This is a genomic window from Streptomyces sp. NPDC031426, assembly GCF_055581585.1.
In genome coordinates this window covers 1-55465 of the sequence record NZ_JBVIJE010000028.1, presented here as the reverse complement: position 1 = coordinate 55465, position 55465 = coordinate 1, and the positions used below count along the sequence as shown (strand labels likewise).

Annotated in this window: 53 protein-coding genes and 2 pseudogenes (1 of these 55 cut by a window edge); 27 read left to right on the top strand and 28 right to left on the bottom strand. The window is 71.1% G+C overall.

The window, feature by feature from the left end; all coding sequences use genetic code 11:
* Positions 1-834, bottom strand: partial view of a 5-(carboxyamino)imidazole ribonucleotide synthase gene (locus ACZ5NH_RS36890; RefSeq protein ID WP_468781592.1) — the 5' portion only. Its footprint begins 306 nt before the window's first position; 834 of the gene's 1140 nt are visible here — the first part of the coding sequence; its start codon is at positions 832-834; its stop codon lies beyond the left edge, outside the window.
* A 182-nt stretch (positions 835-1016) separates the two neighbouring features.
* Between ACZ5NH_RS36890 and ACZ5NH_RS36885 the strand changes: the two genes are divergently transcribed.
* Positions 1017-1523: a GtrA family protein gene (locus ACZ5NH_RS36885; RefSeq protein ID WP_450984008.1), complete on the top strand. Its 507-nt coding sequence runs from the start codon at positions 1017-1019 to the stop codon at positions 1521-1523.
* Between the two features lie 6 nt (positions 1524-1529).
* Here the strand turns inward: ACZ5NH_RS36885 and ACZ5NH_RS36880 are convergent, their stop codons facing one another.
* Both ACZ5NH_RS36880 and ACZ5NH_RS36875 read right to left on the bottom strand, forming a co-directional pair.
* Positions 1530-2801: an ATP-binding protein gene (locus tag ACZ5NH_RS36880; RefSeq protein WP_388631855.1), complete on the bottom strand. Its 1272-nt coding sequence runs from the start codon at positions 2799-2801 to the stop codon at positions 1530-1532.
* 53 nt (positions 2802-2854) lie between these two features.
* Positions 2855-3532, bottom strand: coding sequence for a response regulator transcription factor (locus tag ACZ5NH_RS36875; protein WP_020940464.1), 678 nt, complete (start codon positions 3530-3532; stop codon positions 2855-2857).
* A 503-nt stretch (positions 3533-4035) separates the two neighbouring features.
* Here ACZ5NH_RS36875 and ACZ5NH_RS36870 point away from each other — a divergent pair.
* A complete protein-coding gene (locus ACZ5NH_RS36870; protein ID WP_468781590.1) occupies positions 4036-5541 on the top strand; it encodes an oligopeptide:H+ symporter in 1506 nt (501 codons plus the stop codon).
* A gap of 90 nt (positions 5542-5631) precedes the next feature.
* On the opposite strand, the gene ACZ5NH_RS36865 is transcribed toward ACZ5NH_RS36870, so the two are convergent.
* The 6 genes from ACZ5NH_RS36865 to ACZ5NH_RS36840 all read right to left on the bottom strand — a co-directional run bounded on the left by ACZ5NH_RS36865 (position 5632) and on the right by ACZ5NH_RS36840 (position 11745).
* Positions 5632-6909: a hypothetical protein gene (locus ACZ5NH_RS36865; protein ID WP_388631861.1), complete on the bottom strand. Its 1278-nt coding sequence runs from the start codon at positions 6907-6909 to the stop codon at positions 5632-5634.
* On the bottom strand, positions 6906-7991 hold the full coding sequence (locus ACZ5NH_RS36860) for a hypothetical protein (protein ID WP_468781588.1): 1086 nt from the start codon (positions 7989-7991) through the stop codon (positions 6906-6908). Before ACZ5NH_RS36860 ends, ACZ5NH_RS36865 begins: the two co-directional genes overlap by 4 nt.
* Positions 7988-9241: a COG1470 family protein gene (locus ACZ5NH_RS36855; protein WP_468781586.1), complete on the bottom strand. Its 1254-nt coding sequence runs from the start codon at positions 9239-9241 to the stop codon at positions 7988-7990. The genes ACZ5NH_RS36860 and ACZ5NH_RS36855 overlap by 4 nt, the downstream gene beginning before the upstream one ends.
* 193 nt (positions 9242-9434) lie before the next feature.
* Positions 9435-10115, bottom strand: a complete 681-nt coding sequence (locus ACZ5NH_RS36850) for an LPXTG cell wall anchor domain-containing protein (protein WP_468781584.1) — start codon at positions 10113-10115, stop codon at positions 9435-9437.
* Positions 10116-10471: 356 nt separating this feature from the next.
* Positions 10472-11041: an ATP-binding protein gene (locus tag ACZ5NH_RS36845; protein WP_468781582.1), complete on the bottom strand. Its 570-nt coding sequence runs from the start codon at positions 11039-11041 to the stop codon at positions 10472-10474.
* Between the two features lie 326 nt (positions 11042-11367).
* Complete coding sequence (locus ACZ5NH_RS36840) at positions 11368-11745, bottom strand: STAS domain-containing protein (protein WP_388631871.1); 378 nt, start codon at positions 11743-11745, stop codon at positions 11368-11370.
* A gap of 242 nt (positions 11746-11987) precedes the next feature.
* On the opposite strand from ACZ5NH_RS36840, the gene ACZ5NH_RS36835 reads away from it, so the two are divergent.
* Both ACZ5NH_RS36835 and ACZ5NH_RS36830 read left to right on the top strand, forming a co-directional pair.
* Positions 11988-12884, top strand: coding sequence for an RNA polymerase sigma factor SigF (locus tag ACZ5NH_RS36835; RefSeq protein WP_468781580.1), 897 nt, complete (start codon positions 11988-11990; stop codon positions 12882-12884).
* Between the two features lie 305 nt (positions 12885-13189).
* The gene (locus ACZ5NH_RS36830; RefSeq protein WP_468781578.1) at positions 13190-14764 is read left to right on the top strand and encodes a ricin-type beta-trefoil lectin domain protein; all 1575 of its coding nucleotides are present in this window, start codon (positions 13190-13192) and stop codon (positions 14762-14764) included.
* Positions 14765-14794: 30 nt separating this feature from the next.
* On the opposite strand, the gene hutI is transcribed toward ACZ5NH_RS36830, so the two are convergent.
* The 4 genes from hutI to hutU are packed head-to-tail and all read right to left on the bottom strand — an operon-like array spanning position 14795 to position 20218.
* Positions 14795-15970, bottom strand: coding sequence for an imidazolonepropionase (gene hutI / locus ACZ5NH_RS36825; RefSeq protein WP_388631880.1), 1176 nt, complete (start codon positions 15968-15970; stop codon positions 14795-14797).
* Between the two features lie 20 nt (positions 15971-15990).
* Positions 15991-17343 carry a formimidoylglutamate deiminase gene (locus tag ACZ5NH_RS36820; protein WP_468781575.1) on the bottom strand — a complete coding sequence of 451 codons (1353 nt, stop codon included), beginning with the start codon at positions 17341-17343 and terminating at the stop codon, positions 15991-15993.
* The gene (locus tag ACZ5NH_RS36815; protein ID WP_468781573.1) at positions 17340-18557 is read right to left on the bottom strand and encodes an allantoate amidohydrolase; all 1218 of its coding nucleotides are present in this window, start codon (positions 18555-18557) and stop codon (positions 17340-17342) included. The genes ACZ5NH_RS36820 and ACZ5NH_RS36815 overlap by 4 nt, the downstream gene beginning before the upstream one ends.
* Positions 18554-20218: a urocanate hydratase gene (gene hutU, locus ACZ5NH_RS36810; protein ID WP_388631888.1), complete on the bottom strand. Its 1665-nt coding sequence runs from the start codon at positions 20216-20218 to the stop codon at positions 18554-18556. The genes ACZ5NH_RS36815 and hutU overlap by 4 nt, the downstream gene beginning before the upstream one ends.
* Positions 20219-20361: 143 nt before the next feature.
* On the opposite strand from hutU, the gene ACZ5NH_RS36805 reads away from it, so the two are divergent.
* The 5 genes from ACZ5NH_RS36805 to ACZ5NH_RS36785 all read left to right on the top strand — a co-directional run bounded on the left by ACZ5NH_RS36805 (position 20362) and on the right by ACZ5NH_RS36785 (position 24049).
* Complete coding sequence (locus ACZ5NH_RS36805) at positions 20362-21735, top strand: type III PLP-dependent enzyme domain-containing protein (RefSeq protein WP_468781555.1); 1374 nt, start codon at positions 20362-20364, stop codon at positions 21733-21735.
* Positions 21736-21914: 179 nt separating this feature from the next.
* Complete coding sequence (locus ACZ5NH_RS36800) at positions 21915-22301, top strand: hypothetical protein (RefSeq protein ID WP_468781553.1); 387 nt, start codon at positions 21915-21917, stop codon at positions 22299-22301.
* Positions 22298-23110 carry a transcriptional regulator gene (locus ACZ5NH_RS36795; protein WP_468781551.1) on the top strand — a complete coding sequence of 271 codons (813 nt, stop codon included), beginning with the start codon at positions 22298-22300 and terminating at the stop codon, positions 23108-23110. Before ACZ5NH_RS36800 ends, ACZ5NH_RS36795 begins: the two co-directional genes overlap by 4 nt.
* A 31-nt stretch (positions 23111-23141) precedes the next feature.
* Entirely contained in the window at positions 23142-23654 is a 513-nt protein-coding gene (locus ACZ5NH_RS36790) for a roadblock/LC7 domain-containing protein (RefSeq protein WP_468781549.1), read from the top strand.
* A gap of 20 nt (positions 23655-23674) precedes the next feature.
* Positions 23675-24049 (top strand): roadblock/LC7 domain-containing protein, encoded by a 375-nt coding sequence (locus ACZ5NH_RS36785; RefSeq protein ID WP_388631900.1) that lies wholly within the window; start codon positions 23675-23677, stop codon positions 24047-24049.
* 13 nt (positions 24050-24062) lie between these two features.
* Here ACZ5NH_RS36785 and ACZ5NH_RS36780 read toward each other — a convergent pair whose 3' ends face one another.
* The 3 genes from ACZ5NH_RS36780 to ACZ5NH_RS36770 all read right to left on the bottom strand — a co-directional run bounded on the left by ACZ5NH_RS36780 (position 24063) and on the right by ACZ5NH_RS36770 (position 27135).
* Positions 24063-24647, bottom strand: coding sequence for a hypothetical protein (locus ACZ5NH_RS36780; RefSeq protein ID WP_468781547.1), 585 nt, complete (start codon positions 24645-24647; stop codon positions 24063-24065).
* Between the two features lie 92 nt (positions 24648-24739).
* Positions 24740-25621, bottom strand: coding sequence for a MurR/RpiR family transcriptional regulator (locus tag ACZ5NH_RS36775; RefSeq protein WP_468781545.1), 882 nt, complete (start codon positions 25619-25621; stop codon positions 24740-24742).
* Positions 25618-27135, bottom strand: coding sequence for an aromatic amino acid ammonia-lyase (locus ACZ5NH_RS36770; protein WP_468781543.1), 1518 nt, complete (start codon positions 27133-27135; stop codon positions 25618-25620). Before ACZ5NH_RS36770 ends, ACZ5NH_RS36775 begins: the two co-directional genes overlap by 4 nt.
* A gap of 141 nt (positions 27136-27276) precedes the next feature.
* Between ACZ5NH_RS36770 and ACZ5NH_RS36765 the strand changes: the two genes are divergently transcribed.
* From ACZ5NH_RS36765 to ACZ5NH_RS36745, 5 genes are all read left to right on the top strand, one after another.
* Positions 27277-28311: an ABC transporter ATP-binding protein gene (locus tag ACZ5NH_RS36765; RefSeq protein WP_468781541.1), complete on the top strand. Its 1035-nt coding sequence runs from the start codon at positions 27277-27279 to the stop codon at positions 28309-28311.
* Complete coding sequence (locus ACZ5NH_RS36760; RefSeq protein ID WP_468781539.1) at positions 28308-28949, top strand: ABC transporter permease; 642 nt, start codon at positions 28308-28310, stop codon at positions 28947-28949. The genes ACZ5NH_RS36765 and ACZ5NH_RS36760 overlap by 4 nt, the downstream gene beginning before the upstream one ends.
* A complete protein-coding gene (locus ACZ5NH_RS36755; protein ID WP_468781537.1) occupies positions 28949-29647 on the top strand; it encodes an ABC transporter permease in 699 nt (232 codons plus the stop codon). Before ACZ5NH_RS36760 ends, ACZ5NH_RS36755 begins: the two co-directional genes overlap by 1 nt.
* Before the next feature lie 12 nt (positions 29648-29659).
* Positions 29660-30592: an ABC transporter substrate-binding protein gene (locus ACZ5NH_RS36750; RefSeq protein WP_468781535.1), complete on the top strand. Its 933-nt coding sequence runs from the start codon at positions 29660-29662 to the stop codon at positions 30590-30592.
* Between the two features lie 66 nt (positions 30593-30658).
* Positions 30659-31081: a hypothetical protein gene (locus ACZ5NH_RS36745; protein ID WP_468781533.1), complete on the top strand. Its 423-nt coding sequence runs from the start codon at positions 30659-30661 to the stop codon at positions 31079-31081.
* 401 nt (positions 31082-31482) lie between these two features.
* Here ACZ5NH_RS36745 and ACZ5NH_RS36740 read toward each other — a convergent pair whose 3' ends face one another.
* A complete protein-coding gene (locus tag ACZ5NH_RS36740; RefSeq protein ID WP_450984031.1) occupies positions 31483-32874 on the bottom strand; it encodes a cystathionine beta-synthase in 1392 nt (463 codons plus the stop codon).
* 159 nt (positions 32875-33033) lie between these two features.
* On the opposite strand from ACZ5NH_RS36740, the gene ACZ5NH_RS36735 reads away from it, so the two are divergent.
* The 3 genes from ACZ5NH_RS36735 to ACZ5NH_RS36725 all read left to right on the top strand — a co-directional run bounded on the left by ACZ5NH_RS36735 (position 33034) and on the right by ACZ5NH_RS36725 (position 36510).
* Entirely contained in the window at positions 33034-34053 is a 1020-nt protein-coding gene (locus ACZ5NH_RS36735) for an SGNH/GDSL hydrolase family protein (protein WP_468781531.1), read from the top strand.
* A 161-nt stretch (positions 34054-34214) separates the two neighbouring features.
* Entirely contained in the window at positions 34215-35435 is a 1221-nt protein-coding gene (locus ACZ5NH_RS36730; RefSeq protein ID WP_388631927.1) for an acetyl-CoA C-acetyltransferase, read from the top strand.
* A gap of 283 nt (positions 35436-35718) precedes the next feature.
* Positions 35719-36510: a hypothetical protein gene (locus ACZ5NH_RS36725; RefSeq protein WP_451551347.1), complete on the top strand. Its 792-nt coding sequence runs from the start codon at positions 35719-35721 to the stop codon at positions 36508-36510.
* 10 nt (positions 36511-36520) lie between these two features.
* On the opposite strand, the gene ACZ5NH_RS36720 is transcribed toward ACZ5NH_RS36725, so the two are convergent.
* Positions 36521-36832: a hypothetical protein gene (locus ACZ5NH_RS36720; RefSeq protein ID WP_388631932.1), complete on the bottom strand. Its 312-nt coding sequence runs from the start codon at positions 36830-36832 to the stop codon at positions 36521-36523.
* A 99-nt stretch (positions 36833-36931) separates the two neighbouring features.
* Here ACZ5NH_RS36720 and ACZ5NH_RS36715 point away from each other — a divergent pair, with 99 nt between their 5' ends.
* Positions 36932-37162, top strand: a complete 231-nt coding sequence (locus ACZ5NH_RS36715) for a DUF4287 domain-containing protein (protein WP_020940491.1) — start codon at positions 36932-36934, stop codon at positions 37160-37162.
* 66 nt (positions 37163-37228) lie between these two features.
* On the opposite strand, the gene ACZ5NH_RS36710 is transcribed toward ACZ5NH_RS36715, so the two are convergent.
* The 6 genes from ACZ5NH_RS36710 to ACZ5NH_RS36685 form a co-directional block, all read right to left on the bottom strand.
* Positions 37229-38083, bottom strand: a complete 855-nt coding sequence (locus ACZ5NH_RS36710; protein ID WP_388631934.1) for a Bax inhibitor-1/YccA family protein — start codon at positions 38081-38083, stop codon at positions 37229-37231.
* Positions 38084-38269: 186 nt separating this feature from the next.
* On the bottom strand, positions 38270-39496 hold the full coding sequence (locus tag ACZ5NH_RS36705; protein WP_468781528.1) for a 4-hydroxybenzoate 3-monooxygenase: 1227 nt from the start codon (positions 39494-39496) through the stop codon (positions 38270-38272).
* A 145-nt stretch (positions 39497-39641) separates the two neighbouring features.
* The gene (locus ACZ5NH_RS36700; protein ID WP_450984036.1) at positions 39642-40316 is read right to left on the bottom strand and encodes a hypothetical protein; all 675 of its coding nucleotides are present in this window, start codon (positions 40314-40316) and stop codon (positions 39642-39644) included.
* Positions 40317-40374: 58 nt separating this feature from the next.
* Entirely contained in the window at positions 40375-42297 is a 1923-nt protein-coding gene (locus ACZ5NH_RS36695; protein ID WP_468781526.1) for a zinc metalloprotease, read from the bottom strand.
* 136 nt (positions 42298-42433) lie between these two features.
* Positions 42434-42652 carry a hypothetical protein gene (locus ACZ5NH_RS36690; protein ID WP_388631945.1) on the bottom strand — a complete coding sequence of 73 codons (219 nt, stop codon included), beginning with the start codon at positions 42650-42652 and terminating at the stop codon, positions 42434-42436.
* Between the two features lie 43 nt (positions 42653-42695).
* Positions 42696-42911, bottom strand: coding sequence for a hypothetical protein (locus ACZ5NH_RS36685; RefSeq protein ID WP_388631947.1), 216 nt, complete (start codon positions 42909-42911; stop codon positions 42696-42698).
* Positions 42912-43145: 234 nt separating this feature from the next.
* On the opposite strand from ACZ5NH_RS36685, the gene ACZ5NH_RS36680 reads away from it, so the two are divergent.
* The 3 genes from ACZ5NH_RS36680 to ACZ5NH_RS36670 all read left to right on the top strand — a co-directional run bounded on the left by ACZ5NH_RS36680 (position 43146) and on the right by ACZ5NH_RS36670 (position 44839).
* On the top strand, positions 43146-43553 hold the full coding sequence (locus ACZ5NH_RS36680) for a helix-turn-helix domain-containing protein (protein ID WP_468781524.1): 408 nt from the start codon (positions 43146-43148) through the stop codon (positions 43551-43553).
* Positions 43554-43692: 139 nt separating this feature from the next.
* Complete coding sequence (locus ACZ5NH_RS36675; RefSeq protein ID WP_468781522.1) at positions 43693-43944, top strand: hypothetical protein; 252 nt, start codon at positions 43693-43695, stop codon at positions 43942-43944.
* 103 nt (positions 43945-44047) lie between these two features.
* The gene (locus tag ACZ5NH_RS36670) at positions 44048-44839 is read left to right on the top strand and encodes a DUF6445 family protein (protein WP_468781520.1); all 792 of its coding nucleotides are present in this window, start codon (positions 44048-44050) and stop codon (positions 44837-44839) included.
* Between the two features lie 954 nt (positions 44840-45793).
* Here ACZ5NH_RS36670 and ACZ5NH_RS36665 read toward each other — a convergent pair.
* Positions 45794-47020, bottom strand: coding sequence for a PP2C family protein-serine/threonine phosphatase (locus tag ACZ5NH_RS36665; protein ID WP_468781518.1), 1227 nt, complete (start codon positions 47018-47020; stop codon positions 45794-45796).
* Between the two features lie 364 nt (positions 47021-47384).
* Here ACZ5NH_RS36665 and ACZ5NH_RS36660 point away from each other — a divergent pair, with 364 nt between their 5' ends.
* A complete protein-coding gene (locus ACZ5NH_RS36660) occupies positions 47385-47699 on the top strand; it encodes an STAS domain-containing protein (protein ID WP_468781516.1) in 315 nt (104 codons plus the stop codon).
* Positions 47700-47928: 229 nt separating this feature from the next.
* Here the strand turns inward: ACZ5NH_RS36660 and ACZ5NH_RS36655 are convergent, their stop codons facing one another.
* The 3 genes and pseudogenes from ACZ5NH_RS36655 to ACZ5NH_RS36645 form a co-directional block, all read right to left on the bottom strand.
* A complete protein-coding gene (locus ACZ5NH_RS36655; RefSeq protein WP_468781514.1) occupies positions 47929-48426 on the bottom strand; it encodes a DUF4265 domain-containing protein in 498 nt (165 codons plus the stop codon).
* Positions 48427-48836: 410 nt separating this feature from the next.
* Positions 48837-49145: pseudogene (locus ACZ5NH_RS36650) on the bottom strand (glyoxalase/bleomycin resistance/dioxygenase family protein); the annotation flags it as partial.
* 83 nt (positions 49146-49228) lie between these two features.
* Positions 49229-49813 carry a TetR/AcrR family transcriptional regulator gene (locus ACZ5NH_RS36645; RefSeq protein ID WP_468781512.1) on the bottom strand — a complete coding sequence of 195 codons (585 nt, stop codon included), beginning with the start codon at positions 49811-49813 and terminating at the stop codon, positions 49229-49231.
* A 241-nt stretch (positions 49814-50054) separates the two neighbouring features.
* On the opposite strand from ACZ5NH_RS36645, the gene ACZ5NH_RS36640 reads away from it, so the two are divergent.
* The 5 genes and pseudogenes from ACZ5NH_RS36640 to ACZ5NH_RS36620 form a co-directional block, all read left to right on the top strand.
* Positions 50055-51644: an MFS transporter gene (locus ACZ5NH_RS36640; protein ID WP_468781660.1), complete on the top strand. Its 1590-nt coding sequence runs from the start codon at positions 50055-50057 to the stop codon at positions 51642-51644.
* Positions 51645-52019: 375 nt separating this feature from the next.
* The gene (locus tag ACZ5NH_RS36635; protein ID WP_468781658.1) at positions 52020-52259 is read left to right on the top strand and encodes a TetR-like C-terminal domain-containing protein; all 240 of its coding nucleotides are present in this window, start codon (positions 52020-52022) and stop codon (positions 52257-52259) included.
* A gap of 196 nt (positions 52260-52455) precedes the next feature.
* Complete coding sequence (locus ACZ5NH_RS36630) at positions 52456-53358, top strand: NmrA family NAD(P)-binding protein (RefSeq protein WP_468781510.1); 903 nt, start codon at positions 52456-52458, stop codon at positions 53356-53358.
* A gap of 210 nt (positions 53359-53568) precedes the next feature.
* Positions 53569-55101 (top strand): SpoIIE family protein phosphatase, encoded by a 1533-nt coding sequence (locus ACZ5NH_RS36625; protein ID WP_468781508.1) that lies wholly within the window; start codon positions 53569-53571, stop codon positions 55099-55101.
* A gap of 276 nt (positions 55102-55377) precedes the next feature.
* A pseudogene (locus ACZ5NH_RS36620) lies at positions 55378-55465 on the top strand (IS5/IS1182 family transposase); the annotation flags it as partial.

Below are 55465 nucleotides of genomic sequence, written 5' to 3'. Positions count from 1 at the left end.
GTCCTGGGTCCAGTGGCCGGAGTTGTGCGGGCGCATCGCCAGCTCGTTGACGAGGACGCGGCCGTCGCGGGTCTGGAACAGCTCGACCGCGAGGTGCCCGATGACGCCCAGCTCCTTGGCGATGGTCAGGGCCATCCGCTCGGCCTCGAGGGCGAGGGATTCGTCCAGGGCGGGCGCGGGGGCTATGACCGTGTCGCAGACGCCGTTCACCTGCCGGGACTCCACCACCGGGTAGGCCACGGCCTGGCCGTGCGGGGAGCGTACGACGTTGGCGGCGAGCTCGCGGACGTAGTCGACCTTCTCCTCCGCGAGGACCGGGACGCCGGCCCGGAACGGCTCGCTGGCCTCCTCGGCGGTCTCCACGACCCACACGCCCTTGCCGTCGTAGCCGCCGCGGACGGTCTTCAGGACGACCGGGAAGCCGTCACCCTGGGCCGCGAACCGGACCACGTCCTCCGGGTCGGCGACGATCCGGTGCCGCGGGCACGGAATGCCGATCGCGTCGAGCTTCGCGCGCATCACGCCCTTGTCCTGGGCGTGCACCAGCGCGTCGGGCCCCGGACGCACGGGGATGCCGTCCGCCTCCAAGGCCCTGAGGTGCTCGGTGGGTACATGTTCGTGATCGAAGGTGATCACATCACAACCGCGCGCGAACTCGCGCAGCGTGTCCAGATCGCGATAGTCGCCGATGACGACATCGCTCACGACCTGGGCCGCCGAGTCCTGAGGGGTGTCACTGAGAAGCTTGAACCTGATGCCCAACGGGATGCCCGCCTCGTGCGTCATACGCGCGAGCTGCCCCCCGCCGACCATGCCGACTACCGGGAACGTCACACCCCTAGCGTATCGGCCACGCCGGGACGGCCGGATCGCGTCCCTCTCACAGACTCTTACCAGTCGCTTTCCGCCCTCTTTCCGATCTGTTTCCTGGTCTTGGCCTTGAGCACAGGCGGGGGACGGTTCGTCTGGATAGCATGGCTGGGCCGACGAAACCTACGGACAGGAGCTGCACAGCCATGGAACCTCGTTCCTCGGGGCTGCAACGGCTCGTACGCGAGGTGGCCAAGTTCGGCACCGTCGGCGTTGCGGGCATCTTCGTCAACCTCGGCGTGTTCAACCTGGTCCGCCACGTCTCCGACCTGCCGGTGGTACGCGCCAGCATCATCGCGACCGTGGTCGCCATCGCCTTCAACTACGTGGGCTTCCGTTACTGGACGTACCGGGACCGCGACAAGGGCGGCCGGACCAAGGAGCTCACGCTCTTCCTCTTCTTCAGCGCCATCGGCCTGGTGATCGAGAACGGCGTGCTGTACGCGGCGACCTACGGCTTCGGCTGGGACAGCCCGCTGCAGAGCAACGTCTTCAAGTTCGTCGGCATCGGCGTCGCCACCCTCTTCCGCTTCTGGTCGTACCGCACCTGGGTGTTCCGGGTGCAGCCGTCGCAGGAGGCGGAGTCGATCCTGGTGGCCGAGTCGAAGAGGCCGCACTCCGAGCCGAAGCCGAAGTCCCAGCGGGTTCCGTAACCCGGTTCAGCGCACCGTCGGCCGGTCCTCCTCCGCCTTGCGAGTCGGCGGCGTGCGGGACAGGAACAGACCGAACACCGGCGGCTGAGCTTGCAGCAGCTCAAGGCGGCCGCCGTCGGCCTCCGCGAGGTCGCGGGCGACGGCCAGGCCGATCCCCGTGGAGTTCCGTCCGCTGATCGTCCGCTCGAAGATCCGCGCGCCGAGGTCGGCCGGGACCCCGGGCCCCTCGTCGGTCACCTCGACCACGGCCTGGTTGCCTGTGACCCGGGTGCGCAGCGCGACGGTCCCGCCCCCGTGCATGAGGGAGTTCTCGATCAGCGCCGCCAGCACCTGGGCGACCGCCCCCGGCGTGCCGACGGCCTGCAGATGCCGCTTGCCGGAGCTGACGATGGCCCGGCCGGCGCTGCGGTAGGCGGGCCGCCACTCGGCGAGCTGCTGCTGGATGACCTCGTCCAGGTCGAAGGTGACGGCGGAGCCGGTGCGCGGGTCGCGGGAGTTCGTCAGCAGCCGCTCGACCACGTCCGTGAGCCGCTCGACCTGGGTGAGCGCGACGTTCGCCTCCTCCTTCACGATGTCCGGGTCGTCCGTGAGGGTGATCTCCTCAAGGCGCATGGACAGCGCGGTCAGCGGGGTGCGGAGCTGGTGGGAGGCGTCGGCGGCCAGCCGCCGCTCGGCGGTCAGCATGCGCCCGATCCGCTCGGCGGACGAGTCCAGCACATCGGCGACCCGGTCCAGCTCGGGGACGCCGTACCGCTTGTGCCGCGGGCGGGGATCGCCGGAGCCGAGCCGCTCGGCGGTCTCCGCGAGGTCGGTCAGCGGGGAGGCAAGCCGGTTGGCCTGACGTACGGCGAGCAGCACCGCCGCGACCACCGCGAGCAGCGCCACCAGGCCGATGATCAGCAGGGTACGGCCGACCTCGCGGGTCACCGAGGAGCGCGGCTCCTGCACGGTGACGGTCTCGCCCTCCTCGCCCTGCTGGGTGGCGCGGATGACATCGCCCCGCGGCTTGGTGCCGATCTCTATCGGCGCCTGCCCCGGCATACGGATGACCGCGTACTGCTCCTTGCTCACCGGATTGCGCAGCACGTCCGCGTTGACCTTCTCCGCGGCGAGGAGCCGGCTGTCGACGATGCTGGCCAGCCGGATCGCCTCGGAGTCCACGCGCTCCTGGGCGCTGTTACTGATCGTCCGGGACTCGACGATCACCAGGGAGATGCCGAAGACGGCGATCACCACGAGGACGACGGCGAGGGTGGACTGGATGAGACGTCGGCGCATGTTCCGTTACCTGAGGTGATCGCTGGCCCTGGGAAGGGCCCCCGGGGAGGGGCTCAGCTCTTCTCGAAGCGGAAGCCCACTCCACGCACCGTGGCGATGTAGCGGGGGTTCGCCGCGTCGTCGCCGAGCTTCTTGCGCAGCCAGGAGATGTGCATGTCGAGGGTCTTGGTGGACGACCACCATGTGGTGTCCCAGACCTCGCGCATCAGCTGGTCGCGCGTGACGACCCGGCCGGCGTCCCGCACCAGGACCCGGAGCAGGTCGAACTCCTTGGCCGTGAGCTGGAGTTCCTCGTCGCCCATCCACGCCCGGTGCGACTCGACGTCGATCCGCACCCCGTGCGTGGCCGGCGGCTGCTGCGGCTCGGCGGCACCGCGCCGGAGCAGGGCCCGTACCCGGGCGAGCAGTTCGGCGAGCCGGAAGGGCTTGGTGACGTAGTCGTCGGCGCCCGCGTCCAGGCCGACGACGGTGTCCACCTCGTCGGCGCGCGCGGTCAGGATGAGGATCGGCACGGTGTGGCCGTCGGCCCGCAGCCGGCGGGCGACCTCCAGGCCGTCCATGCCCGGCAGGCCCAGGTCCAGTACGACCAGGTCGACGCCGCCCTGCATTCCGGCGTCGAGCGCGGTGGGACCGTCCTCGCGCACCTCGACCTCGTAACCTTCCCGGCGCAGGGCGCGGGCCAGCGGCTCCGAGATGGACGCGTCGTCCTCGGCGAGCAGTACACGGGTCATGCAGTGATGGTAGACCGCCCGCGCACGGTGCTGGGGTGTGATCGCTTCCAGGAACTCTTACCTTCGTACGCCGCCGGCACGGCGTTGGTATGAACCATCGCTCTGCGGATGCGATCGTAGGAAGGACCTTCGATTCCGGTCCCGCGGTTCCCCCGACACCTGTGATCCGCGTCTCAAGTCCTTCCATATCCGGCAGTGTCCTGTCTTAAAGTGACCTGAACGCCTGTAGTACACCAGGGGACCTTCGGCGGGCAGATGACGCTGAGGGTCTCTTTTGTGTGCGGGCTGATCAAGATCAGCCTTGAAAGGAATGACCTCTGGCCGGGCTCCGCAGCGCATCGCCGCGCGACGGGGCGTGGATCCCGGTGGTCGCCGTCCATCGCCTCCGAGACCCGGATGCGGAATCCCCTCGGGCGTTGGGGCGGACGACCGACCGTTCCGGTGCCGGCCCCCGCCGGGCGCGCAACGCTCCACAAGCGCGTCCCGACCAGCAAGGAACGACCATGGCGTCCAGCCTGACGAAGGACTCGGTCCGCCCGGGCACCCCCGGGTCCGAGAAGACCTTCTTCGGCCACCCCCGCGGCCTGGCCACTCTCTTCATGACCGAGATGTGGGAGCGTTTCTCCTACTACGGCATGAGGGCTCTGCTCCCGCTGTACCTGGTGGCTCCGGGCGGCCTGCACCTGAGCGCGGGCACGGCCACCGCGATCTACTCGGTGTACGTGTCGCTCGTGTACCTGCTCGCCCTGCCCGGCGGCTGGGTCGCGGACCGCTTCCTCGGCCCCCGCAAGACGGTCGCCGTCGCGGGCATCGTCATCATGCTCGGCCACCTCTGCCTCGCGCTGCCCGTGGCCGCCAGCTTCTTCGTCGGCCTGGGTCTCGTCGCCATCGGTTCGGGTCTGCTGAAGGCCAACATCTCCACGATGGTCGGCCACCTCTACAAGGGCCCGGACGACCCGCGCCGGGACGGTGGCTTCACCCTCTTCTACATCGGCATCAACCTCGGTGCCTTCGCCGCTCCGCTGGTCATCGGCACCGTCGGTGAGAACGTCAACTGGCACTTCGGCTTCGCGCTGGCCGCACTCGGCATGGCGCTGGGTCTGGCCCAGTACCTGCTCGGCGGCCGCCACCTGAACCCGAAGAGCAGCGAGGTCCCGACCCCGCTCACCGCCGCGGAGAAGTCCGCCACCCTGCGCAAGGGCCTGATCTGGCTCGTCATCGCCGCGGTCTTCTACGGCCTCGTCGGCGGCACCGGCCACTTCACCCTGAACTGGGCGCTGATCCCGCTCACCCTGATCGGCCTGATCGTCCCGATCCTGGTCATCGCCCGCATCCGCCGGGACAAGGACCTGGACTCGGCCGAGAAGTCGAAGGTGTCGGCGTACATCTGGTTCTTCGTCGCCGCCGCCGTCTTCTGGATGATCTACGACCAGGGTGGCTCGACCCTGTCGCTCTTCGCGGACAGCTCGGCCAAGAACTCGATCGCCGGCTGGACGTTCCCGGTCTCCTGGTACCAGTCGGTCAACCCGGTCATGATCATGGCGCTGGCGCCGGTCTTCGCCTGGCTGTGGCTGTGGCTGAACCACCGTGGCAAGGAGCCGAGCACGATCGTGAAGTTCGCCTCCGGTCTGGTGCTGATCGGTGCGTCCTTCTTCCTCTTCCTCGCCCCGCTGTCGATCGCCGAGGGCGGTCACAAGGCCGCGGCGATGTGGCTGGTCGCGATCTACTTCGTGCAGACCGTCGGTGAGCTGACGCTGTCTCCGGTGGGTCTGTCCGTCACGACGAAGATGGCGCCGAAGAAGTACGCCTCGCAGATGATGGGCGTCTGGTTCCTCGCGGTCACCGCGGGCGACTCGGTCACCGCGCTGGTGTCCAACCCGGCCATCGGCGGCGTCAACCTCGACAAGATGGGCTTCGTCGCCCTGGAGGCCGTGCTCGCCGTCGTCGCCGGTGCGGCGGTGTGGATCTACCGCAAGAAGGTCAACAAGCTGATGGGCGACGTGCACTAGTCGTCCGGGCCTGGCTCGGAGAGGGCCGCCGCATCCCTGTGGGTGCGGCGGCCCTCTTTCATGTCAGGAGGGTCGGTGAGGTCAGGAGGGTCAGCGTGCCCTTCGTTTCGGCATGAACGTGAACACCGCGCCGCCCAGCAGGATCGCCGTGCCCGCCACCAGGCCGAGGGCCTTCAGGGCGCCGTGGTCGCTCGCACCGGTCTGGGCGAGGCCGCCGGAGCCTGAGGTGCTGCCCCCGCCGCTCGTCGAGCCGCCGGAGGTGGACGTGCCTCCGGACGCGCCGCCCTGCTGCCGGCTGGTGTCCAGGGTGAGCGAGACCTCCGTCTTCGTCGGCGTGCACGTCGTGGTGGTACCGAGCGCCTTGACCGTCAGGACGCCCGGGGACAGCGTCGAGGTGCCGCTCGCGCCGGGCTTGTAGGTGCCGGTGAGGTCGGGGATCTCGATCGGGTCGCCGGACTTGATGTCCTTCGCGTTCGTCGGCCCCTCCACATGCACCGTGCCCTTGTCGGCGCCGCCCAGCACCACCTCCATGGACGGCTTCACGGACCCCTTCGGGATGTCGGCGGGGCTGTTCATCACCGACTTCTTGAACTGCACGGTGAGATCGAAGTTCCCGCCGTTCTTCTTCGCGTTGATCTGCACCGGCGAGGTCGCGTTCTTGTCGCCGATCGGGGTCTTGCAGGCGTAGGGGATCTGCACCTCCTTGCCGGTGTAGTCGGTCTGGCCGCTGCCGCCGGTCGCCGTGGCGGTGGCCGACTGGGTGGGGGTGCCCGACCCGGTCGGGGTCGTGGACTGCGTCGGTGTCGCACTGGACGTGCTGCCGCCGCCGTCACCCCCGGTCACCTGGATGGTCGCCGCCTTCTGCACGGTCTCCTTCGGTGTGCACTTGGTGTCCGTCGACATGGCGTTGACGGTGTACGCGTCCGGTGTCAGCGTCACCTCGCCGGCCGTCGTCAGCTTGATGCTGCCCTTCATGTCGGACAGCACCATGGCGCCGCCCTTGGGGATCGCGGGGTTCGTGCGCGTCCCCTGCATGGCGATGTCGGCGACCTGCGCACCGGCCGCCTTCAGCACGCCGGACGGCTGGACGGAGTTCGCGGGCAGGTCGATGATGTCGGGATTCCTGGACGCGGCCTGCACGAACTTCCACACGACGTCCACCGTGTCGCCGACCTTCGCCGTGGCCGGGGCCGTGATGTCGACCTTCGTGGTGCCGTCGATCGGGCTGATGCCCGCGGGTGGCACACAGTGGGTGGCGTACGACACCTCGGCCGCCTGCGCGGGGCTCGCGGCGAGGCCGAGCAGGACGCCCGCACCGCTCAGCGCCAGCGCGGCGCCCGCGGCCGTACCTCTCCTTCGGATGCTCACGTCGGTCCTTTCCTGGTGGGAGTCGTGGGACTCGTCGGGCTGTCGGAGTGCGGTGCGGAGAGCCGGCCGGCCGGGTCACCCGGGACGGAGTCCGGGGCGAACCACGGCAGGGTCGGGTTCGTGGGGGGCGGCTCGGTGGTACGGCCGCCGGTGCGGGGCAGCCGGGGGAGCTGGGGCAGGCGCAGGGTGCGGGTGAGGCGGGCGGCAGCCGGGCGACGCGGGCGCACCCGGTCCACCACGGCCATGCCGGCGCGGAACAGCGCGGCCGGGACGACCAGGCAGAGCAGGATCCAGAACAGCGTCACGCCCCAGGGGCGGTCCACGCCCCACGGCTGTTCGGCGAGGACCCTGCCGTCGTACTTCAGGGAGACGGTGTAGTCGCCGTGCGCCCCGGCGGACAGCTCGACCGGCAGTCTGACCTCGGCCTCCCGGCCGGGCGCCAGGGTGCCGTGCCACTGCCGGTCGTCCCACTGCGGGGCGAAGACGCCGTGCGCCGAGCCGACTTGGAACACCGGGTCCTTGAGCGTGCCGGTGCCGGTGTTGCCGACGGTGAAGACGAGGGTGCGGCTCGGCGGCGCCCCGAACCAGGTGAGCAGTCCGCTCGACCCGGTCAGCCGCGTGTCGGAGAGAATCGCCAGCCGCCCTCCGGACTGTTCGGCGGGCAGCGGGGCGACGGGATGCCCGGCGACCTGCAGGACGGCGTCCGCCTCGGCCTTGGCGCCGGTGACGGTGGCCACGTGCACCACACAGGGGCAGGGCACGGGAGGTTCGGCGACGGGGAGTTTCCGGCTGAAGGCCCCCTGGGCATCGGTGGTCACGGCCCGCCCGTCGCCGTTGGCGCAGGAGTTGGTGCCACCGATGACACCACGGGCCGGTGTGGCCCGCCCACACACCAACACCATCAGCAACGTGCGCGCCCTCCAGCCACTGCCCGTGACGGTGACCGAGCCACCGGCACCGGCCTGAGCCACCGACAGCTTCACGACGGGGCCGTCCGCCGCGGACACCGGACCACCGACAAGCAGCCCAAGCACAGCCATGAGCACCGTCACCGGCAGCAGAATCCTTGCCTTCCCGCTCACTGCACCGCACCTTCCGTCAACTCACCGCCGGGGCACGGGACCTCGGCGAGGGGCGGCGCGGTGGAGGCCGAGGTGCCGGACGGCAAAGGGCCGGAGGACAAACCCCCGGCCACCAGGCCACCGGGGGCCACCACACCAGGCATCGCAACACCCGCCGACAGCGAGCCCGTCACACAGCCTCCGAGGGCCCGACCGTCGAGGGGCGGCGCGGTGGAGACCGAAGTGCCAGACGGCAAGGGGCCGGAGGAGGAATTCCGGGCCGCCGGGGCGTCGGAGGCCGGGGCACCGGGCGTCGGGGGGTCCGGGGCCGAGTGCTCGGGTGCCGGGTCGTCGGAGGCTGTGTGGTGGCGCCGCCTGCGGACTGCGAGCACCGCGATCGCCCCCGCGAGCAACGCGCCGCCCGCCACCGCCGGCCACGGCACGAACCGGGCCGACGTGGTCGCCGTGTCGTGGGCTCCGCCCGGGGCCGTGACCGTCAGCCGTACGTCGACCGCGTCCAGCGCGGGCCGGTCGGGCCAGGGCTCGGTGAGCTTCACGCGGGCGCCGGGGCGCAGGTGGACGGGCAGGGTGCGGGGCGCGCGGTCCAGGACCCGGCCGAGGACGCCGTCCGCGCGCACCGCGAGCCTCGGCACCAGGACGGTCGTACCGCGGTTGACCAGCTCGTACGTGATGCCCTCGGCGTGCACGGCGAGGTGCTCGACGGTCAGCGCGGCGAGCGCCGGGCCGCCGACGCGCAGCCGGACCGGGACGGTGGCCGTACGCCCCCGCGTGTCCCGCGCGACGACGGCACCGGAGCGGTCGCCGGGCGCGGCCCCGACCGGCACGGTCACCGTGAAGGGCACCTCGGCGCGGGTGCGGGCCGGAACGCGTATCCCGTCCTCGGCCTTGTCGGCGAAGACGGTCCGCAGGCCGCTTCCGGACAGCCGTACGACGACCGGCGCCCGCCCGGGATTGGTGACGGCCACCGTGTCCTGCAGGACCGAACCCGGCGGACCCTCGGCGTAGAAGGACGGACGGCCACCGCCCGCGGGCGCGACGGACCACCGCGCGGGTGTGGCTGAGGCGCCGGGTGCGGCACCCAGCACGGTGCACAGGCACAGGGTCGCGGGCAGGATGACGCGCGCCGGAAGCAGCGCCTTGGTCCGGGGCGGGCGCCGATGGCTGGTCAGGGCGCGGGACCCTGGCGCGCGTCGGCGGCGCGGCAGAGCACGGCTCAGCGCGCGGGTCAGAGCGCGGACGGCGGACGGCATGGGCGGCTCCAGCGGTTGGCCCGGACTTCGGCGGTGGCCCGCGAACTCGGCGATCGACCTGGGCTTCGGCGACTACCCCCGGCTTCAGCAGTCGCCCCGAGCCCTGGCAGCTACCAGGTCCAGCAGTTGCCCGAGCTGCTGCGGCTACCGGGCTCCGCCGGGCGGCCCGGGTTTCGGTGGTCGTCGGTCCGGGTCAGCGCCGGGACGGCTGGCCACGGCGGGTCAGCCAGAGCGTGCCCGCCGCTCCGGCGAGGAGCACCGTGCCGCCGAGTGTGCCGAGGGCGATCGCGCTGTCCTCGGGGCCGGTCTGCGGGAGCTGACCGCCGGAGGAGGCGCCCGAGGTCGAGGAGGACGACGAGCCGCCGGCCGCCGTCACGTCCAGCGTGAGCCCCGGCCTGGGACTGTTGGTCGGCGTGCAGGTCGTCGTCGTACCGAGCGCCTTGATGATCAGCGTGCCCGGCGTGAAGGTGACCTTGCCGGTCTTCTTCGGCATGTACGTGCCGGTCAAGTCGCTGATCTTGATCGGGGTGTTGGCGGGGATCGCGGCCGCGTTGGCGGGCCCGCTGACCGGCAGTGTGCCGCTGTCGGCGCCGCCCAGCACGATGCTCGCGCTCGGGGTCATCGCGCCCTTGCCCAGCTCGACCGGGCTGGAGGAGACGCCCTTCTGCCAGGACATCGTGATCTTGTAACCGCTGCCGCTCTTGACGCCCGTCATGTCGATGGGCGAGACGGCGCTCTTGACGCCGATCGGGGTCTGACAGCGGTAGTTCACGTCGACGACGTCGGCGTGGGCCGCCGGCGCGGCCAGCAGCACCGCCGAGCCGGCCAGGGCCGCGGCGGACGCGAGCGCGGCGGTTCGTTTCGGGTACGACACGGTCGGTCCACCCCATTCGTTCCGGATTCGTTCGGACGAGCAGTTCCTGACGACGTATCAGATTCGGCCGTCAAAGTACGCCCGGCGCCGCAAGGAGGGAAGACGCAGCACACGCCGGAGTTGTGGCGATCCGGCGGGTGTGACGCGTGGCTGGAGTGGAGGGTGGGCCCGGGCCGGCCCGGGCCTCACGGCCTGCGCAGTACCTCCGGCAGGCCCGAGGCGTTGAGGGCGGGGGCGGCTCGCTGGGCCCGGGCTACTCGTGTCCGTCAGCGCGTTGCGCCCAGGGCAGGAAGGCTCGTACCCACGGGAAAGCGGATTTCCGCGGGCTCCGAAGCAGGGCGCTCATGCCGGGGCGCTCACGCCGGGGCGCCCAGCTCCGCCCACACCGTCTTGCCCGGCCGGCCCGCGGCGCGGACGACGCCCCAGTCCAGGCACAGCCGCTGCACGATGAACATGCCGTGGCCGCCGGGGCGGCCGGCGCGGTGCGGGGTGCGAGGGGCCGGCTGGCCGGCACCGCGGTCCGAGACCTCGATCCGGATCACCTTGTTGCCGCAGGCCAGGAGCAGTTCGTCGGGGCCCTCGGCGTGCAGGCAGGCGTTGGTGACCAGTTCGGAGACGACCAGCAGCACATCCTCGGCCGCGGCCCGCCGGTCGGCGCCCGCGGCGGGCAGCCAGCCCCATGCGTACAGCGCCTGGCGGGCGAAGTCGCGGGCGAGCGGGACGACCCCGCTCTCACCCGCGAGGCCGATCCTGCGGACCTGCGGCCCGCCGGTGCCCTGAGTGCCGTCGGCGGGGCCGGGCGGCACGGACGGCGCGGCTGCCCCCGTGGGCGCGCCTGTCGTCGGCGCACGCTCCTCGGACGCCCCGGAAGCGCCGCTGGGCTCCGGGCCGCGGTCGCCCGGCGAGCAAGGCCGGGTGGTGCTCATCAGCGCTTCACCTCACCGATTCACCAGTTCAGATTCAAAGGACCGGCACTGCTCCGTGCCGGCCGGTCCGTACGTCGTCCGCCCGCTGTGCGCAGGCCGTCCGGCCGCTGTCCGCGCGGGGTGTCCCGCTCGCCCGTCCGTCGCACGTACGTCCCGTCCAGTCGTTTCGCCGGTGCCGGGGCGGTCCGGGCCGGCGGTCGTCAGGGGGTTCCCCGTCTTCTCCTGCCCTCTCCTGCCCGGCCGATCCGGCACAACACCCCCGTTTTCGGCGTGCCGGAAACGGGCGCCCGGGACCGGTGGCGCGCGGGAGGGCGGGGACGGCGGACTCAGCCGGCGCCGTCGACCAGGGCCGCCTCCACGGAGTCGTGCACGGTGAAGACCGCCTCGGCTCCGGTGATCTCGAACACACGGGCGACCACCGGCTGCATCCCCGCCAGATGGACCCCGCCCCCGGCGGCCTCCGCCTTCAACCGGGCCCCGAGCAGGACGTTCAGCCCCGTGGAGTCGCAGAACTCCAGGCGGGTGCAGTCCACGACGAGGCGTGAGAAGCCCTTGGCCAGAAGGTCGTCGAGGGGCTCGCGCAGAAGATCGGCGGTGTGGTGATCGAGCTCACCCGCCGGTGTCACAACGGCGCTGGAGCCCTCTTCCCGCACCTCCACCAGAAGCCGGCCCGACTGTGCGCTGCCGACCGTCCCGTGGTCCATGCCGTCTCTCCCCAGGTCGCGGACGCTGACTGGTCTCGAACATTACGCCCTCCCTGCACACTCCGGCACCCGAAGAACCTCACAGAACCGGACATACCCGAACAGGACGCACTTGCGATCGGCTCGGTCGAGCAGGTAGGGCTAGTAGGGCACCTACTCCTACACGCCGGCTTCGGAGGCGCCGCACACCGCAGTGCACGCATGGCTTCGGCAGCCGTATGCCGAGAACGATGGAGGACACCATGTCACCCCGGCTCGACGCATCGCATACCCCGCTCGCGACGTCGACACCCCCACCGGAACAACTGGATCATCCCATCGATGCCCTCGACCCCTTCGAGGGACTCCCGGAGATCCCCCCGTACGACGAGATCGGCCCGGTCGACGCGCGGGCCCTGTCCAAGACCCTCTTCGAGCGCCTTCAGTCGCTGGAGGAAGGGACGCACGAGTACTCGTACGTCCGCAACACGCTCGTCGAGCTCAATCTCGCGCTCGTCAAGTTCGCCGCCTCCCGGTTCCGCTCCCGCAGCGAGCCGATGGAGGACATCATCCAGGTCGGCACCATCGGCCTGATCAAGGCGATCGACCGCTTCGAGCTCTCCCGCGGGGTCGAGTTCCCGACCTTCGCGATGCCGACCATCATCGGCGAGATCAAGCGCTTCTTCCGTGACACCTCGTGGTCCGTGCGCGTTCCGCGCAGGCTGCAGGAGCTGCGCCTGGACCTGGCCAAGGCCGGGGACGAGCTGGCCCAGCGGCTGGACCGGGCCCCGACCGTCCAGGAGCTGGCCGAGAAGCTCGGCATCTCCAACGACGAGGTCGTCGAGGGCATGGCCGCCTCGAACGCGTACACCGCCTCCTCGCTGGACGCCCAGCCCGAGGAGGACGAGACGGAGGGCGCGCTCGCGGACCGCATCGGGTACGAGGACCACGGGCTGGAGGGCATCGAGTACATCGAGTCCCTCAAGCCGCTGATCGCCGAACTCCCGCAACGGGACCGGAAGATCCTCTCCCTGCGGTTCGTGGCGAACATGACCCAGTCGGAGATCGGCGAGGAACTCGGCATCTCCCAGATGCACGTGTCCCGGCTGCTGTCGCGCACGCTGGTACGGCTGCGCAAGGGTCTGACACTCGAGGAGTGACCTCCGCGTCCGCTGCTGTGACGCCTGCGCAGCGGCCTGGCCACCGGTGCCGGGCCGCTGCGGCGTTCCGCCGCTGACCCACGTCTCCGAGTGGCGCGAGTATCCCGGATTGCGCCCGCCAATCCCGGTTCCGGGCCGCTCTGCCGACCAACTCGCCCCGTGGTCCCAACCGTTATGTGGTTACCCGCGGAAACCTCTTTTCCCGGCCGTCCCCCTCGACCACTATGGCCCCCCTAACTGGCTACTGGCCGGTCAGACCGGGGCCGCAACGGCGCGGTGCCCGGGGGTGCGAGGAGGCTGGACGCATGGCTCAGGGGGACGGGGCCGGAACGGGCGGAACCGAGACGGGCGGCACCGGGACACCCGGGGAGCTCGAGAACGCGCCGGACACCCGGCTGACCGAACTGCTCCGCTCCCCCACGGCGACGGCGTACCCCGCCCTGCAGGAACTGCGCCGCCGGCACCACGCGACGGTCCTGGCCTACGCCCGGCTGTGCGCCGTGGGAGAGTCGGCCGCCCGCCGGCTGGCGGCCGAGGTCTTCACCACGGCGGCCCGCGAGACGGCCCGGGGCGTCGACCCGGCCGTCCCGCTGCGCCACCGGCTGCTGCTGCTCACCGCACGGCTGGCGGCCGGCTGGGCGCGCGACGAGCGCTCCGCCGGCCTCGACCCCGGGCTGCTGCTCGTCCTGAACGCCTCCGGCCTGCCCGAGGGCCCCACCCCGCCGCTGCTCCCGGCGTTCCGCTCGCTGCCCTCCCGTACCCAGGGCCTGATCTGGTACGGCGTGCTGGAGGCGGAGCCGCAGGACCGCACCGCCGCCTTCCTCGGCCTGAGCGGTGTCGATGTGGCCTACGGCACCCCGCAGGCCCTCAAGGCCCTGGCCCAGGCCTGTCTGCGCCACCGGCTCGCCGCCTCAGACGACCCGCGCTGCGCCGACTTCCGCCGGCTGATCGAGGAGGCGGTACGGCCGGACGGCCCGCGTCACAGCGCCGACCTGGACGCCCACATGGCCCGCTGCCCGCACTGCACGGCCGCGTTCGAGGATCTGCGGGCCCTGCGGGACGCGCCCCGGCAGGCCCTGGCGGAGGGCCTGCTGCCGTGGCAGGGAACGGCGTACATACGCGCCGCGGAACCCCCGGCCGCCCCCCGCCTCGCCGCCGTACGTCCGTCCTGGCCGCCCCGGCGCCGTGTCCTGCTGGCCTCGGCGGCCCTGGGCGTGGCCCTGACCCCGCTCCTGGTGTTCCTTCTCACCCCGGCACACACCGACGAACAGCAGCCGACCGCCTCGACGCCCACGCCGCCACCGGTGACGAGGACGGCGACGCCGACGGCCTCGCCCACCCCGTCCCCGTCGCCGTCCCCCACGCGGCCCCCCACGCCCAGGCCGCCGTCCGCCACGCCGAGCCCGTCCCGCCCGGCCACGCACCCGCCGCACACCCAAAAGCCCACTCCCAAGCCGTCGCCCTCGTTCGCACCGCCCGGCACCTCCTTCACCCAGGTGGTGAATCTGGCGACGGGCCGCTGCCTGGACATCCGCGACGGCGATCTGTCCCGGGGCAACGACGTCATCACGGCCCCCTGCTCCGCCGCCGACACCCAGCGCTGGCGGTTCGACACCTACCTGGGCGTACTGCGCTCGGAGGCCGACGACAACTTCTGCCTGGACAGCCGGGGCTCGACCGACCGCGGCGTGGGCATCTGGACCTGCGACTCGGTCTACGGCGGCAACGGCGAGAACCTCCGCTTCACCATCGACCCCGACGGCACGATCCGCCCGAACATCGCCATCGAGACAGCGGTGACCCCGGACGGCGGCTACGACGTGTCCCTCCAGCCCCTGTCCGACGGCGGGGAGCAGCGGTGGCGGGCGGGGGCGCGGTGAGGCCGGCCCGGCTCCGCCGCCGGTCCCCGCTCAGACCACGCGTTCGCCGCGCCGCCACACCCCGCTGACCAGAGGCACGCCCGGGCGGTAGGCGAGGTGGACGTGGCTGGGGGCGTCCAGGAGGGTGAGGTCGGCGCGGGCACCGGGGGTGAGGCGGCCGATGTCGGTGCGGCGCAGGGCCGCCGCACCGCCCGCCGTGGCCGACCAGACCGCCTCGTCCGGGGTCATCCGCATGTCGCGGACGGCCAGGGCGATGCAGAAGGGCAGCGAGGAGGTGAAGGACGAGCCCGGGTTGCAGTCCGTGGACAGGGCGACCGTGACGCCGGCGTCCAGCAGGCGGCGGGCGTCCGGCCACTCGGCGCGGGTGGAGAACTCGGCGCCCGGCAGCAGGGTGGCGACCGTGTCGCTGTTCGCCAGGGCGTCGACGTCCGCGTCGGTCAGGTGGGTGCAGTGGTCGGCGCTCGCCGCGTCCAGTTCGACGGCCAGCTGGACGCCGGGGCCGTACGAGAGCTGGTTGGCGTGGATACGGGGGTGCAAACCCTTCGCCCTGCCCGCCGTGAGGATCGCACGGGCCTGGTCGCCGTCGAAGGCGCCCTTCTCGCAGAACACGTCGATCCAGCGGGCGTGCGGCGCGCAGGCGTCCAGCATCTCGCCGGTGACCAGGGCGACATACGCGGCCGGGTCCTCGGCGTAGTCGGGCGGGACGACGTGCGCGCCGAGGTACGTCACCTCGTCGGTGTGCCGGGCCGCGAGGCGCAGCGCGCGGTACTCGTCCTCGACGGTCAGGCCGTAGCCCGACTTGGTCTCGAACGTCGTCGTGCCCTGGCGGAGGGCCTCGTCGAGGTAACGGGTGAGGTTGGCCTCCAGGTCCGCGTCGCTCGCCGCCCGGGTGGCCGCGACCGTGGTGCGGATGCCGCCCGCCGTGTAGGAGCGGCCGGACATGCGGGCGTTGAACTCCTGCGTGCGGTCTCCGGCGAAGACCAGGTGCGAGTGGGAGTCCACGAAGCCCGGCAGCACCGCCCGGCCGCCCGCGTCGACCCGATTGTCAGTGGCGGGTGCTTTGCTGGATTCACCGGTCCACGCGACGCGGTCGCCCTCGATGACGACGGCCGCGTCCTGGATCAGACCGAGCGGGGAGCCGTCACCGAGGGAGGGATCGTTGGTGACCAGCGTGGCGATGTTGGTGATGACGGTGCTGCTGCTCATGGTGTCCTCGTGGGTGGTGGTCAGGAGCGAAGGGCTTCGACTGCCCGCGCGAGGGCCTGCGGCACGTCGGGCACGAGCGTGTGCGCCCCGTCCCGTACGACATGCCGTCCGCCGACGACCGTATGCCGTACGTCCGCTGCCGTCGCGGCGAATACGGCCGTCTCGGCGCCCAGCCTGGGCAGCGGGCCCGCTGTCCTGACCGAGTCCAGGGCAATCGTCGTGAAGTCGGCCAGGGCGCCGGGCTCCAGGGTGCCGGCCTCGTGCCAGCCGAGAGCGGCGTGGCCGTCGGCGGTGGCGGCCCGCAGCAGGGCGGCGGCCGTCCAGTGGCCCCGGGTGCGGGTGCGCAGCCGCTCGTTCAGCTCCATCGCGCGCGCCTCTTCGAGCAGGTCGATGACGGCGTGGCTGTCCGAGCCGAGGGAGAGCGGGGAGCCGGCCCGCTGCAGGGCGACGGCCGGACCGATGCCGTCGGCCAGGTCCCGCTCGGTCGTCGGGCACATGCAGGTGCCGGTGCCCGAGCCGCCGAGCAGGGCGATGTCCTCGTCGGTGAGATGGGTGTTGTGCACACCGGTGGTGCGCTGTCCGAGGACGCCGTGGTCGGCGAGCAGCCGGGTGGGGGTGCAGCCGTGCGCGGCGAGGCAGGCGTCGTTCTCGGCGGTCTGCTCCGACAGGTGCACATGCAGCGGGGCCCGCCGTTCCTCGGCCCACCCCGCCACGGTCGCCAACTGCCCGGCGGGCACTGCCCGTACGGAGTGAATCGCCGCCCCGATCCGCGCGTGATCCCGCTCCTTGAGAACTGCACAGCGTTCGGCCCAGGCCTCCGCGCTGCCGTCGGAGAACCGCAGCTGGTGGGTGTTGGGCGGCTCGCCACTGTGCTTGTTCAAGATGGCGGAGGACAGGTAGCAGGTGTCGAGGAGGGTGATCCGGATGCCGGCCTCGGCGGCGGCGTCGATCAGCGCCTCCCCCATGGCGTTGGGGTCGGCGTAGGGAGTGCCGCCGGGCGCGTGGTGCACGTAGTGGAACTCGCCGACGCAGGTGACGCCGGCCAGGGCCATCTCGGCGTACACCGCGCGCGCCAGGGCGTGGTAGGTCTCCGGGGTCAGATGGTCGGCGACGGAGTACATCACCTCGCGCCAGGTCCAGAAGGTGCCGGAGCCGACCTGGACGGTGCCGCGCAGCGCCCGGTGGAAGGCGTGGCTGTGGGCGTTGGCGAGCCCGGGCAGGGTGAGCCCGCGCAGCACCTCGGCGCCGGGCGGCGGGGTGGGCGCCCCGGTGCGCGCGGCACCGATCCGCCCACCCTCGGTCTCGACCACGACCCCCGGCTCGACGTTCGTGCCGAGCCAGGCGTGCTCCAGCCAGTAGGTCCGCTTGGTCACCTGCAGGCCAGCCCTTCCAGTGCGTCGGCGAGCGCGCGCACCCCGGCCACGCAGTCGTCCTCGGCGGCGAACTCGGCCGGGGAGTGCGAGACACCGGTGGGGTTGCGCACGAACAGCATGGCGGTCGGAATGCTGCCGGAGAGGATTCCGGCGTCGTGTCCGGCCCCGGTCCCGAGGACGGGCACCTTCAGGCCGGTGTCCTTGCCCAGGATGCGGCCGAGTTCGTCGCGCAGGGCGTGGTCGAACTCGACGACGGGCGTGAAGGACTCCCGGACGACGTCGAGCTCGATGCCGTGGGCCTCGGCGTACTCCCGCGCGGCCTTCTCGATGCCCCCGACCACCGTGTCCAGGGTGTCCTGGTCGGCGGCGCGGGAGTCGAGCCAGCCGCGCACGACGGAGGGGATCGCGTTGACTCCGTTGGGCTCCACGGCGATCTTGCCGAAGGTGGCGACGGCACCGGTGAGTTCGGCCTCCCGGCGGGCGGCGAGCACGGTCTCGGCGTAGGACAGCATCGGGTCGCGGCGGTCGACCAGCCGGGTGGTGCCGGCATGGTTGGCCTCGCCCTTGAAGTCGAACCTCCAGCGGCCGTGCGGCCAGATGGCACTGGCGATGCCGACCCGGTCGCCGGACAGGTCCAGCGCCCGTCCCTGCTCGACATGCAGCTCGACGAAGGCGCCGATCCGGCCAAGCCGCTCCGGGTCGGCCCCGATGCCCTCGGGGTCGTATCCGGCGGCCTCCATGGCCTGCGGGAGGCTGACCCCGTCGGCGTCGGTGAGTAGGTGGGCCTGCTCGACGGTCAGCTGCCCGGCGGTGAGCCGCGACCCGACACAGGCGAGCCCGAACCGGGCCCCTTCCTCGTCCCCGAAGTTGACGATGGCCAGGGGCTTGGCGAACCGCGCGTTCCTGCTCCGCAGCTCGTCGAGGGCCGCGAAGGAGGACACCACACCGAGGGGCCCGTCGAAGGCCCCGCCGTCGGGCACGGAGTCCAAATGGGACCCGGTGACCACGGCGTCCCCGGCAGCGGGGTCACCGAGCCAGGCCCACTGGTTGCCGTTCCGGTCCACCTCGTACGTCAGCCCGCGCGCCTCGGCCTGCTCCTTGAACCAGGCCCGGCAGTCGACATCGGCACCGGTCCAGGCGTAGCGCCGGTAGCCGCCGGAGGCGGAGCTGCGGCCGATCGGCAGCAGCTCCGCCCACATGCTGTGGAAACTCACGCGCCGTCACCCTCGCGCATGGGCACCCGGACACCGCGCTCCTGCGCGACCGACTCCGCGATGTCGTACCCCGCGTCCACGTGCCGGATGACACCCATGCCCGGGTCGTTGGTGAGCACGCGCCGGATCTTCTCGCCACCCAGCTTCGTGCCGTCGGCCACCGTCACCTGCCCGGCGTGAATGGACCGGCCCATGCCCACGCCGCCACCGTGGTGGATGGAAACCCACGACGCACCGGAGGCCACGTTCACCATGGCGTTCAGCAGCGGCCAGTCGGCGATCGCGTCGGACCCGTCGAGCATGGCCTCGGTCTCCCGGTACGGCGAGGCCACCGAGCCGCAGTCCAGGTGGTCGCGGCCGATCGCCAGCGGAGCGGCGAGCTCGCCGGAGGCCACCATGTCGTTGAAGCGCTCGCCGGCCTTGTCGCGCTCGCCGTAGCCGAGCCAGCAGATGCGCGCGGGCAGACCCTGGAAGTGGACGCGCTCGCCGGCCAGCTTGATCCAGCGGGCCAGGGACTCGTTCTCCGGGAAGAGCTCCAGGATCGCCTTGTCGGTCTTGGCGATGTCGGCGGGGTCGCCGGACAGGGCCGCCCAGCGGAAGGGGCCCTTGCCCTCGCAGAACAGCGGGCGGATGTAGGCGGGGACGAAGCCGGGGAAGGCGAACGCCCGGTCGTAGCCCGCCAGTTGGGCCTCGCCGCGGATGGAGTTGCCGTAGTCGAAGACCTCGGCGCCGGCGTCCATGAAGCCGACCATGGCCTCGACGTGCTTCGCCATCGACTCGCGGGCACGGGTGGTGAAGCCGGCCGGGTCCTTCGCGGCGGCGTCGGCCATGTCCTCGAAGGCCACGCCCACCGGCAGGTAGGACAGCGGGTCGTGGGCGGAGGTCTGGTCGGTGACGATGTCGATGGGGGCGTTCATCGCGAGCAGCTGCGGGACCAGCTCGGCCGCGTTGCCGAGGACGCCGATGGACAGGGGGCGGCGGGCGTCGCGCGCCTCGGTGGCCAGCTGGAGCGCGTGGTCGAGGGAGTCGGCCCTGACGTCGAGGTAGCGGTGCTCGATGCGGCGCTCGATGGCGCGCGGGTCGCAGTCGATGCAGATCGCGACGCCGTCGTTCATGGTCACGGCGAGGGGCTGGGCGCCGCCCATGCCGCCGAGGCCGGCGGTCAGGGTGATGGTTCCGGCGAGGGTGCCGTTGAACTTCTTCGCGGCGACGGCGGCGAAGGTCTCGTAGGTGCCCTGGAGGATGCCCTGGGTGCCGATGTAGATCCAGGAGCCGGCGGTCATCTGGCCGTACATGGTCAGGCCGAGGGCCTCCAGGCGGCGGAACTCCTCCCAGTTGGCCCAGTCGCCGACCAGGTTGGAGTTCGCGATCAGGACGCGCGGGGCCCACTCGTGGGTCTGCATCACGCCGACCGGCCGGCCGGACTGGACCAGCATGGTCTCGTCCTGCTTGAGGGTCCTCAGGGTGCGGACCATCGCGTCGAAGGAGCGCCAGTCACGGGCTGCCTTGCCGGTGCCGCCGTAGACGACGAGCTTGTCGGGGTGCTCCGCGACCTCCGGGTCGAGATTGTTCTGCAGCATGCGCAGCGCGGCTTCCTGCTGCCATCCCAGGGCGCTCAGTTCCGTGCCGCGCGGTGCTCGTACGGGGCGGGGTCCCGACATCGTCTGCCTCCTCCTGTTGCTATCTCTATTCACATCCTGGCGTCCTGAATAGACCTAGTCAATACATCGGGGCGACCCCGTCCGCGCGCCGCCGGTGTTTGGCTGGATGAAGACGGGCACGAGGGGACACGAGGGGAGAGACCGTGGAGCAGGACCTCGAAAGGCAGGCGCGGGAGCGCGCCGCACGACGGGACGAGGCGGTGCGGGCCGCCGTGGAGCAGGGGCTGCTGGGGCCGGACGCGGCCGTGGTGGGGCTGCTGGACGTGACCGGGATCCGGGAGTCGGCGGCGGCGCTGCGCGCGGCGTTCGACGCCGTCGTGCCGTCCGGGACACCGGTGCTGCACGCCTTCGCGGTGAAGGCGAGCCCGCTGGTGCCCGTGCTGCGGTTGCTGCACGAGGCGGGCATCGGCGCGGAGGTGGCGAGCCCGGGCGAGCTGGCGCTGACCCGCGCGGCCGGGGTGCCGGCGGCCAGCACCGTGCTGGACTCGCCCGCCAAGACCCAGGCCGAGCTGCGCGAGGCGCTGGCCCTGGGGATCGCGGTGAACGCCGACAACCCGCAGGAGCTGGACCGCCTGGACGCCCTGGTGCGGTCCGCGCCGACCGCGTCCCCGCTCGGCCTCCGGGTGAACCCGCAGGTCGGCGGCGGCACGATCGGGGCCACCTCGACGGCGACGGAGACCTCCAAGTTCGGGGTGGCACTGCGCGACGAGGGGGCGCGCGAGTGGGTCGTACGGGCGTATCTGGACCGGCCGTGGCTGACCCGGCTGCACGCGCACACCGGCTCGCAGGGCATCCCACTGGCGCTGCTGGCGCGGGGCGTGGCGGAGACGTACGTGCTCGCGGAGGAGATCAACGAGCGGGCGGGGCGGCGGCAGATCGACACGCTCGACATCGGCGGCGGGCTGCCGGTGAACTTCGCGGCCGAGGCGACGGCACCCTCGTACGCGCAGTACGCCCGGCTGCTGGCCGAGGAGGTGCCGGGGCTGTTCGACGGGCGGTACGGGCTGGTGACCGAGTTCGGGCGGTCACTGCTGGCCAAGCAGGGGACGATGGTGGCCCGGGTGGAGTACGCCAAGAGCGCGGGCGGGCGGCGGATCGCGGTGACACACGCCGGTGTGCAGGTGGCGACGCGGACCGTGTACGCGCCGGGGGCGTGGCCGCTGCGGATCGCCGCGTACGACGCCAAGGGGCGGCCGAAGCCTGGGCCCGAGGTGGTGCAGGACGTGGCCGGGCCGGCCTGCTTCTCGGGCGACCTGCTGGCGGAGGGGCGGGCGCTGCCCCTGCTGGAGCAGGGCGACTACGCGGCGGCGCTGGACACGGGCGCGTACTACTTCGCCCATCACTACGCCTACAACTCCCTTGTCCGGCCGGGCATCTACGGCTTCGCGCCGGACGGCTCGTCGGGCGTCGCCTTCGCGACCGTACGAGAGCCGCAGACCGTCGCCGAGGTGGTGGCGGAGTCCGGCGGGGCGCACACGGACGCGCTCACCACCCTCCCCGCGCCGGAAAGCCGTTGACGCACCCCCAGAACCCTCGAACAAATGGATCAACTCATCTGACACAGTGGCCAGTTGACCCACACTAGTGCGCCCGATGCATGTTCCACTGGAAAATGCCAAAGACTCCCCCTTTCCCGCGCACGGTGCGTAGTGTCGTTGTCACTCAGCCGGAGAACCAGGCGGGAGGGGAACCACCGGTGCCCGGAATCGACGAGTGCCTGTTGGAAGCGATGCGATTGCCCGGTGCCCGGGGAGCGGCGCTGGTGGACTGGACGAGCGGACTTGCCCTCGGCACGGTCGGGGAGGCGCCCGGCGGCGATCATGAGACGACCGCCGCCGAGGCCGCCGAACTGGCCCGGATGGCCGCCGAGCACGGCGCCTTCGCGACCCAGACGGACGACGGGCACCCGACCGTCGAGGACGTGATCGTCAGCAACCGCGACAGCTACCACCTGCTGCGGTTCGTGGACACGACTTTCGACAGCAGTGTCTTCCTGCACCTGTGGCTCGGCCGCGAGGAGGGCAACCTCGCGCTCGCCCGGATCCGGCTCGGCGATATGGCGGCCCGGCTGGTGCTGGGATGACCGTGGTGCAGATACCTCCGCTGCCGGTGCGGGACAAGTCGGCCGGCCGGGCCCTGTCGCCGATGCTGACCCGGCTCGCCGAGGAGCGGGCCACCGGCGTCCTGGTCCGCGAGCACGGCACCCTGTATCTCGCCGAGGGCCGGGTGGTGCACGCCGAGAGCCCGTTCGCCCCGGGGCTCGACGTGCTCCTCACCGCTCACGGCACCCTCGCGGCCACCGCCTGGCAGCGGGCCGCCACCGAGACCTCCGGCCCGCTGCAGGCCGCCGAACTCCTGCTGGACGCAGGGCTGTTGCCCGCGGGCGCGCTGGAACTGTGCCATCTGGACGCGCTCTACGACGCCGGGTACTTCGCGCTGGCCCCGAGCAGCACCCCGGGCCGCTTCCGCTACGACCGCGCGCACCGCCTCGGCCCGCTGCCCTCGGTGCCGGTCGTCGCCCTGGAACGCGAGACGCTGCGCCGCCGGCTGCTGCTGCACCGGCTGTGGCCCGACCCGGCCGCCGACACCGCCCCGCTGATCCGCGCGGACCCGGCCGCCGCACGGACCGCCGCGCCGGTCACGCCCCGGCAGCGGGCGGTCCTGGACCGCGTGGACGGCGTCCGCACGGCCGCCGGGATCGCCCGGAACCTGGGCCGGCAGGCCTTCCACACGCTGGTCGACGTACGACGGCTCGTGGCCGCCGGCCATCTCGCACCGGCGGCACCCGTCACCCCCGTCGTCACGGCGCTCGCACCGCCGCTCCCACCCCCGGTCACCGACCCCGACATCGCGCTGCTGAAGAGGCTCAGGGATGCGCTGGAGGCGCTTTGAACGGCACCGCCCCGCCGAGAGGAGAGAGCTGATGGTGTCCGAGGAGGACCTGGGGGCCGTCCTGGACGAGCTGCACCGGCTGCGCAACCGGGTACCGCAGCTCACCGGCGCCCTCGCGGCCGGCGTCGACGGTCTCGTCGTCGCCCACGACACTCCCGGGGTCGACCCCGAGGGCCTCGCGGCCCTCACCGCCGCCGCGCTCGGCGTCGCCGTGCGCGTCGCCGACGCCACCCGCAACGGCGGCTTCCGGGAGCTGCTGGTGCGCGGTGAGCGCGGCTATGTCGCCACCTACGCGGCCGGCCGCACCGCCGTACTGACCCTGCTCGCCCAGGACCGGGTCAATGTCGGCCGGCTGCATCTGGAAGGCCGTCGCTCCGGCGCCCGCATCGGGGAGCTGCTCGACGCCGCCGACGCCGCGGCCCGGGAGGCCAGGCGGCCCGGGAGGCCCCTGGGCGCCGTCAGCTCCGCACCCCCGACCCGTACCCGCACGACCCGCACGCCCCGCGCCACGAGCACCGACGCGCACACCGCAACCGACAGTTGAACCTTCCGAGAGGATCCACCATGGCCAACACCGAGACCGCGCTGAAGGAAGCCCTCACCTCCATCGAGGGCGCCACCGGCGTCGCGCTCGTCGACTACACCAGCGGGATGGCGCTGGGCACGATGGGCGGCAGCAAGAGCTTCGACCTGAACGTGGCCGCCGCGGGCAACACCGACGTGGTCCGCGCCAAGATGCGCGCGATGGAGATGCTGGGCCTCAAGGGCGGGATCGAGGACATCCTGATCACGCTGAGCGACCAGTACCACCTGATCCGCCTGCTCAAGAGCCGGGGCGGCAACGGCCTGTTCCTCTACCTGGTCCTCGACGCCTCCCGGGCCAACCTGGCGATGGCCCGGCACCAGCTGAAGAAGATCGAGCACGAACTGGAGGTCTGAGCCCCGGCGAGAGCTAGACCAGCGCCGCGGTGCGGCGGCGGGACCCGCCAGGGGCCGCGTCGCCGGCCGCGATGCCCGTACCGCGCAGGCCCTTCACCGCCTTGCCCGCCGGGTGCCCGCCGCGCTGGTCGAGCCAGTCGACGCGCACCCACAGCAGCGTCTGCCCGGCACGTTCGCGGCGCCCGATCCAGGCGGCCTTCAGCCGCAGCCCGGTGCCGACCCCGGCCAGCAGCATGCCGCCGGCCGCGGGCACCACCAGGGCGGAGCCCAGCGCCACGGCGAAGGCCAGCAGCAGCCACCAGCGGTGGCCCCGGCGCCAGTTGCGCACGGTCACCGCACGGTCCTGCAGCACGTCGTACTTGCCCGCGCGGGCCGCGCCGCGGGCGAGGGCGGCGTACCGGCCCCGGCGCACCAGTGCCACGACCGCCGCGCCGACGAGGAACAGCGCGGCGCCGGCGAGCACCCCGATCCGGCGCCCGGTCAGCCCGGGCAGCAGCATCCCGATCCCCGCGGCGAACACCCCGAACCACCACAGCGGTGCGGCCCCAGCCCGTACGACGACGGCCACCCGGGCCAGCCCCTGTCCTCCGCGCGCCACGTCAGCCTCCCGTGTCACGTGTCCGCAAAGCGCCTGTGTCTCCTGGGGAAGCTAGCGGCCGAACGTGAGACGAACATGAGAGCGCCGCGCCGTCACTCCACGAAGAGGCCCCGCGCGGCGGCCTTGGCGTCGAACTCCTCCAGCCGTGCCTGCGCCTGGGGCAGGTCGTCGCAGACCGCCTCCAGCAGCACCCGTCCGAGCAGCATCGGCGCACACGCGGTGTCGAAGGCGAGCCCGGTGCCGACGGCGGCGGGCAGCAGCAGGTCGGAGTACCTGGCGACCGGCGCGAACGCGGAGTCGGCGACCGTGACGGTCGTCAGGCCGACGTCCTTGGCGTAGGCGAGGGTGTCGACGACCTCGCGCGGATGCCGGGGCAGGGCGAAGCACAGCAGCGCGGAGGCGCCCGCGCGGACGGCCGCGTCGATCCGGTCCTGGATCATGGTGCCGCCCTCGTTGAGCAGCCGGACGTCCGGGTGGACCTTGGCGGCGAAGTAGGCGAAGCCGTACGCCTGGGAGGCGGCGGCGCGCAGGCCGAGCACCGGCAGCGGGCGGGAGGCGGCCAGGATCCGGCCGGCCTTCTGCACCGGGCGCGGGTCGGCGAGCAGGTCGGCGAGGTGCCTGAGGTTCTCGATCTCCGCCTCGACGGCCTGCTGGTACTCGTTGAAGGCGCCCGCCTCGGCGGCCGGTTCGGCGGGTACGACCTCGCGCAGGTGCTTGCGCAGGGCGGGGTAGCCGTCGAAGCCGAGCGCCACGGCGAACCGGGTCACCGACGGCTGGCTGACCCCGGCCAGTTCGGCCAGCTCCACGCTGGACAGGAACGGCACGTCGCCGGCCCGCCGGACCATGCTGTGCGCGATCCGGCGCTGGGTCGGGGTGAGCCGGTGCCCCTCGAAGAGGGCCTGCAGCCGGCCCGCGGGGCTGTCCGTCACCCCCGTCGCCTCGGGACTCCTGTCCACAGTCCTGTCCACGCTCATGACGCGCTCCCCCTCCAGATGTCCGTGAACCGGTCGAGCAGTGCGGCCGCCTCCGTCACGTCGTCCGTGAGCGGCCGGTCGGCCGGGTCGGGATCGAGGACCGACTCGGCGAGCGCGAACGCCCGGCCGGCCGGCAGCCCGGGGTCGGGCCGCAGGTCGCGCTGGCGCAGTGCGCGGACGGCGGCGACGAGCTCGCAGCCGACCACCAGGCGGTACGCACCGCACGCGCGCAGGGTCTGCCGCGCGGCGAGCGAGGCGAAGCTCGCCTGTTCCTCGACGCCCCGGGAGAGTACAGCGTGGCCCAGCGAGGCGGGCGCGGAGAAGGCCCGCAGATCGCCGAGGGCCGCCCCGGCCGCGTACTCCAGGATCATCACGCCGGAGGAGGCCGGCTCGTGGTCGGCGAGGAAGGGGCGCAGCCGGGTGTAGGCGGGCTCGTTGAGGGTGGACAGGCGGGAGGTGGACAGCCGGGCCACCTGGGTCAGGGCGAGCCTGAAGTGGTCCAGGGCGAGGGCGAGTTGGGCCTGGTAGAAGCCGCCGTGGTGGTAGGCGGCCAGGTCCTCGGGGGCGATCAGCGGGTTCTCGGCGGCCGCGTTGATCTCCACGGCGAGGACCTGCTCCAGGGCGTCGGCGGCGTCGTGCGCCGGGCCGTGGATCTGGGGCAGGCAGCGAAAGCCGTAGGGGTCCTGGATCCGGCCGAGCGGTGGGGTCGGCCGGTCGACGGCGCCGATCAGCTCCCGCATCCGCCGGGCCACCTCGGTGCTGCCCCGGTGCGGACGGGCGGCGTGCACGGGGGCGGCGTACGCCTCGTGGGAGCCGTCGACGGCGAGCAGGGACAGGGCCGCGACGACCTGGGTGGCGCCGATGAGCCCGCGCAGTTCGTGCAGGGCGAGCGCGGACTGGCCGAGGGTGAGGGCGTTGCTGCTGATCAGGGCGAGGGCGTCGTTGTTGTCGAGGGGCTGTGGCGCGGGGGCGCCCGCGCCGCGCCAGGGGTGTTCGCCGGCGAGCGCGAGCCCGAGCTGGGCCAGGGCCGCGATGTCGCCGGTGCCGACGGAGCCGAACTCGTTGACGACCGGATGCGCCCCGGACTCCAGGGCCGCGCACAGGGCGGTGACCACGCCGGGCCTCAGGCCCGCGCCGCCGGCCAGCAGCTGGTTGGCGCGGACGGCGAGCATGGCGCGCACCTGTCGGGCGGGAAGCTCCTCGCCGATGGCGCCGGCGTGGCTGCGCAGCAGGCGCAGACCGTGGCCGGCGGCGGCCTCGGTGGGCACGTCCTCGTTCCGGTTGGCGCCCACGCCGGTGGAACGGCCGTAGACGCGTCCGGTGGCGGCGATCTGCCGGGCGGCGTTCCAGGAGCGCTCGGCGCGCCGCATCGCGTCGGCTCCGGGGACGGGATGCGCGGCGCCGTCGGCGAGCCGCACGACGTCCTCGACGCCGAGTCCGGCCCCGTCCAGGACCACGGCCGCAGACCGCGCGGACGGCACGGACACCGGTGCGTCCACGATGCGAGACGACATCACGCCCAAACTCCCCTCAACCCGGACACCCGTTCTTGTTCTGCGGTCAACCGTTACAGCGGATTAACGCCGAACCGTTGACAAGCTATTCACACACCAAGAACTCTGCATGACGTTATGCAGCCGGGCAAGGGACATCTCATGATCCAGTTCGACGCGGTCCACAAGCGCTTCCCCAACGGCACGACAGCAGTCCACGACCTCAGCCTGGAGATGCCGGAAGGCGGTATCACCGTCCTGGTCGGATCCTCCGGTTGCGGCAAGACCACGACCCTGCGGATGATCAACCGGATGGTCGAGCCGACCTCCGGCACCATCCGCGTCGGCGGCAAGGACGTCACCCGGCAGGACGCGGCCGAGCTGCGCCGCTCCATCGGCTATGTCATCCAGCAGGCCGGCCTCTTCCCGCACCGCACGGTGCTCGACAACATCGCCACCGTCCCGCTACTGCTCGGCTGGAACCGGAAGAAGGCCCGGGCCCGCGCCGCCGAACTGCTGGAGACCGTCGGCCTCGCCCCCGAGGCCGGCAAGCGGTACCCGCACCAGCTCTCCGGCGGCCAGCAGCAGCGCGTCGGCGTCGCCCGCGCCCTCGCCGCCGACCCGCCGGTGCTGCTCATGGACGAGCCGTTCGGCGCGGTCGACCCGGTCGTCCGCACCCAGCTCCAGGACGAACTACTCAGGCTCCAGGCGGAGTTGAGCAAGACCATCGTCTTCGTCACGCACGACATCGACGAGGCGGTGCGGCTCGGCGACCGGATCGCCGTGTTCCGCACGGGCGGCCATCTGGTGCAGTGCGCCCCGCCCGCCGAACTCCTGGCCCGCCCGGCCGACGACTTCGTGGCCGGCTTCCTCGGCGCCGAGCGCGGCCTGAAGCTGCTCTCCCTGAAGACCCTCGCCGACGTTCCCCAGGGCCCGGCACCCGAAGGCGGCGCCTGGACACTCGTACTCGACGCGTGGAACAAGCCGCTCCACTGGGCCTCGAAGGACGCCGAGCTCCCGGTCCGCCCGCTCAGGGACACCGACTCCCTCCTCTCCGCCCTCAACGAGTCGGTCGCCTCCCCCACCGGACTGATCGCCCGGGTCGACGCCGACGGCGTGCTCACCGGGGTCTCCTCCCGCGACGACATCCACGAGCACGCCGGGCGCGCCCACGCCGAAGTGGGGGTGGCCGCATGACGATCGACTGGTCCTGGATATCGGCCCACACCGACGACCTCACCACCCTCACGCTCTCCCACCTGCAGGCCGCGCTCACGGCCGTCGCCCTCGGCCTGCTGATCTCGCTCCCGCTGGCCGTGGTCGCCCACCGGATCCCCCGGCTGCGCGGCTTCCTGCTCGGCGCGTCCAACGTCCTGTTCACGATCCCGTCGATCGCGATCTTCGTACTCCTCCTGCCGGTCAGCGGCCTGACCCGCACCACCACCGTGACCGGCCTGACCGTCTACACCCTGGTCGTCCTGCTGCGGAACACCGTCGAGGGCCTGGACTCGGTCCCCCTGAAGGTGAAGGAGGCGGCGAAGGCGATGGGCACGCGCCCCCTGCGCACGCTCCTCACGGTCGAGTTCCCGCTCGCGCTCCCCGTGATCATGGCGGGCGTCCGGATCGCCACCGTCATGTCGATCTCCCTGGTCTCCGTCGCGACCTACATCGGCGACGGCGGCCTCGGCCAGCTCTTCACCGACGGCTTCCAGCGCAACTTCCCCACCCCGGTGATCGCCGGAGTGGTCCTCACCCTGCTCCTCGCGGTCGTCGCGGACGCGGCGCTGGTCGCCGTCCAGCACGCCCTCACCCCCTGGGCCAGGAGGCGAGCCTGATGTACGAACTCCTCAAGAACCTCGGCACCTGGCTGACCAGCGGCTCCCAGTGGACCGGCCCGGACGGCATCGCGCACCGCCTCGCCGAGCACCTCCAGTACTCCCTGCTGGCCACGCTCATCGCCGCCGCCATCGGCCTGCCGCTCGGCCTGCTGATCGGCCACACCGGCAGGGGCGCGTTCCTCGCGATCAACCTCGCCTCCTTCGGCCGGGCCCTGCCCACCGTCGGCCTGGTCGTCCTGGTCTTCCTGGTCGGCGGCCTGTCGATGCTGCCGGTGTACGTCGCGCTGGTCGCCCTCGCGGTCCCGGCGATCGTCACCAACACCTACGCCGGCATGACCGCCGTCGACCCGGACGTGCGGGACGCGGCGCGCGGCCAGGGCATGCGCGGCCACCAGGTCCTCCTCCAGGTCGAGCTGCCGCTCGCGCTGCCGCTGATCATGACGGGCCTGCGCCTCGCCCTGATCCAGGTCGTGGCCACGGCGACCATCGCCGCGTACGTCTCCTTCGGCGGCCTGGGCCGCTACGTCTTCGACGGCCTCGCCCAGCGCGACCTGGTCCAGGTGCTCGGCGGCGCGGTGCTGGTCGCCCTCGTCGCCGTCGTCCTGGACGTGGCCCTGGCCTCCCTCCAGCGCTTCCTCTTCCTCCCCCACTCTCGACTTCGCTCGAGCGGGGGGACCCCCACCCGCACCGCGTAGGGAACCCCTGACATGAACCGACGCACTGTCCTCGGCGGCCTGTTCGCGGTCGCCTCCGTACCCGCCCTCTCCGCCTGCGCGAGCGGCATCACCTCCCTCAACGGCCAGGGCTCCGCCGCCGGCGGTACCGGCTCCAGCAAGGGCGGAGTCACCATCGGCACGGCCAACTTCACCGAGAACCAGATCCTCGGCTACCTCTACGCGGCCGCCCTGCGGGGTGCCGGAGTCAAGACGACCGTCCGCCCCAACCTCGGCACCCGCGAGATCGTCATCCCGGCCCTCAGGGGCGGCGACATCGACCTGCTGCCCGAGTACCAGGGCGCCCTGCTCAACTACCTCGCCCCGAAGGTCACGGCCAGCGAGTCGGGCGAGATGCAGAACGCCCTCACCCAGGCCCTCCCGGCCGGCCTCCAGGTGCTGCCGTACGGCATGGCGGAGGACTCGGACGCCTTCGTCGTCACCCGCGAGACGGCGCGGAAGTACGGCCTGGTGTCCCTCGCCGATCTGAAGAAGCAGAACGGCAAGCTGGTCATCGGCGCCGCCCCCGAGGTGAAGAAGCGTCAGGTCGGCGCGATCGGCCTGAAGGACGTGTACGGCGTGGATTTCAAGGAGTTCAAGTCGCTGGACTCCGACGGTCCGCTGGTCAAGGGCGCGCTCAAGAAGGGCGATGTGGACGTGGCGAACCTGTTCACCACGGACACCGACATCAAGGCCAACGACTGGGTGGTGCTCACCGACCCCGCGCACCTCATCCCCAGCCAGCACATCGTCCCGCTCATCGCCGACCGCAAGGCCGACGACACCGTCCGCAAGGCGCTCGCCCGGCTCGGCAACCTGCTGACCACGGCCCAGCTCACCGAGCTCAACCGGCAGGTGGACAAGGACAAGAAGGACCCCGAGGACGTGGCGAACGCCTATGCGAAACAGCACGGACTGGTGAGGTAGCCGGGTGTTCTAAGAGGGGGGTTGTCCCCCGTGCGGACGGCGTGAGCGCTCTCTAACGTATCCCTCATGACCGGAACGGACGGGCGGGACACCGACCTCAGGAAAGAACTCGACGCCACCCTGCAGAACCGCAGGGAACTGGGCGAGGAGTACGAGTCGGCGCTGGTCGACTCCTTCATGGAGAAGGTCGACCAGCGCATCGACGGGGCGGTCGAGCGCCGGCTGCGCCGGACACTGGCCGAGCAGCGGATGCAGATGGCACGCGGCAACCGCCCCGGGGGCGGCGCGGACTCCTGGGCCGAGCGGTTCGGCCTCGCCGTCGTCTCGCTGGTGCTGGCGATCCCGCTGTCGGCGATCGGCGCCCACCAGGCCGGCCTGTCCGGCCTGCTGATCTCCTGGGGCGGCATCGTCGGCGTCAACCTCGTCCAGGCCGCCCGCACCAATCCGGGCCTGTTCAAAGGCCGCCGCCGTCCCTCCGACGACGACTGACCCTCACGCCTGTGGGGTGGGCAGGACCATGATCTGGCCCGGACAGCCCCGCGCTGCTCAGAGAGCAGTGGCGGTTCAGCCGCAAAGGGTGTGCGCGGGGACCGCCGCACCCCCGTTGCCGGGGGGCGGGACGACGGCGGTCCCCGCGAGGGACGCGGGCCGGGTCAGGGCCGGGCTTGCGCGTCCATGGCGTCCATGGAGGTCCGGGAGCCGCTCCGGAGGTCCTTGGCGCCGTTCGGCGCCGGCCGGGGCGGGGAGCCGCTCCCGCCCTGCCGACACCCACCAATGTGCCGGACGCGTGTTAAGCGGGTGCTGCGCGCACGTGACACGCTCGTACCACTTCCGCGAACCCCGCCTCACGTCAAGTCACGCCCGTAAACCCGCAGTTCACCGGGGGTTCGCTACTGCTTCCCGCCCTTGGCCAGGAAGGCCAGCAGGTCCTGCCGGCTGACCACGCCGGTGGGCTTGCCCTCGACCAGGACGATCGCGGCGTCGGCCGAGCCGAGCACGGACATCAGGTCGCCGACCGGCTCGCCGGAGCCGACCTGGGGCAGCGGGGCGGACATGTGCTTCTCCAGCGGGTCCTCCAGGGAGGCGCGCTTGTTGAACAGGGCGTCCAGCAGCTCCCGTTCCACCACGGACCCGACGACCTCGGCGGCCATCACGTCCGGGTGACCGGCGCCCGGCTTGACGACCGGCATCTGCGAGACGCCGTACTCGCGCAGCACCTCGATGGCCTGGCCGACGGTCTCCTCCGGGTGCATGTGCACCAGGGACGGGATGGTGCCGGCCACCTTGTCGTTCAGGACGTCGCCGACGCGGGCGCTCGGGCCCTCGTCCTCCAGGAAGCCGTAGTCGGCCATCCACTCGTCGTTGAAGATCTTGCTGAGGTAGCCGCGCCCGCTGTCCGGGAGCAGTACGACCACGACGTCGTCGGGCCCGAGCCGCTCGGCGACCCGCAGCGCCGCGACGACGGCCATCCCGCAGGAGCCGCCCACCAGCAGGCCCTCCTCCTTGGCCAGCCGGCGGGTCATCTGGAAGGAGTCCTTGTCGGACACGGCGACGATCTCGTCCGCGACGGTGCGGTCGTAGGCGGTCGGCCAGAAGTCCTCGCCGACGCCCTCCACCAGGTACGGCCGCCCGGAGCCGCCGGAGTACACGGAGCCCTCGGGGTCGGCGCCGACGACCTTGACCTTGCCGTCGCTGACGTCCTTCAGGTAGCGGCCGGTGCCGGAGATGGTGCCGCCCGTGCCCACGCCCGCCACGAAGTGGGTGATCCTGCCCTCGGTCTGCTCCCACAGCTCGGGGCCGGTCGAGTGATAGTGCGAGAGCGGGTTGTTGGGGTTGGAGTACTGGTCGGGCTTCCAGGCACCCGGGGTCTCGCGGACGAGCCGGTCGGAGACGTTGTAGTAGGAGTCCGGGTGTTCAGGAGCGACGGCGGTCGGGCACACGACCACCTCGGCGCCGTAGGCCCGCAGCACGTTGATCTTGTCCGTGGAGACCTTGTCGGGGCACACGAAGATGCACTTGTACCCCTTCTGCTGAGCCACGATGGCCAGCCCCACACCGGTGTTGCCGCTGGTCGGCTCGACGATCGTCCCGCCCGGCTTGAGCTCACCGCTCTGCTCGGCGGCCTCGATCATGCGCAGGGCGATGCGGTCCTTCACGGAACCGCCCGGGTTGAAGTACTCCACCTTGGCGAGGACGGTGGCCTGGATGCCCTTGGTCACGTTGTTGAGCCGCACCAGCGGGGTGTTGCCGACGAGGCTGATCATCGAGTCGTGGAATTGCACCGTTGTCTCCGGATGCTGCAAAAGATGTGGTCTTAGTGGTGTCGCCAGCCTAAGGCCAGCTGTGTGGCCGGCGCGGCCGTTCACTCCCCGTTGAGATTGACGCACGGTCCGTGCGGGGCAAGGAGTGGGTGTACGGCTACGAGGAGGTGGCGGCGACGCATGTCGAGCATGTCGAGGGCGAGGGTGGCCCGGCGCATCGCGGCCGGAGCGGCGTACGGCGGTGGCGGGGTCGGGCTGGTCGGGGCGGCCGCGGTCGGTCTGCTGCTCGCGGAGGTACGGCTGGCCCGGCGCCATGTGGGCAACCACAGCGGCGGCCGCGTCCCGGTGGCGGACGGTGTGTACGGCCACGCGTACGACGTGCCCGGCGAACCGCCTCTCCGCCTGACCATGCTCGGCGACTCCACGGCGGCCGGGCAGGGGGTGCACCGGGCGGGCCAGACCCCGGGCGCGCTGCTGGCCTCGGGCCTGGCGGCGGTGGCGGAGCGCCCGGTGGAACTGCGGAACGTGGCGCTGCCCGGCGCCCAGTCCGACGACCTGGACCGCCAGGTGGCGTCGGTGCTGTCGGGGCCGGCGCCCGTCCCGGACGTCTGCGTGATCATGATCGGGGCGAACGACGTGACCCACCGGATGCCGCCGACCCGTTCGGTACGGCATCTGTCGGCGGCGGTACGACGGCTGCGCACGGCCGGTGCGGAGGTGGTGGTCGGCACCTGTCCCGACCTCGGCACCATCGAGCCGGTGCAGCAGCCGCTGCGCTGGCTGGCCCGGCGGGCCTCGCGGCAGCTGGCGGCGGCGCAGACGATCGGGGCGGTGGAGCAGGGCGGCCGGACGGTGTCGCTGGGCGACCTTCTGGGCCCCGAGTTCGAGGCGAACCCGCGGGAGCTGTTCGGGCCGGACAACTACCACCCCTCGGCGGAGGGCTACGCGACGGCGGCGATGGCCGTGCTGCCGACGGTCTGCGCGGCCCTGGGCCTGTGGCCGGCGGAGGAGGAGCGGCCGGACGTGTCGCGGCGCGAGGGCTTCCTGCCGGTCGCCCGCGCGGCCGCCGAGGCGGCGTCGGAGGCCGGCACGGAGGTCACGGCCGCCATGCCGACGGGGCCGCGGGGGCCGTGGGCGCTGCTGAAGCGGCGTCGGCGGCGCAGGGTGCCGGAGGCCGAGCCCGCCCGCCCGTCCCTGTGACCGGCGTTCACCTCTGTCCGCCAGGCCGCCCCCGCCCCAAGCAAGCGCTTAGTAAATTGCGGCCAGTGTCACACGCCAAGACCGGTGACCTTGCCCATACGTAGCGGTAACTTCCCAACCGGCCCTGCCCGAGAAGCAAACCCCCGTTCACTGGAGCCGTGATGCCCGAAGCCGTCATCGTCTCGACCGCCCGCTCCCCCATCGGCCGCGCCGTCAAGGGCTCCCTGAAGGACCTGCGCCCCGACGACCTGACCGCCACGATCATTCAGGCCGCGCTCGCCAAGATCCCCGAGCTGGACCCCAAGGACATCGACGACCTGATGCTCGGCTGCGGCCTTCCCGGCGGCGAGCAGGGTCACAACCTCGGCCGGATCGTCGCCGTACAGATGGGCATGGACCACCTGCCGGGCTGCACGATCACCCGGTACTGCTCCTCGTCCCTGCAGACCTCCCGCATGGCGCTGCACGCCATCAAGGCCGGCGAGGGCGACGTCTTCATCTCGGCCGGTGTCGAGACGGTCTCCCGTTTCATCAAGGGCAGCTCCGACGGCCTGCCGGACACGCACAACCCGCTGTTCGCCGAGGCCGAGGCCCGCACCGAGGCGGTCGCCCAGCAGGAGGGCACGACCTGGCACGACCCGCGCGAGGACGGCCTGCTGCCCGACCCGTACATCGCGATGGGCCAGACCGCCGAGAACCTGGCCCGCGCCAAGGGCATCACCCGCCAGGAGATGGACGAGTTCGGCGTCCGCTCGCAGAACCTGGCCGAGCAGGCCATCAAGAACGGCTTCTGGGAGCGCGAGATCACCCCGGTGACCCTCCCCGACGGCACGGTCGTCAGCAAGGACGACGGCCCCCGCCCCGGCGTCACCCTGGAGGGCGTCGCGGGCCTCAAGCCGGTCTTCCGCCCGGACGGACTCGTCACCGCCGGCAACTGCTGCCCGCTCAACGACGGTGCCGCCGCCGTCGTCATCATGAGCGACACCAAGGCCCGCGAGCTGGGCCTGACCCCGCTCGCCCGGATCGTGTCCACCGGCGTCTCCGGCCTCTCCCCCGAGATCATGGGCCTCGGCCCGGTCGAGGCGAGCAAGCAGGCGCTGCGGCGCGCCGGCCTCACCATCGACGACATCGACCTGGTCGAGATCAACGAGGCCTTCGCCGCCCAGGTGATCCCCTCCTACCGTGAGCTCGGCATCGACATCGACAGGCTGAACGTCAACGGCGGCGCCATCGCCGTCGGCCACCCCTTCGGCATGACCGGCGCCCGGATCACCGGCACGCTCATCAACTCCCTGCAGTGGCACGACAAGCAGTTCGGCCTGGAGACGATGTGCGTCGGCGGCGGCCAGGGCATGGCGATGGTCATCGAGCGCCTCAGCTGATCCACCGTCCGTAGCGAGGCGGGCACCTTACGTCAGGAAACGGCCCGGAACCGAGGAAACTCCACGGTTCCGGGTCTTTTCGTGATCCAATCTCCCCCAGGATGTGACCTATCTCGCTCACCCGACACATCGGTGCAGGTCAGCGCAGGCCAGTGCGGTCCGCGACGACACCCCAAGGCTAAAGTCCTGTCCGTTTCGTGACGTTACGCACTGACAGCTGCTTAGTCCGCCCTTCAAGCTGATGTAGGAAGTCGGGGGTCGACTTTGAACCGGGAGTACGTCAGTGAGCGCCATGCCGATCGCCCTGCTGCTCACCACGGCCGCCACCGGCGCCGTGGGCGTCGCCGTCCTGCGCACCGTTCTGAAGCTGCGCCGCCAGCTGGCGGAGCTGCAGACCCAGCTCGCCGAGAACCAGTCGGCCGCCATGCGCGCACTGCTGCCCAACGCCCGCAGCGGCACCGACGCCGACCAGATACGCGCCGCCGTGGCCGAGGCGCTCGCCGAGGAGCGGGAGCGGGAGCTGGCCGAGGCGCGTGCCTTCTGGGCCGCGCAGGAGGCCCGTGACGCCTCCGACACCCCGACCCTGCTCGGCCTGCCGGACACCGAGCTGTTCCTGCCCCGGCAGACCGACTTCGCCGGCCTGGAGCCGGTGACCGAGCCGACCGCCGACGCCGACGAGTTCGCCGGGGAGTCCCCGGAACTGGCCGCGGCCCGCCGCCGTCACCCCTCGCACCCCGACTTCGTCCCGGTGCAGTCGTCGGCGGTGAACGACCACGAGCGCACGGTGACCACGCTGGAGCAGCTGGCCGCCGACCGCGTCGAGCTCTCCGACGTCCGCCCCGGTCCCCTCGGCACCCTCGACGTCTACGTCTTCGCCGACGGCACCACCCTGTGCATGACCCCCGGCCACCGCGAGACCGCCGAACGCCTGGCGGCAGCGGTGGACGCGGGCGAGGCCCCGTACCTGCTCGGCGGTTCCGGCATCTCGGGCGCCTACACCCTCACCTTCGCCTACGGCGAGGACGACCAGAACATGGTCTACATCCTGGCGGACAGGGTCATCGCGTCCCTGTAGAGAGCGGCGCTCAGACCCCCGCCCGCTGACGCGCCTCCTCGACCACCCGGACCGCTTCGGCGACTTCGTCGTCGCTCCGCAACACGACCGCCAAGTCGTGTGCGGCCACCAGAATCTGATCGGCCGCGGCGAACATCCCGGCGTCCGGCATCTGGCGAGGCTCGCTCCCGGGCTCCTCGACGGCCTGGGCGCGCCGGGCCAACTCCCTGGCCAGTTCGAGAGCCTCGGCCGCGGCACCCCGCTGAAGCCTGCTCTGCGGCGCCGCGCGCAACCTGTCGGCGAAGTGATCCACTGCTCGGGTCAAGGGCGTCGTATCAACCACGCGCCGAGCGTAACGTGCCGCACTGTTGCCAATACGCGAACGCTCAGGCACGGTGACGTGAAGGACCGGCTTACATCCCCTTTGCGTTCGGAGGCGCCGATGTCCCAGCTCTTCTCGGAGGAGACCCACCGCAATCTGCTCGCCCGCATCCCCCACTGCACCGGTCGCGAAGTCTCCGACTGGCTGCGCACCGTTGAAGAAGGCCCCGCCCTGTTCCGCTTCGAGGAGAAGGTCAGCTGGCTCCGGCACGAGTACGACCTCGCGTACGGCCACGCGAAGGCGATCGTCCACGAGTACGACCTGAGGAGGGCAGCACGGAAGCTGCTCTAGCCGCCGCTCAGGACGGCGAAGGGCCCCGGGTCGGAACCCGGGGCCCTCCTCATGACCGCGCAGACGCTAGTCGTTGTTGGTGAAGATCGCCACCAGCCGCAGCATCTCCAGGTAGATCCACACCAGGGTCACGGTGAGACCGAACGCGGCGAGCCAGGACTCGTTGCGCGGGGCGCCGTAGGCGATGCCGTCCTCGATCTGCTTGAAGTCGAGGGTCAGGAAGAACGCGCCGAGCACGATGGCGACGATGCTGACGAGCGCACCGAGCGGGCCGAAGCTGCGCAGGCCGCCGTTCTCGGCGACGCCGAACACGACCAGCAGCAGGTTGACCGCCATGACCACCAGGAACGCCATGGCGATGGCCATGCCGATGCGGGCGTAGCGGGCGGTGACGCGGATCCAGCCGGCCTTGTAGACGAGCAGGGTCGCGGCCGAGACCGCCATGGTGCCGAGCACCGCCTGGAAGGGGGCGCCGCTCCAGCGGCTGTTGTACATCTCGCTGATGACGCCGAGGAAGACGCCCTCGAAGGCGGCGTACCCGAGGATCAGCGCGGGCGACGGGGTCCGCTTGAAGTTCTGGACCATCGCCAGGACGAACGCGACGATCGCGGAGCCGATCGCCAGGCCGTAGCTGGTCGCCGTCACCGGCAGCAGCGCCCAGGCGAGGACGGCGCCGACGGCGACCGTGCCGAGCGTGATGGCCGAGCGGACGACGACGTCGTCCATCGTCATCCGGTCGGTGGTGACCGGGGCCTGCGGCGGGGCGCCGACGCCCTGCTGCGCGTACGGGTTCTGGGCGTAGGGGTTCTGCGCGTACGGGTTGCCCTGTGCATACCCGGCCTGCGGTGCGGTGTTGAAGCCGGCGTAGCCGTTGTCGCGGCTGAACCCCCGTCGCGAGAAGACCGGGTTACTGCTCCTCATTTCACTCCTCCATGGCTGCCGTGCGCAGCCTTGGCTCAAGAGTAATGGATTGGCAAAGGACCGACCATGATACCTGAGGAGGATCTTTCCCCTGCCGTGCTCGCCAACACGCTACGCGCACCGGTGATTCCCGGCCATGGGTGATCGGGTTCCATGACGAACCTGCTACCTCGCCGAGACGTGCCGCTAACCCAGCGGGAATCCGGTGTACGCCTCGGCCAGGTCGGTCTCGGCCGCGCGGGAGGAGGCGATCCGCTCCAGCCGGGCCCGCTGGAGGCGGGCGTCGAAGGGCGTGGCGTCCGGGGCCGGATGGAGCATCGTCGTCATGTCGTAGGAGAACCGTTCGGCCTGCCAGACGCGGTGCAGGCAGGTCGCGGAGTAGGCGTCGAGGAGGTCCGCCGAGCCGGTCTCCTTCTCGTGGACGAGGGCGCGGGCGAGGGTGACGACGTCACCGACGGCGAGGTTCAGCCCTTTGGCTCCGGTCGGCGGGACGATGTGAGCGGAGTCACCGGCGAGGAAGAGCCGGCCGTGGCGCATCGGCTCGTGCACGAAGGAGCGCATGGGCGTGACCGACTTCTGGGTGATGGGGCCGCGCTCCAGCCGCCAGTCGTCGTCCGTCTCGCATCGGCGTTCCAGCTCCGTCCAGATCTCGTCGTCGGTCCAGTCGTCGGCGTTCGTGCCGGCGGGTACCTGGAGGTAGAGGCGGGAGACGAAGGATTCAACAGGGAGCGAAGCGCCTTCCTTGGAAGGGTGGTGGCGGGTGACGGGCGGGCGCATGGACAGGAGGGCGAAGCCGCGGTCGTGGCGGGCGTAGACGAGTTCGTCGTGGGAGGGCGCGACGTCGGCGAGGACGCCGAGCCAGGCGTAGGGGTACGTCCGTTCGAACACGTGGGACAGGGCGGCCGGGAAGGCCGCCCGGGCCACCCCCCAGAAGCCGTCGCAGCCGACGGCGTAGTCGCACTCCAGCACGTCCTCGCGGCCCTGGTACCTGAACCGGATGCGCGGCCGGTCGCCGTCCGCGCCCTCCACCGCCAGCGCCTCCGCCTCGAACAGCAGCGGCCCGCCCTCCTTCAGCTGAAGGGCGATCAGGTCCTTGCAGACCTCGGTCTGGGCGTACACCGTCACCGACCGACCGCCGGTCAGGCCAGGGAGGTCGACGCGGTGGCGGCGCCGGTCGAAGCGCAGTTCGATGCCGTCGTGCCGCAGGCCCTCCTGGTCCATCCGCTCCCCGGCGCCGACCGCGCGCAGCACGTCGACCGTGCCCTGCTCCAGGATTCCGGCGCGCTGCCGATGTTCCACGTAGGCGCGGTCGCGGCTCTCCAGGACGACCGAATCGATGCCGGCGCGGTGCAGCAGCCGCGCGAGCAGCAGTCCGGCCGGTCCCGCTCCGATGATCCCGACGGTCGTGCGCATCGATTCGTCCCTTCGGGTCGACTCTACGGCGTTCGCGTGGTGAACTTTTGTTCACCAACTGCGCCCAGAGTCTGCGCCGGGGGCCGACCGATGTCAATGGGCCCATCGCGCCCCTGTAGGGGCGCGGGACCCTGTCGACAAGGGTTCAGTGACCCGGCCAGCCGTCCAGGTGGCGGTGCAGGGTGACGGTCGGCTGCGCCTCCGCCTTCGGCGCGTGGGCGACCGCGTCGCGCAGGACCGCGGTCACCTCGCCCGCCAGGCCGTCGACCCGGGTCCTCAGCTCGGCCGCGGGCAGCGTGGAGTGGGTCAGCGCGTCCAGCCGGCGGTGGATGTCGGCGAGCTGCTGCCGGGCGCCGTCGTCGAGGGTGAGCGGTGCCGGCGTGGAGACGACGAACTGGTAGGCACCGGCGAGGGTCTGGCAGCCGGTGCACTCCTTGTTGGCCGCGTCGCTGAGGTTCACGGCGTTCAGGTGCGTGTGCTCACCGGCGATCGTGACGATCTGGAAGGACAGCGCGACCGACCGGCAGTGGTCGTCGGCCGAGCAGCCGGCGGAGACCGCGTTGGCCTGGTTGCGCACCCCCGCCGCGTTGACGGTGCCGAACTGACGGATGGTGAAGGAGTCCTCGGCCCGCGTGTGATGGGCCCGGTCGGCGTGGCTGAAGACGTGGTCGGACGCGAAGGCCGCGTGCGCGGCGCCGGTCGCCGCCTGGGCCGGTACGGCGGTGGCCGCACCGGCGATTCCGGCCGCGAACAGGCCGAGGCCCAGGGCGCGGCGGGCGAGGGGGTGGTTGCTGGAGCGTGCCTTGCGATGGCTGCTCATTGGGGTCTCCGTACGTTGTTCGGGCGGCCCGGGAGGGCCGGACATGGCTGATGAGGCGTCAGGACGACGCCGGTGCGGGCGAGCCACCGGACGGTGCGGGCGTGGGGCTTGCGGTCGGTGACGCGGGGACGCTCTCCGACGGGGTCGGGGATGTCGGGGGGCCGGGGTCCGGGCTGCTGGGCGGGGTCGTGCTCGCGGTGGTGCCACCGGTGGAGGTCTCCGGCTGATGGGACTGCGAGCCGGTCGGCGCGCCCGGTGCCGGATCGGCCGCCGAGGACTGCGGCGCGGAGGCGGACGCGCTCATCGAGGTGTTCGGCGACGACCCGGCGCCCGACGCCGACGCGGACGCTGCCGGCACCGCCGAGGGCGACACGGAGGCGCCGCCGGTGCCGTACCCGCCGCGCCCGCCGGGCCCCGGAGTCGAGGCGTCCCGTGGCGAGGGCTCCTCGGTCGGCACCCCGGGCTGCAGGATCGGTGCGATCGGGGGCTTCTTCGGGAGCGGCTTCGGGGTCACCCCGGACACCCAGGCGTAGGAGAGCCCGGTCAGTCCGGCGAGGGCGAGCACGCACAGCGCGAGGCGCAGCCGGGGCCGTCCGGCGGTGGAGCGCTTCGCGGCCCGGAAGAGCCGGCCGCCGATCTTCACCGACAGATAGACGACGCCGGCCATCGGGCACAGCAGCATCACGCTGCCGATCACCCCGACGAGCCCGGCGACGATCTGTCCGTGTGCGAACGCCTCGCCGGTGCCGAGGAGTTGCTCGGTCAGCGAGCGGACCATCGTGGTGAGGATCCGGGGCAGGTTCCACAGCGCGTAGCCCATCTCGCCGATGATCAACGGCACCATCGTCAGCACCCAGCCGGCCACGATGGCGCGCGCGGACCTCTTCAGCCCGGCGACCTCCGCACGCGCCGCCCGGCCCTTCGCGCCCGGCACGAGCGAGAACAGGATCGGCCTGATCTTGCCGTAGAGATCGGGAACTCCGGCGAGGTCGCCGAGGATGTAGTAGCCGTCCAGGCGGACGGCCGGCATCAGCTGTTCCAGGATCTCGAAGTGCCCGAGGTAGACGGCGGCCAGGAAGAACTGCGCCCCGGTGGCGAAGTAGGCCCCGGCCATGGCCAGCATGAAGACGACGTTGAAGTACACCCCGCCGAGGTCCGTGCGGAGCCGGCCGGCCCGGGAGATCCGGTAGACGTCGGTGACGTCGGTGTACATCGACGGCCAGATGAGGAACAGCCCGCAGCCGATGCAGCCGGGCCGGGCACCGCCGTACCGGCAGGCGGAGGCGTGGCCGAACTCGTGGAAGACGAGCGAGGCCACGGTGAGGACGAAGACGATGAGGATCAGCACCGGCTGGTCCATGACCTCCAGCACCGGTTCGATCGCCCCGAAGAAGCCGAACAGCCAGACGTCCATCGCGAGCGCCGTGAGCAGCACGGCGGCGACCACGGCCGGGCGGTGCAGCCAGGCCAGGGCCCGCGCGATCCGCGCCGTACGGCGTTCGTCGAAGATCACCCGGTGGCCCTTGAGGGCGAGCAGCAGGTCGGAGCGCGGGGCGTCGACCTCGTCGTCCTCCTGGCCCTCGGGCACGCACACTCCGAGCGGTTCGAGCTTGTTCTCCACCAGGTAGCGGATGTTCTCGCCGCTCACCTCGCGGCCGTAGCGGGCGCTGACCCGGTGGGCGATCGTCTCGACGTCACGGACGCCGTCGACGGACGACGCCACCAGGTACAGCAGTCGCGACAGCTGGACGACCTGCCCGTCCCCCCGACGGGCGATGTACTTCGGTTCGGTGAAGCCCGAACCCTGGTACTCGCCGTGCAGCCGCAGTCCCGCGCTGAGCCGCGGGGCGGCCCGGACCGGCGTTCCGACGGCCGGCAGGCTGCCGGTCGTCACCTGTTCGTACGTCACCGGCCAGCCGCCGGGCCCGGGTACCGGACCGGTGTCGTACAGCGCGCTGGTGCCGTCGTCGAGCACCGTCATCTGTGGTCTCCCCCCACGTTCCCCCCGGAAAAGTCCGCGGGGACGGACCACCCGCACGCCCTGTGCCTGGTGCCCTCCGGGGCGCTCGGCGCGCCCCTTCGGGCGGGTGCGGTCCGTCCCCACGGCCGTGGTGCCGTTACTGCGTGACGGTGATCGTCTGCTGGGCCGACGACTCGGCGTCCGACCACGAGGAGTGGTCGTTCATGGCCGCCGACTCGTTGTGGGCGTTGATGTTCGCGACGTGCTTGGTCACGTTCACCGTCCGGCCGAAGCTGAACTTCAGCCGGCCCAGGGCCTCACGGCCCGGCAGCAGCTCCGCGGACTCGCCGTCCAGCTCGCGCATGTCCATGCTCATGGTGGTGGTTCCTTTCGTGGTGGTCGGGTCGGGTGCGCGCGGGCTACTGGCTGACGCTGATGGTCTGACCGGCGCCGGAGTCGGCCACGGACCACGAGGAGTGGTCGTTCAGGGCGGCGGACTCGTTGTGGGCGTTGATGTTCGCGATGTGCTTGGTCACGTTCACCGTGCGGCCGAAGCAGAACTTCAGGCGGCCGAGGGCCTCGCGGCCCGGCAGCAGCTCCGCGGACTCGGCGTCGAGCTCATGGGCGTTCAACATGGTCGATTCCCCCTTGGGAAACAGGCGGTTCCGGTCGGAGAGAGTCAGGTTCCCCCCGCACTCTGTCCAACTTGGTCGGACGGACTGTCCAACGAGATTGGACACTAGAGGCTCGCGGCACCGCTCCGCAACCCCGATCCGGTGAATCACCCTTTCGGCGGTCCCGCTACCCGACCGTAGAATCGGCGCCGACAGGCACGGTCAGGTAGAGCGGCGAGCAGGAAGTGGACTTCAGTGGCCAACGCACTGCAGCGGTTGATCCGTGAGCGTCTCGATGCCAAGGGCTGGTCCTACGGCGACGTGGCGCGGCGCGGCGCTGTACCCCGCTCCACCGTCCACCACCTGGCCACAGCCGACCGGGTCGTCCGCATGCCCCAGGCCACCACCCTGGAGGGCCTGGCCAAGGGCCTTCAGCTGCCACTGGACACCGTGCGCCGGGCGGCCGCCGAGGCCTGCGGCATCCACGTCTACGGCGGCCCGGCCGCCGTGGACGCCGACAGTACGGCCGCTCGCGCGACCGACCCCGAGGTGGAACTGCTCATCGCCAGCGTGCAGCAGCTGTCGGCCGAGGACCGCCGGCATGTCGCCGCCCTGGTCGAGTCCCTGCTGGGGCGCTCCGCGCCGTCGACGCCGGAGAAGTGACCGGAGTGCCCACTTCCGGGGCGCGCCGGAAAAATCATGCAACTTCGCCCGAACAGCCCCACATCCCCCGCTAGTCTCTCGTCCTGCCCGGGAAGCGAGAGCCGTGCTACGCGGGTCCTTTGGGGGGAACGTGTTGTTCGTGCATGGCGGGCCGGCCACCGCGGTGGTCCGGGGTCCCGCCGGTGAATCGGTCGTCCTGCTCTCCGGCGAACTGCCGGAGGTGCTCACCGAGGACGCGGTGACCGAACTGCTGGATCTGGCCGCCGCGATCCTGGACGCGGACGAGCTGGAGCTGTTCCACGTCTGCCTGCGCACCCTGCGCACGGACGGGCTCCGGGCGGGCCGGCGCATCGAGGTGGACGGTGCGGTCCTGACCGTGTACGAGGGGTGAGGAGCTGCGAGGTCCGGCAACTTCGTGTCGGAATTGCCCAATTGCCAGGTTTTGGTTGGTATTCTCCGGGCGTCAGTCAGCACGCGGCGAAAGAAGTCTGTCCATGCCATTCCACCCGGGGGAGCAGGTCAATTTCGGCGGTGAAACCGCCGTGGTGCTGGAAGACCGTGGTGACAGCGGCTACCTGATCTCCAGCGGTCACGCGCGACTGCCGATCGTGGTCCCCCGCCGCTCCCTCGAGAACGCGCGACGCCGACCGGCCGCCAAGCGGCTGTTCACCCCGAGCGTGCCGCATCTGCTCTCCGTGGACGACTTCCTCGACGACCCGGACGAGGTGCGCGAGATCGCGCTGAGCGCGGGCTACCACGCCGATCCGGAGCACTTCAAAGGGCTGCGCAGCGACCACCAGTACCTCTGGCCCGGCCTGCGCGAGGAGTTCTCACGGCTGCTCGGCACCCCGGTCACCGAGTGGCTCGGCCACAACGCCAACGGTGTCTTCCAGCAGACCGCGCACGACGATCCGCTGGTCTGGCACCACGATACGCAGAGCTACGCCGCCGCGATCTACCTGAACCCGAACCCGCCCGCCCATGCCGGCACCAGCTTCTGGCGCGACCGGACCCACGGCTGCCGGCGCGCGCCCAGCCATCCGAAGGAGCGGGCACGCCTGGGCAGCCCGGAGGCCGTGGAAGCCGCGCGCTCCACGGTCTACGACTCGTACAACTTCGTGCACGAGGACAACTGGGAGCTGGTCGAGTCGATCTCCGGCCAGTACAACCGGCTGGTGATCTGGGACGCGAAGCTCTTCCACTCGGCCACCTCCTACGAGCACTTCGCCGGCGAACACGGCACCCACCGTCTGGTGCAGCTCTTCTTCTTCGACATCGACGTCTGAGCGGGCCGGGTACCGGCCAGGGTGCGCTCGAAGAAGACGCCGCTCTCTGCGTCACCGAGCGATACGGCCGCGCCACGTCAGCGGGCCACTGTCGGAGCACTCCCGAGGGTGGCCCGCGCCCTGCGATGCAGACGAGGTGGTGCCCGGAGCCGGACTTGAACCGGCACGCCCGCGAAGGGGCAGCGAGGTTTAAGCCTCCTGGATGCCAACCTTGTTCGATTCATTGGCGTTCGCCGCAGGGAGCCCTCTCCGGGATGTTCGAATTCGGATGGCCACGTACGGCGGTGAACTGCCACCGGTGCTGCAACCACCGGGACAGGCTTGGCCGCCTCACGCAGGCCGCGCGCCGATCACTCACCGTGCTCGCCACGGTTCCACGTGATGACATCTTTCCCGTTGGGCATAGCCGCCTGGAACGCCCCAGGTGTGCAGCACGCCGGTGAAGCGCAGGCGCCACAGCGGTTGGCTCTCCCCACCGGGCAACTCGGCTGCCACGCCCTCGCCGGCCTGCTGCCCGAACCGCTCGATCGACCAAGCCGACGGCTCTACCGGATCCCCACCCCACACGGACATGCAGCATCCCCCTCCGTCCAATCACCCCGCCTTTCAACTGTGTGGCAGGTACACGAAGGGCGCACAAGCGATCAATCAGGCCAAGACGGGTGCATCGGTGTCACTTCCTCAGAACAGCCACAACTGATCACAGGCGGCTGTTACCTGCGGCCGCCGAATCGATCAACGCCCTGACCTGCTGCCGAGCTGTCGACACCTGACGGCGTTGGTTACCGCTCAGCGCCCTTCCGCGGCCCGAGGACGGCCCGGGAGGGTGCTCGTGCGTGAGCACCGCATTAGGAGAGAGGCTGGGGCGCCTTGCCGCCTGGCATCGTCGGCGCGCAGGGGGCGGCGTCCAAGGGGCGGCGCTGTCTGGTGTGGGCTTGGTTGGCGTCGGGGTGTTCAGTCAAGGGCTGCGAGGTGGTCGGCGGCGCCTCCGCGCCACTCGATCATGAAAAGGGTGGCGTCGTCGCTGGTGTGCCCGTCTCGTTCCTTCTTCAGCATGTGGGAGAGCCGTCGCAGATCCGCCCGTACTCCCTCGGACGGCTCCTCTCCCAGGCGGTTGACGCAGCGGGTGAGGCGTTCTTCGCCGAAGAGCTCCCCGCCAGAGACGTGCTCTTCGATGATGCCGTCGGTGTAGTACAGCACGCGGTCGCCTCGCTGGAGGGTGTGCTCTCTGATCCGGGGTACCTCTCCGCCGAAGCCGACGGGCAGTGTCGTCGCGCTCTCCAGTTGCTGTACCACCCGGCCGTCGCGGATCAGCAGTGGGGCGGGGTGGCCCGCGTTGACCAGCTTCATCTCACCGGTGGCGATGTTGAGGTGCATCAGCTGCGCCGTGACGAAGTGGTCGGGGCCGAACTGCCGGGAGATGGCATCGTCCATGAACGCGTACTTCTCGGCCAGGTCGATGAACACGCGCCGGGCGTGTCGGTAGGCGCCGATGGCCACGGTTGCCATCGTGGCGGCGTCCAGGCCGTGTCCCATCGCGTCGATCAGGGCGGCATGCAGGATGTCGTCGTTGAGGGCGTAGTCGAAGCTGTCGCCGGCCACGCGGTAGGCGGGCTCCAGGATGCCGGCCACCTCGAACTGCGGCACGGACATCGACAGTGGCGGCAGCAGGCTCCACTGGATCTCGGCGGCCACGTTCATCGGCTCCCGGCGCCGGGCCTGGAAGAACTGGTCGGTGTAGGCGTTCTTGGTGACCAGCAGGTCGGCGACCAGGCCGGCGAGCCTGCGCAGCAGGCGCCGGTCGTCGTCGCCGACGGCATCCATGGTGAGGGCCATCACGCCCACCTGGTCGCTGCCGTCCAGCAGCGGGAGGTACATCCGGACGCTGTGGGCCTGTGGCACCTCGACGACCTGCCCGCGCAAGAAGGCCCGGCCGGCGGGGGAGTCCATTACCGGCTGGGGCTGGCTGACGTGCAGGTTTCTGCCCGGTAGCGGCACCAGCAGCTCCTGCGCGTAGTCCTGGAGCAGGATGGAGACGTCACGGCCCCCGATCCTGGCCACCTCCTCCGCGATCAGCGGGGCGATCAGCTGCGGCGGCAAATGCGGCGCTCTGTCCAGCAGTACGCCGAGCAGCCGCTCGCCGAAACCCTCCGAGCGGTCCTCCGGGATCTCCTCGCCCATGGCCCGGTTAACCATCTCCTGCCTGCCCTCACCTCGGTCACCACCTGTGCACAACGTGACCTGGGAAGCTCGCCCGAGCGGCTTATTACGCCATGCGTGGCATGTCGGCCCAAGCCGATGCCAAGCCCCTGGTTCCGGGCCTGGTGCAGAGTCTGACCGGGCCGTTCAACGGTGAGCCCCGGTAGAAGAGTGCGGCAGAGATGGGCCGACTGGCCCATTGCGCGGAGAGACGGACGGCATCTGATCCGGGACCGGTCGCCCCTGTTGCCAGCTTGCCGGTCGGATGAGGCTGCCGGTAAGGGCGCGATTGGAGGTGCGCCATGGGCGGTGATGACCGACGGGGGAGGAAGCTGCGGAGCTGAGAATGTCCCTGGACCGCCTCGACGGCTGGACGGTTGCCAGCCTGGCAGGCGAGATCGACATCCTGACCGCGTCGAGACTGCGCGCACACCTGGCAGAGCTTGTGGTCAACCACGGTGGGCCGCCTCGGGTGATCATCGACCTCGGCGACGTGACCTTCTGCGACGCGCTCGGGCTGGGCGTGCTCATTGGCGTACACCATGCAGCCGCCCGGCACGGGGTCTGGTGGTCCCGCAGGGGATCGTGCGCAAAGTACTGCGCACGACGCGCCCCACTCACGACCTTGAGGTGCACGACACTCTGCGCGATGCCGTCGTAGCCGGCGTGCGTACGTTACAGAGCGGGCGGCGTAGCGACTTTGGCCGGGAGTTTCAATGACCCAGTCAAGTGCCGCTGCTCGGGTCCTGGAGCACTAGTTTGGAAGATCGCGTACGCGCGTGGGAGCTCACCTGGCGAGACGGTGACCTGCGCGTTTGTGGGGTGCCCGCTGATATTCCCGCTGTTCCCCATTGTTGCCCGACCGAACGGGCACGCATAGGGCACGCCGGTCACGCCTCAGACTCTTGCCACCAGTTCAGCGGCTCTCCGTCCGGTCCGAACACATTACTGAAGCCCCACTCGACCAGCACGCTCACGCCTGCTGCCCACGTTTCCATCACGGCCTCGACCGCGGGGAATCCGGCAGCGGCCGGCACCGTCACCACGATGAACCGCCGGTCGGCAGGCGCCTCCACCAGTCCGCCCAGGGAGAGGAAGGCCCCGATCAGGGACTCCAGCGACTCAGCAGCAAAGGGAGGCTCGCCGAATGCTTGGATGCAGAGGTTCGGGCCTCGCCGCTCGACCTGGAACAGGCCATCAGCATTGATCTTCAGCAGGTCCCCCGCCGCGCAGCCCTCGACCATGCCAGGGCTACCCAACAGTTCATAGCTGCCAGGACCGACCGCCCGGGCAGGAAGCGTCTCGAACACTGGCCTGCCGGAACTGGCAATGCCAGCCTGGAGTGCCACATGGCAACGGTTGGAGTCCGCTGGGCTCTCGATGCTCATTCCAGCATGCTCGCAGAGGCTGTCCGAGTCGGAGAGTTCAGCCCCCATCGCAGAGCATCTGTCCGGTCCGCCACTACCGGACGTTCCTCAACACTGCTTTGCTGATGGGCGCTTGCGCCTACACCCAAGCCACCATTGCTCACCAGGGGAAGGGTTGTCCTCGGCTGTCGTCATCTGTCGTCGTCGGCCGCCCCCGGACGGCCCACAGGCGGCCCCAGGGATACCCCCGGGGCCGCTAGTGGTTCCCGTTGCTGGGCCCCCTCGATGCGAACTATCGGCCACGCGGTTATTGCGGTCCAGGAGGCTGATCATGGGGCTATGGAGAGCCATTGCTAGTTAGCAGCGGTCGTGGTGGTGCTGTACTTCGCTGCTGCACAGCAACCACCGCCGCATTCGTGGAGAGCTGCTGGTCAGCCGCAGCTACAGCCCGTTGCCGCCGCTGTCGCCTCAGTGGCCTGGCTTGCAGCAGCAGTCGCCGGTGACGTCAGGGGCGGCGCTCTTGCCGAGGGTGTCGGCGTCGGCCTTCACGAGGTAGACCTCCCAGGGCTCCTGGCCGGGTCCGTGCACCCAGCCTTGTCCTAGAGGGCGTAGCAGCAGGAGGTGTCGTTCTCCTCGAAGGTGGCCAGTCCGGCGCTCTTCAACCGGTCGGTGGCTGCGTTGACCTGCTCGGTGGACTCGACCTCCACGCCGAGGTGGTCAAGGCGGGTCTCCTGCCCGGGCCCCGCCTGGAGCCGACCTGCGGGCCCCGGTCGGCGGTGCAGCCGGGCCCGGGCGGCGGCCGACGCCGTCGGCCGGCCCCCGGTCAGTCCGTGCGCTGCTGCGATTCGGACTGCTCGGTGCCGCTCGCGGTGAGAGCCTTGCGCGCGGCCTGCAGCAGTTCTTCGGAGAGCGGGTTGCCCCGGGTGGCGCGGGCGAGGACGAGGGCACCGACCATAGTGCAGAGTTGGGCCATGCCGTCGTCGTCGCCGGTGGCCAGCCGAGCGGCGCGGTTCCGTACCCCGTTGATGTAGACGTGGCGGGCGCGGGCGGCCTGGTCGGGCTCGCGCCCCAGGTCAGCGGCGAATCCGGAGACGGGGCAGCCGTCCCCGGCGTGATCGCGGTGCCAGACCGAGAGGTAGTCCTCGATCAGCGTCCGGCGGGCGGCCTCGTGCTCCTCGAGCGCCACCGCCGAGTGTGCGGCCTGCTCGGCGAAGGCGTGGGCGATGGCCTCGTCGACCAGGTCCTCCTTGGAGGCGAACTGCTTGTGGAACCCGCCGTGGGTGAGCCCGGCGACCTTCATCAGGTCGGCGATGCTGACCGCGGTGCCTTTCTCGCGGAACATCCGGGAGGCGGTGGCTACGACGCGCTGCCGGTTCTCCTGTGCTTGCGCCCGAGACACGCGGCCCATGGAATCACTCTCCTCAGTTGGATGTCGCTTGCCATCTATCCTAGCCTCCGTTTAGATTGATGACGACATCTATTTGAGGTCGCTGAGATCACCCGGCAGGTCAAGCAAGCCCTTGCGCTGCTTCCCACAGGCCGACGGCCTCCGCCCCGCAATCGCAGAACCACCGACAGCACTGGAGACCCCTGTGCCATCACCACCCACCCCCACCGACTCCTCGACGCCCGCGGGGCCCACGCCACCCGTGCCGCCTGCCCAGCGACGAAGCGTTTCCGAGGCGGTCCACCGCCGGCGCTGGGCCATCCTGACCGTGCTCTGTTCCAGCCTCCTGGTGGTGATGCTGGACAACTCGATCCTCAACGTGGCGACGAAGACCATCGCCCAACCCGCTCCGACCGGACTCGGCTCCACCCAGAGCCAGCTGGAGTGGGCGATCAACTCCTACACGCTGGTCTTCGCCGGACTGCTCTTCACCGCGGGTCTGCTCGGTGACCGGCTCGGCCGCAAGAAGGTGCTGCTCTTCGGCATGCTGGTGTTCGGCGCGGGATCGGCGCTGTCCGCGATGTCGGACTCCTCCGGGCAGCTCATCGCCTTCCGCGCTGTGATGGGCTTCGGCGGCGCCTTCATCCTGCCCGCCACCCTCGCGATCATCATGAACGTCTTCGAGCGCGAGGAGCAGCCCAAGGCCATCGGCATCTGGACCAGTGTGGTCGGTTTCGCTATCGCCCTCGGCCCCATCGCCGGCGGCATCCTGCTGCAGCACTTTTGGTGGGGCTCGGTCTTCCTGGTCAACGTGCCCATCGTGGTAGCCGCGGTGAGCGCGATGGTGGCGATCGTCCCCGACTCGAAGAACCCCAAGCCCGGCAAGCTCGACCCGGTCGGCGTCGTGCTCTCGATCGTTGGCCTGGTCTCGCTGATCTACGGCATCATCAAGGGCGGCCAGGAGGGCGACTTCACTGTGGCCCAGTCCTGGGGCCCGATCGTGGCCGGCCTGGCGGTCCTAGGGGTCTTCGTCGCCTATCAGCGCAGCAGCGACCATCCGGCCCTCGACGTCACCTGGTTCCGCAACCGGCGGTTCTCCGCGTCCGTCGCCGCCATCGGTCTGGTCTTCTTCGCCCTCATGGGCGTCACGTTCTTCAGCGTCTTCTACAACCAGAGCGTTCGGGGCTACAGCGTCCTGCAGTCCGGTCTGCTCGTGCTGCCGCTGGCCGCCTCCCAGATGTTCTTCGCCCCGCGGGCCCGGCTGGTCGTCGACCGCTTCGGTGCCCGAGCCGTGTGCGCCGGCGGCCTCGTCGTGACCGCGGTGGCCTTCGCAGGCTTCCTGCTGCTCGGCCAGGACACCCCCATCTGGGTGCTGGAGGTGCTGTTCTTCCTGATGGGTACGGGGATGGCGCATGTGATGCCGCCCGTCACCGTCATGATCATGTCGTCGCTGCCGCGGGAGAAGGCCGGCTCCGGATCCGCGATCAACAACACCTTCCGGCAGGTCGGCGGGGCCTTGGGGGTCGCCATGCTGGGGGCGTTGCTGTCCACCACCTACCGCAGCGGCATAGACGGCCACCTGGGCGTACTGCCCGCCTCCGACCGGCACGCCGCAGGTGAATCCGTTGAGGCAACCCTGGCCGTCGCCGAGAAGCTGGGACCGACCGGCAAGGCGTTGGTGCAGCCCGCGCACGACGCCTTCATCCATGCCATGCACATCACAGCGATAGGGTCGGCTGCCGTCGCCCTGGTCGGCGCGGTCGTCGTGCTGCTCTTCCTGCCGCGCAAGGACGCCGCCGTGGCTGCCAGCGGTGATAAGCCCGAACGCCAGACCGTAGGGGCCCAAGGGTGATCACGAATCATCCCCGCGAGACACCGGAGGCGACCGCCTGCCGGGGACGCCCCCGCAGTGCCGCCGCCGACACCGCCATCATCGAGAGCGTGCTGCGGCTGCTCGAGGAGGGCGCCACGATAGGCGAGCTCACCATGGAGGGCGTCGCCCGCAGCGCCGGCGTCGGCAAGGCCACCATCTACCGGCGGTGGCCCGGCAAAGGCGCCCTGCTCATGGATGTCTTGAGGACTCTGGACGAGCCTACGCCGGAGCTGCCGGGCCGCAGAGTGTGGGATGAACTGGCCCTGCTCGTCGAGTTCGTCCGGCGATGCGGGCTGGCCAAGCGGGACTCCGCCGTGCTGCGCAACGTGATGCTGCAGTTCCTATGCGCCCGAGCTGCGGCAGCTCTACCGCGACACCGTCATCCTGGTCCGCCGGACCCAGGTCCTCGAGGTGCTGCAGCGCGGCATCGACATCGGGGAGATCCGCGGCGACGTCGATCTGGAGCTGCTCGGCGGTCTGATCGTGGGGTCGATGCTCTCGCGCGCGACGCTGCGGCCGGGTTCCTCGCTGGAAGAGGGGCTGTCCGAGCGGATGGTCGACACGGTGCTCGAAGGAGTGCGCCCGCGCGGGTGAGGCCTGTGCCGACTTCGGTGCCGCTGACCTCCTCCGCCCGCCAATCACACAACCACCGACAGCACTGGAGGCCCCTGTGAAATCGCCACCCGGATCAGCGGAGACATCGCCGGGGCCAACGCCTTGCTGACAGCTCCACCGACGATCTGATCACACCTCAACTCAGATATTCCATTACTCCGAAGGAGATCGACTGATGATTGCCAGCAACCTTGTTCTTATCCCTGGTGCCGGCGGCGTGGGCCGTACGGTCTTCGAGCACTTGCGTGCTCAGGATGTGCCGGTGCGTTTCATGGTCCGTCGCGAGGACGAGCGTGCGGCTGAGCTGCGGGCGCTCGGCGCGGAGGTCGTCATCGGTGACCTGACGCGGCCCGAGACGGTAGCGGCCGCGCTGCAAGGCGTGGCGCGGATGTACTTCGCGATGCGCGTGTCGCCGGACCACCTGCTGGCGGCGACCGTGGTGGCCTCCGTTGCCAGGGAGTACGCGAAGCTGGAGGCCCTAGTCGACCTGTCGCAGATGACGGTGTCGCAGATGACCGCCACCAGCACCGAAGAATCGCACCAGCAGCGGCTGCACTGGCTGGCGGAGCAAGTCTTCAACTGGTCGGGTCTGCCGGTGGTGCACATCCGGCCGACGGCGTTCCTGGACACTCCGCTGTTCACCACGATGGCGGCACGGTCGATTCAGGAGAATGGCACGATCGCGCTGCCGTTCGGCACCGGACGCACCTCGCCGGTCGCCGTGGACGACGTCGCCAGGGTCATCGCCACCGTGCTCCGCGACCCGGCTCCGCACATCGGGCAGGTCTACGAGTTGACCGGGCCGCGCTCGGTCGACATGACGGAGCTGGCCGCGGAATTCTCTCGGGCGCTGGGCCGTCCGGTGTCCTACGTGGACGTACCTCCGGAAAGGTGGGAGGCCCAGCTCCCAAAGCTGGGAATGCCGCCGCACCTCGAACAGCACGTCGCCACCATGGCCCAGCTGCACCGGGACAACCGTTACGACCGCACCGTCGACGGCGTCGAGCGAGTGACGGGCATCCCCGCCCAGTCGATCGAGGCGTTCGTGGCCGCCCGCAGGGACTTCTACCTGGGCTGAGCCGCGTCCGATAGCGGGGGAGAGCGCGATGTGCAGCGCTCGCTGACGTGCCTCGCCCATGGGGACTCCACCGACCTCGCTCGGATTCGCTGTCTCAGTGGCGCCAGACAGAACCGGTGCAAAGGCGCCGGAGCTGGCGGAAAGGTGCCGGACCCGGCGACGGCGTATCGTCATTGTGTACGAGTTCCCTCGCACAACGAGGTCGGTCAGATGGGCACCCTGCAGGGGGCATCCTCCGTCCGTACCTCGGGCCCCTCCGGCGGCCCGGCTGCGTTCGTGGTGGACGCCCGAGGAGTGGTGTCCGCGTGGAGTCCGACGGCCGAACGTCTGTTGGGCTACGAGACGGCTGAGGTCGTAGGCCGGCCGGTTGCTGAGCTTTGGCCAGTGATCCCCTGGGACGCTCCCCAGCAGCTTTCGTCAGCCCTTGAGGCCGGCACCCCCGGGCCTACTGCCGTCCTCACGCATCGGCAGGGCCATCCTGTGCCCGTCACACTCGCGGCCTATCCCGTGACATCGGTCGTACCCGGCAGCGAGGGGACGGTGATCCTGGTGACTGCCGTTTCGCTGCCGACGGCGGTCCAAGACTGGCTTCACCACCGCGAGCGCATCGCAGCGGGTGCCCTGAGAAGCCGCATGGAGCCCGCTGATGCACCTGACCACAGCGCGGCTTGGATCACTCGCTCGTACGTACCCGCGCGTGGCGGCACGGGTGTGAATGGCGCCTGGGCTGATGTAATCCCGCTGTCCAGTGCGCGTGTCGCTCTTGTGGTCTCCGATGTCCCAGCCTCTGGCATGCAGGCCACCGTGTGCATCGGACTGATCGGCGCCGCCGTCCGCGCCCTGGCGGAGCTGGATCTCGCACCTGAGGAAGTGCTTGCTCGGCTGGACGACATCGTGTCGCGCTTTACCGCAGGCCAGGGCAACAAGTGGTCTCTGCCGTTCGTGGAACGATTGGTCGGCGCGACGTACCTCTACGCGGTGTATGACCCCATCGCGCACCGGTGCGTCATGGCGAGCGCTGGACACCCCCCGCCCGCGGTCGCCGATCCGGACGGATCTGTCCACGTCCCCGAGCTCCCCAGCAACAGGCCCCTGGGCATGGGCGAGCCTGTCTTCGAGTCGCTCGACCTTGAGCTCGCCGAAGGCAGCACCCTCCTCTTCTACACCGGCGGTCTGGTGCGGGCATGCGGCACGGACGATGCCGTAGCTGGGCTACTCGGCAGAGCCATGCGTCAAAGCGGCCCGTCGATCAATGACGCCTGGCGGGTCACCGTCGACACCATGACGCCTCTCCTGGCGGCTGAGGACGATCTGGCGCTCCTGGTCGTTCGGACACGCGCGCTCAGCGGCGACCGAGTGGTTACCTGGGAGCTGCCAAGGGACCCAGCCGCCGTCGCCGGCATCCGCTCCCTTGTTCTACAACAGCTCGGTCAGTGGGACCTGGGGAACCTTGACTTCACCACGGAGCTGATTGCAAGCGAACTCGTCACCAACGCCATCCGCTACGGCCGTGAGCCGATGCAGCTGCGGCTGATCTACGACCGGATCCTGATCTGCGAGGTGTCCGACGGCACCAGCACCTCTCCGCACATCCGCCGGGCGAGTGCCACCGACGAAGGAGGACGCGGCTTGTTCCTCGTGGCCGACTGCGCGCAGCGCTGGGGTGTGCGCTACACCAACCAAGGCAAGACCATCTGGGCCGAACAAGCACTCATCACCGAAGCAACTCCTGAGCGGCCGTAGCACTATCTCCATCGAGCAGCGCCGGGATGCTACCTCCGGTCAGCCGAGCGGCCCACCCCAGGCCGAGCAGTTGGCCCCTCAACACCGTGCCCGCCTCTGTTCGGATGATGATGTCGACACCGGAGAGGGGCCAGTCGTCGTCGCGTTACGACCCCAACTGACCCGCTATGCCCTGCTATACGAATCCGTGAACACGCCCCGGACGGGGCCTCAGCGGGCGGCGGAGTCTTAGACGCCGTCTCATTTGGAGTGTTGGGTAATCTGCACCGTGTGGTGATGGTCGAACGCATGGTGCCGGACGGGTTGTGGGAGCTGTTCCAGCGGGTGGTCCCACCCGCTCCATCGCGGCCGCAGGGCGGCGGCC

What these genes read in the sequence shown, in the direction of transcription:
- ACZ5NH_RS36690 (WP_388631945.1), bottom strand. Translation starts at nt 42,652, where the DNA reads ATGAGCATGGACATGCGCGAGCTGGACGGCGAGTCCGCGGAGCTGCTG.
- ACZ5NH_RS36745 (WP_468781533.1), top strand. Translation starts at nt 30,659, where the DNA reads ATGACCGGAACGGACGGGCGGGACACCGACCTCAGGAAAGAACTCGAC.
- ACZ5NH_RS36735 (WP_468781531.1), top strand. Translation starts at nt 33,034, where the DNA reads ATGTCGAGCATGTCGAGGGCGAGGGTGGCCCGGCGCATCGCGGCCGGA.
- hutI (WP_388631880.1), bottom strand. Translation starts at nt 15,970, where the DNA reads ATGAGCAGCAGCACCGTCATCACCAACATCGCCACGCTGGTCACCAAC.
- ACZ5NH_RS36855 (WP_468781586.1), bottom strand. Translation starts at nt 9,241, where the DNA reads ATGCCGTCCGCCGTCCGCGCTCTGACCCGCGCGCTGAGCCGTGCTCTG.
- ACZ5NH_RS36760 (WP_468781539.1), top strand. Translation starts at nt 28,308, where the DNA reads ATGACGATCGACTGGTCCTGGATATCGGCCCACACCGACGACCTCACC.
- ACZ5NH_RS36765 (WP_468781541.1), top strand. Translation starts at nt 27,277, where the DNA reads ATGATCCAGTTCGACGCGGTCCACAAGCGCTTCCCCAACGGCACGACA.
- ACZ5NH_RS36665 (WP_468781518.1), bottom strand. Translation starts at nt 47,020, where the DNA reads ATGGGCGAGGAGATCCCGGAGGACCGCTCGGAGGGTTTCGGCGAGCGG.
- ACZ5NH_RS36670 (WP_468781520.1), top strand. Translation starts at nt 44,048, where the DNA reads ATGCCATTCCACCCGGGGGAGCAGGTCAATTTCGGCGGTGAAACCGCC.
- ACZ5NH_RS36710 (WP_388631934.1), bottom strand. Translation starts at nt 38,083, where the DNA reads ATGAGGAGCAGTAACCCGGTCTTCTCGCGACGGGGGTTCAGCCGCGAC.
- ACZ5NH_RS36630 (WP_468781510.1), top strand. Translation starts at nt 52,456, where the DNA reads ATGATTGCCAGCAACCTTGTTCTTATCCCTGGTGCCGGCGGCGTGGGC.
- ACZ5NH_RS36845 (WP_468781582.1), bottom strand. Translation starts at nt 11,041, where the DNA reads ATGAGCACCACCCGGCCTTGCTCGCCGGGCGACCGCGGCCCGGAGCCC.
- ACZ5NH_RS36795 (WP_468781551.1), top strand. Translation starts at nt 22,298, where the DNA reads ATGACCGTGGTGCAGATACCTCCGCTGCCGGTGCGGGACAAGTCGGCC.
- ACZ5NH_RS36685 (WP_388631947.1), bottom strand. Translation starts at nt 42,911, where the DNA reads ATGTTGAACGCCCATGAGCTCGACGCCGAGTCCGCGGAGCTGCTGCCG.
- ACZ5NH_RS36770 (WP_468781543.1), bottom strand. Translation starts at nt 27,135, where the DNA reads ATGTCGTCTCGCATCGTGGACGCACCGGTGTCCGTGCCGTCCGCGCGG.
- hutU (WP_388631888.1), bottom strand. Translation starts at nt 20,218, where the DNA reads ATGTCGGGACCCCGCCCCGTACGAGCACCGCGCGGCACGGAACTGAGC.
- ACZ5NH_RS36870 (WP_468781590.1), top strand. Translation starts at nt 4,036, where the DNA reads ATGGCGTCCAGCCTGACGAAGGACTCGGTCCGCCCGGGCACCCCCGGG.
- ACZ5NH_RS36830 (WP_468781578.1), top strand. Translation starts at nt 13,190, where the DNA reads ATGGCTCAGGGGGACGGGGCCGGAACGGGCGGAACCGAGACGGGCGGC.
- ACZ5NH_RS36775 (WP_468781545.1), bottom strand. Translation starts at nt 25,621, where the DNA reads ATGAGCGTGGACAGGACTGTGGACAGGAGTCCCGAGGCGACGGGGGTG.
- ACZ5NH_RS36785 (WP_388631900.1), top strand. Translation starts at nt 23,675, where the DNA reads ATGGCCAACACCGAGACCGCGCTGAAGGAAGCCCTCACCTCCATCGAG.
- ACZ5NH_RS36625 (WP_468781508.1), top strand. Translation starts at nt 53,569, where the DNA reads ATGGGCACCCTGCAGGGGGCATCCTCCGTCCGTACCTCGGGCCCCTCC.
- ACZ5NH_RS36885 (WP_450984008.1), top strand. Translation starts at nt 1,017, where the DNA reads ATGGAACCTCGTTCCTCGGGGCTGCAACGGCTCGTACGCGAGGTGGCC.
- ACZ5NH_RS36750 (WP_468781535.1), top strand. Translation starts at nt 29,660, where the DNA reads ATGAACCGACGCACTGTCCTCGGCGGCCTGTTCGCGGTCGCCTCCGTA.
- ACZ5NH_RS36755 (WP_468781537.1), top strand. Translation starts at nt 28,949, where the DNA reads ATGTACGAACTCCTCAAGAACCTCGGCACCTGGCTGACCAGCGGCTCC.
- ACZ5NH_RS36645 (WP_468781512.1), bottom strand. Translation starts at nt 49,813, where the DNA reads ATGGGCCGCGTGTCTCGGGCGCAAGCACAGGAGAACCGGCAGCGCGTC.
- ACZ5NH_RS36715 (WP_020940491.1), top strand. Translation starts at nt 36,932, where the DNA reads ATGTCCCAGCTCTTCTCGGAGGAGACCCACCGCAATCTGCTCGCCCGC.
- ACZ5NH_RS36660 (WP_468781516.1), top strand. Translation starts at nt 47,385, where the DNA reads ATGTCCCTGGACCGCCTCGACGGCTGGACGGTTGCCAGCCTGGCAGGC.
- ACZ5NH_RS36700 (WP_450984036.1), bottom strand. Translation starts at nt 40,316, where the DNA reads ATGAGCAGCCATCGCAAGGCACGCTCCAGCAACCACCCCCTCGCCCGC.
- ACZ5NH_RS36705 (WP_468781528.1), bottom strand. Translation starts at nt 39,496, where the DNA reads ATGCGCACGACCGTCGGGATCATCGGAGCGGGACCGGCCGGACTGCTG.
- ACZ5NH_RS36730 (WP_388631927.1), top strand. Translation starts at nt 34,215, where the DNA reads ATGCCCGAAGCCGTCATCGTCTCGACCGCCCGCTCCCCCATCGGCCGC.
- ACZ5NH_RS36655 (WP_468781514.1), bottom strand. Translation starts at nt 48,426, where the DNA reads ATGAGCATCGAGAGCCCAGCGGACTCCAACCGTTGCCATGTGGCACTC.
- ACZ5NH_RS36695 (WP_468781526.1), bottom strand. Translation starts at nt 42,297, where the DNA reads ATGACGGTGCTCGACGACGGCACCAGCGCGCTGTACGACACCGGTCCG.
- ACZ5NH_RS36835 (WP_468781580.1), top strand. Translation starts at nt 11,988, where the DNA reads ATGTCACCCCGGCTCGACGCATCGCATACCCCGCTCGCGACGTCGACA.
- ACZ5NH_RS36880 (WP_388631855.1), bottom strand. Translation starts at nt 2,801, where the DNA reads ATGCGCCGACGTCTCATCCAGTCCACCCTCGCCGTCGTCCTCGTGGTG.
- ACZ5NH_RS36790 (WP_468781549.1), top strand. Translation starts at nt 23,142, where the DNA reads ATGGTGTCCGAGGAGGACCTGGGGGCCGTCCTGGACGAGCTGCACCGG.
- ACZ5NH_RS36840 (WP_388631871.1), bottom strand. Translation starts at nt 11,745, where the DNA reads ATGGACCACGGGACGGTCGGCAGCGCACAGTCGGGCCGGCTTCTGGTG.
- ACZ5NH_RS36875 (WP_020940464.1), bottom strand. Translation starts at nt 3,532, where the DNA reads ATGACCCGTGTACTGCTCGCCGAGGACGACGCGTCCATCTCGGAGCCG.